Origin of the sequence: Roseateles sp. L2-2, from assembly GCF_050613215.1 — a bacterium.
GTDB classification, from domain to species: Bacteria; Pseudomonadota; Gammaproteobacteria; order Burkholderiales; family Burkholderiaceae_C; genus Roseateles; species Roseateles noduli.
The window spans coordinates 2,137,368-2,193,696 of record NZ_CP192509.1 but is presented as its reverse complement, the minus strand read 5'-3'; the positions used below and the strand labels follow the sequence as shown (position 1 = coordinate 2,193,696).

General features: G+C 68.6%; 50 protein-coding genes and 1 tRNA gene. 6 read left to right on the top strand and 45 right to left on the bottom strand.

Annotation, left to right across the window (positions count from 1 at the left end; translation table 11 throughout):
• Positions 1-78 precede the first annotated feature (78 nt).
• The 16 genes from ACQZ13_RS09940 to rpsB all read right to left on the bottom strand — a co-directional run bounded on the left by ACQZ13_RS09940 (position 79) and on the right by rpsB (position 15,312).
• A complete protein-coding gene (locus ACQZ13_RS09940; protein WP_431051466.1) occupies positions 79-858 on the bottom strand; it encodes a TrmH family RNA methyltransferase in 780 nt (259 codons plus the stop codon).
• Positions 855-1,499 carry a ribonuclease HII gene (rnhB, locus tag ACQZ13_RS09935; RefSeq protein WP_431051464.1) on the bottom strand — a complete coding sequence of 215 codons (645 nt, stop codon included), beginning with the start codon at positions 1,497-1,499 and terminating at the stop codon, positions 855-857. Before rnhB ends, ACQZ13_RS09940 begins: the two co-directional genes overlap by 4 nt.
• Positions 1,471-2,616 carry a lipid-A-disaccharide synthase gene (gene lpxB / locus ACQZ13_RS09930; protein ID WP_431051462.1) on the bottom strand — a complete coding sequence of 382 codons (1,146 nt, stop codon included), beginning with the start codon at positions 2,614-2,616 and terminating at the stop codon, positions 1,471-1,473. Before lpxB ends, rnhB begins: the two co-directional genes overlap by 29 nt.
• Before the next feature lie 18 nt (positions 2,617-2,634).
• Positions 2,635-3,426, bottom strand: a complete 792-nt coding sequence (lpxA, locus tag ACQZ13_RS09925; RefSeq protein WP_088403605.1) for an acyl-ACP--UDP-N-acetylglucosamine O-acyltransferase — start codon at positions 3,424-3,426, stop codon at positions 2,635-2,637.
• Positions 3,427-3,448: 22 nt separating this feature from the next.
• Positions 3,449-3,907: a 3-hydroxyacyl-ACP dehydratase FabZ gene (fabZ, locus tag ACQZ13_RS09920; protein WP_431051460.1), complete on the bottom strand. Its 459-nt coding sequence runs from the start codon at positions 3,905-3,907 to the stop codon at positions 3,449-3,451.
• Positions 3,904-4,974 carry a UDP-3-O-(3-hydroxymyristoyl)glucosamine N-acyltransferase gene (gene lpxD, locus ACQZ13_RS09915; RefSeq protein WP_431051458.1) on the bottom strand — a complete coding sequence of 357 codons (1,071 nt, stop codon included), beginning with the start codon at positions 4,972-4,974 and terminating at the stop codon, positions 3,904-3,906. Before lpxD ends, fabZ begins: the two co-directional genes overlap by 4 nt.
• Before the next feature lie 16 nt (positions 4,975-4,990).
• The gene (locus tag ACQZ13_RS09910; RefSeq protein WP_431051456.1) at positions 4,991-5,500 is read right to left on the bottom strand and encodes an OmpH family outer membrane protein; all 510 of its coding nucleotides are present in this window, start codon (positions 5,498-5,500) and stop codon (positions 4,991-4,993) included.
• Positions 5,500-7,779, bottom strand: a complete 2,280-nt coding sequence (gene bamA / locus ACQZ13_RS09905) for an outer membrane protein assembly factor BamA (RefSeq protein WP_431053183.1) — start codon at positions 7,777-7,779, stop codon at positions 5,500-5,502. The genes ACQZ13_RS09910 and bamA overlap by 1 nt, the downstream gene beginning before the upstream one ends.
• A gap of 33 nt (positions 7,780-7,812) precedes the next feature.
• Complete coding sequence (rseP, locus tag ACQZ13_RS09900) at positions 7,813-9,183, bottom strand: RIP metalloprotease RseP (RefSeq protein WP_088403601.1); 1,371 nt, start codon at positions 9,181-9,183, stop codon at positions 7,813-7,815.
• A 54-nt stretch (positions 9,184-9,237) separates the two neighbouring features.
• Positions 9,238-10,446, bottom strand: a complete 1,209-nt coding sequence (gene ispC, locus ACQZ13_RS09895) for a 1-deoxy-D-xylulose-5-phosphate reductoisomerase (protein WP_088403600.1) — start codon at positions 10,444-10,446, stop codon at positions 9,238-9,240.
• A gap of 68 nt (positions 10,447-10,514) precedes the next feature.
• Positions 10,515-11,348, bottom strand: a complete 834-nt coding sequence (locus tag ACQZ13_RS09890; RefSeq protein WP_431051453.1) for a phosphatidate cytidylyltransferase — start codon at positions 11,346-11,348, stop codon at positions 10,515-10,517.
• Position 11,349: 1 nt separating this feature from the next.
• Positions 11,350-12,081 carry a polyprenyl diphosphate synthase gene (gene uppS / locus ACQZ13_RS09885; protein ID WP_431051451.1) on the bottom strand — a complete coding sequence of 244 codons (732 nt, stop codon included), beginning with the start codon at positions 12,079-12,081 and terminating at the stop codon, positions 11,350-11,352.
• Positions 12,082-12,094: 13 nt separating this feature from the next.
• The gene (frr, locus tag ACQZ13_RS09880; protein WP_421037958.1) at positions 12,095-12,655 is read right to left on the bottom strand and encodes a ribosome recycling factor; all 561 of its coding nucleotides are present in this window, start codon (positions 12,653-12,655) and stop codon (positions 12,095-12,097) included.
• Between the two features lie 65 nt (positions 12,656-12,720).
• Complete coding sequence (gene pyrH, locus ACQZ13_RS09875) at positions 12,721-13,431, bottom strand: UMP kinase (RefSeq protein WP_088403597.1); 711 nt, start codon at positions 13,429-13,431, stop codon at positions 12,721-12,723.
• A gap of 107 nt (positions 13,432-13,538) precedes the next feature.
• A complete protein-coding gene (gene tsf, locus ACQZ13_RS09870; RefSeq protein ID WP_431051449.1) occupies positions 13,539-14,435 on the bottom strand; it encodes a translation elongation factor Ts in 897 nt (298 codons plus the stop codon).
• A gap of 130 nt (positions 14,436-14,565) precedes the next feature.
• Positions 14,566-15,312, bottom strand: coding sequence for a 30S ribosomal protein S2 (gene rpsB, locus ACQZ13_RS09865; protein WP_431051447.1), 747 nt, complete (start codon positions 15,310-15,312; stop codon positions 14,566-14,568).
• A gap of 208 nt (positions 15,313-15,520) precedes the next feature.
• Here rpsB and ACQZ13_RS09860 point away from each other — a divergent pair, with 208 nt between their 5' ends.
• From ACQZ13_RS09860 to ACQZ13_RS09850, 3 genes are read left to right on the top strand one after another with little or no spacing between them, the layout of a single operon-like run.
• A complete protein-coding gene (locus ACQZ13_RS09860) occupies positions 15,521-16,882 on the top strand; it encodes an amidase (RefSeq protein WP_431051445.1) in 1,362 nt (453 codons plus the stop codon).
• 1 nt (position 16,883) lies between these two features.
• Positions 16,884-18,089 carry an FAD-dependent oxidoreductase gene (locus ACQZ13_RS09855; protein WP_431051443.1) on the top strand — a complete coding sequence of 402 codons (1,206 nt, stop codon included), beginning with the start codon at positions 16,884-16,886 and terminating at the stop codon, positions 18,087-18,089.
• Positions 18,090-18,124: 35 nt separating this feature from the next.
• Complete coding sequence (locus tag ACQZ13_RS09850) at positions 18,125-19,699, top strand: NAD(P)H-hydrate dehydratase (RefSeq protein ID WP_431051441.1); 1,575 nt, start codon at positions 18,125-18,127, stop codon at positions 19,697-19,699.
• Between the two features lie 23 nt (positions 19,700-19,722).
• Here the strand turns inward: ACQZ13_RS09850 and rnr are convergent, their stop codons facing one another.
• The gene (gene rnr / locus ACQZ13_RS09845; RefSeq protein ID WP_431051439.1) at positions 19,723-22,134 is read right to left on the bottom strand and encodes a ribonuclease R; all 2,412 of its coding nucleotides are present in this window, start codon (positions 22,132-22,134) and stop codon (positions 19,723-19,725) included.
• 171 nt (positions 22,135-22,305) lie between these two features.
• Between rnr and ACQZ13_RS09840 the strand changes: the two genes are divergently transcribed.
• Positions 22,306-22,390, top strand: a tRNA-Leu gene (locus ACQZ13_RS09840).
• A gap of 132 nt (positions 22,391-22,522) precedes the next feature.
• Here the strand turns inward: ACQZ13_RS09840 and ACQZ13_RS09835 are convergent.
• The 21 genes from ACQZ13_RS09835 to ACQZ13_RS09735 all read right to left on the bottom strand — a co-directional run bounded on the left by ACQZ13_RS09835 (position 22,523) and on the right by ACQZ13_RS09735 (position 44,482).
• Entirely contained in the window at positions 22,523-23,044 is a 522-nt protein-coding gene (locus tag ACQZ13_RS09835) for a phosphoribosyltransferase (protein WP_088403590.1), read from the bottom strand.
• Between the two features lie 74 nt (positions 23,045-23,118).
• Positions 23,119-24,456 (bottom strand): adenylosuccinate synthase, encoded by a 1,338-nt coding sequence (locus ACQZ13_RS09830; protein WP_431051436.1) that lies wholly within the window; start codon positions 24,454-24,456, stop codon positions 23,119-23,121.
• 52 nt (positions 24,457-24,508) lie between these two features.
• Positions 24,509-25,672: an ATP phosphoribosyltransferase regulatory subunit gene (locus ACQZ13_RS09825; RefSeq protein WP_431051434.1), complete on the bottom strand. Its 1,164-nt coding sequence runs from the start codon at positions 25,670-25,672 to the stop codon at positions 24,509-24,511.
• A gap of 173 nt (positions 25,673-25,845) precedes the next feature.
• On the bottom strand, positions 25,846-26,031 hold the full coding sequence (locus tag ACQZ13_RS09820) for a DUF2065 domain-containing protein (protein ID WP_431051432.1): 186 nt from the start codon (positions 26,029-26,031) through the stop codon (positions 25,846-25,848).
• Between the two features lie 88 nt (positions 26,032-26,119).
• Entirely contained in the window at positions 26,120-27,019 is a 900-nt protein-coding gene (gene hflC, locus ACQZ13_RS09815; protein WP_431051430.1) for a protease modulator HflC, read from the bottom strand.
• Between the two features lie 18 nt (positions 27,020-27,037).
• Positions 27,038-28,324, bottom strand: coding sequence for an FtsH protease activity modulator HflK (hflK, locus tag ACQZ13_RS09810; protein ID WP_431051428.1), 1,287 nt, complete (start codon positions 28,322-28,324; stop codon positions 27,038-27,040).
• A 53-nt stretch (positions 28,325-28,377) separates the two neighbouring features.
• Entirely contained in the window at positions 28,378-29,718 is a 1,341-nt protein-coding gene (gene hflX, locus ACQZ13_RS09805; RefSeq protein WP_431051426.1) for a GTPase HflX, read from the bottom strand.
• A 6-nt stretch (positions 29,719-29,724) separates the two neighbouring features.
• Positions 29,725-29,967 (bottom strand): RNA chaperone Hfq, encoded by a 243-nt coding sequence (hfq, locus tag ACQZ13_RS09800; RefSeq protein WP_067275532.1) that lies wholly within the window; start codon positions 29,965-29,967, stop codon positions 29,725-29,727.
• 79 nt (positions 29,968-30,046) lie between these two features.
• A complete protein-coding gene (gene der / locus ACQZ13_RS09795; protein WP_431051423.1) occupies positions 30,047-31,396 on the bottom strand; it encodes a ribosome biogenesis GTPase Der in 1,350 nt (449 codons plus the stop codon).
• A gap of 1 nt (position 31,397) precedes the next feature.
• On the bottom strand, positions 31,398-32,543 hold the full coding sequence (gene bamB / locus ACQZ13_RS09790; protein WP_431051421.1) for an outer membrane protein assembly factor BamB: 1,146 nt from the start codon (positions 32,541-32,543) through the stop codon (positions 31,398-31,400).
• On the bottom strand, positions 32,540-33,214 hold the full coding sequence (locus ACQZ13_RS09785) for a YfgM family protein (RefSeq protein WP_431051419.1): 675 nt from the start codon (positions 33,212-33,214) through the stop codon (positions 32,540-32,542). The genes bamB and ACQZ13_RS09785 overlap by 4 nt, the downstream gene beginning before the upstream one ends.
• 38 nt (positions 33,215-33,252) lie before the next feature.
• Positions 33,253-34,560 (bottom strand): histidine--tRNA ligase, encoded by a 1,308-nt coding sequence (hisS, locus tag ACQZ13_RS09780; RefSeq protein ID WP_431051417.1) that lies wholly within the window; start codon positions 34,558-34,560, stop codon positions 33,253-33,255.
• Positions 34,557-35,858: a flavodoxin-dependent (E)-4-hydroxy-3-methylbut-2-enyl-diphosphate synthase gene (gene ispG / locus ACQZ13_RS09775; protein ID WP_431051415.1), complete on the bottom strand. Its 1,302-nt coding sequence runs from the start codon at positions 35,856-35,858 to the stop codon at positions 34,557-34,559. The genes hisS and ispG overlap by 4 nt, the downstream gene beginning before the upstream one ends.
• Before the next feature lie 74 nt (positions 35,859-35,932).
• Entirely contained in the window at positions 35,933-37,012 is a 1,080-nt protein-coding gene (locus ACQZ13_RS09770) for a RodZ domain-containing protein (protein WP_431051413.1), read from the bottom strand.
• Between the two features lie 10 nt (positions 37,013-37,022).
• Entirely contained in the window at positions 37,023-37,856 is an 834-nt protein-coding gene (pilW, locus tag ACQZ13_RS09765; protein WP_431051411.1) for a type IV pilus biogenesis/stability protein PilW, read from the bottom strand.
• A complete protein-coding gene (gene rlmN / locus ACQZ13_RS09760) occupies positions 37,853-39,019 on the bottom strand; it encodes a 23S rRNA (adenine(2503)-C(2))-methyltransferase RlmN (RefSeq protein WP_431051409.1) in 1,167 nt (388 codons plus the stop codon). The genes pilW and rlmN overlap by 4 nt, the downstream gene beginning before the upstream one ends.
• A 57-nt stretch (positions 39,020-39,076) precedes the next feature.
• Positions 39,077-39,502 (bottom strand): nucleoside-diphosphate kinase, encoded by a 426-nt coding sequence (gene ndk / locus ACQZ13_RS09755; RefSeq protein ID WP_067275554.1) that lies wholly within the window; start codon positions 39,500-39,502, stop codon positions 39,077-39,079.
• Positions 39,503-39,714: 212 nt separating this feature from the next.
• A complete protein-coding gene (locus tag ACQZ13_RS09750) occupies positions 39,715-41,877 on the bottom strand; it encodes a pseudouridine synthase (RefSeq protein WP_431051407.1) in 2,163 nt (720 codons plus the stop codon).
• A gap of 50 nt (positions 41,878-41,927) precedes the next feature.
• On the bottom strand, positions 41,928-42,800 hold the full coding sequence (scpB, locus tag ACQZ13_RS09745) for an SMC-Scp complex subunit ScpB (protein WP_431051405.1): 873 nt from the start codon (positions 42,798-42,800) through the stop codon (positions 41,928-41,930).
• A 353-nt stretch (positions 42,801-43,153) separates the two neighbouring features.
• Positions 43,154-44,224, bottom strand: a complete 1,071-nt coding sequence (locus tag ACQZ13_RS09740) for an RluA family pseudouridine synthase (RefSeq protein WP_431051403.1) — start codon at positions 44,222-44,224, stop codon at positions 43,154-43,156.
• A gap of 18 nt (positions 44,225-44,242) precedes the next feature.
• Entirely contained in the window at positions 44,243-44,482 is a 240-nt protein-coding gene (locus ACQZ13_RS09735) for a hypothetical protein (RefSeq protein ID WP_431053450.1), read from the bottom strand.
• Here ACQZ13_RS09735 and ACQZ13_RS09730 point away from each other — a divergent pair.
• Positions 44,367-45,149, top strand: a complete 783-nt coding sequence (locus ACQZ13_RS09730; RefSeq protein WP_431053181.1) for an outer membrane protein assembly factor BamD — start codon at positions 44,367-44,369, stop codon at positions 45,147-45,149. The genes ACQZ13_RS09735 and ACQZ13_RS09730 overlap by 116 nt on opposite strands.
• A 146-nt stretch (positions 45,150-45,295) precedes the next feature.
• Here the strand turns inward: ACQZ13_RS09730 and ACQZ13_RS09725 are convergent, their stop codons facing one another.
• Positions 45,296-47,425 (bottom strand): ATP-dependent DNA helicase, encoded by a 2,130-nt coding sequence (locus ACQZ13_RS09725; protein WP_431051401.1) that lies wholly within the window; start codon positions 47,423-47,425, stop codon positions 45,296-45,298.
• Positions 47,412-47,708, bottom strand: coding sequence for a DUF465 domain-containing protein (locus ACQZ13_RS09720; RefSeq protein ID WP_431051399.1), 297 nt, complete (start codon positions 47,706-47,708; stop codon positions 47,412-47,414). The genes ACQZ13_RS09725 and ACQZ13_RS09720 overlap by 14 nt, the downstream gene beginning before the upstream one ends.
• Positions 47,709-47,760: 52 nt before the next feature.
• Between ACQZ13_RS09720 and ACQZ13_RS09715 the strand changes: the two genes are divergently transcribed.
• Positions 47,761-48,528, top strand: a complete 768-nt coding sequence (locus ACQZ13_RS09715; RefSeq protein ID WP_431051397.1) for a PP2C family protein-serine/threonine phosphatase — start codon at positions 47,761-47,763, stop codon at positions 48,526-48,528.
• A 99-nt stretch (positions 48,529-48,627) separates the two neighbouring features.
• On the opposite strand, the gene ACQZ13_RS09710 is transcribed toward ACQZ13_RS09715, so the two are convergent.
• The 5 genes from ACQZ13_RS09710 to ACQZ13_RS09690 form a co-directional block, all read right to left on the bottom strand.
• On the bottom strand, positions 48,628-49,296 hold the full coding sequence (locus ACQZ13_RS09710) for a hypothetical protein (RefSeq protein WP_431051395.1): 669 nt from the start codon (positions 49,294-49,296) through the stop codon (positions 48,628-48,630).
• Between the two features lie 119 nt (positions 49,297-49,415).
• On the bottom strand, positions 49,416-50,516 hold the full coding sequence (gene zapE, locus ACQZ13_RS09705) for a cell division protein ZapE (RefSeq protein ID WP_088403572.1): 1,101 nt from the start codon (positions 50,514-50,516) through the stop codon (positions 49,416-49,418).
• A gap of 118 nt (positions 50,517-50,634) precedes the next feature.
• On the bottom strand, positions 50,635-52,062 hold the full coding sequence (lpdA, locus tag ACQZ13_RS09700; RefSeq protein ID WP_431051393.1) for a dihydrolipoyl dehydrogenase: 1,428 nt from the start codon (positions 52,060-52,062) through the stop codon (positions 50,635-50,637).
• 18 nt (positions 52,063-52,080) lie between these two features.
• The gene (gene odhB / locus ACQZ13_RS09695; protein ID WP_431051391.1) at positions 52,081-53,358 is read right to left on the bottom strand and encodes a 2-oxoglutarate dehydrogenase complex dihydrolipoyllysine-residue succinyltransferase; all 1,278 of its coding nucleotides are present in this window, start codon (positions 53,356-53,358) and stop codon (positions 52,081-52,083) included.
• Positions 53,359-53,473: 115 nt separating this feature from the next.
• Positions 53,474-56,326: a 2-oxoglutarate dehydrogenase E1 component gene (locus ACQZ13_RS09690; protein WP_431051389.1), complete on the bottom strand. Its 2,853-nt coding sequence runs from the start codon at positions 56,324-56,326 to the stop codon at positions 53,474-53,476.
• Positions 56,327-56,329 lie beyond the last annotated feature (3 nt).

Below are 56,329 nucleotides of genomic sequence, written 5' to 3'. Positions count from 1 at the left end.
CCGGCAATCTAGGCGCAAAGCACAGCCGTAGCGGCGCTACGGCGAGCATTTGCAACGACGAGTGCCGGCCTTCCCGCGTCACGAGCGGGCGAGGCGGCGTCGAGCGGACTCATAGAGGCAGATCGACGCCGCGCTCGCCACGTTCAGCGACTCCTCGCCGCCCGGCTGCGGAATGCCGACGCGCAGCGCGCAGCGCTGCATCAGCGCCTCGGCGACGCCCTGCCCTTCGTGGCCCATGACCCAGGCGCAGGGGTTCGGGAGATCGGCTTCGTGCAGCAGCGCGTCGGCGTGCGAGCTCGTCGCCAACAGCGGGACCTTCAGCGCGTCGAGGTCCTCGACGCTCAGGCCTTCCACCAGGTTCAGTCCGAAGTGCGCGCCCATGCCGGCGCGCAGCACCTTCGGCGACCACAGCGCCGCCGTGCCCTTCAAGGCCAGCACCTGACGGAAGCCCAGCGCGCCGGCGCTGCGCAGGATCGTGCCGACGTTGCCCGCATCCTGCAGGCGGTCCAGCACGATGGAATCGGCCTTCGCCTCGATGCGCGGCTGAGCCGGCAGCGGCAGCTCGAAACCGATCTGCGCCGGCGACTCCAGGCCCGAGACCGTCTTGAACAGCTCCGGCGACACGACGAGCACCTTGGGCGCGACATCGGCCAGCGCGTGCAAGGCCTCGTTGGCCGCGGCGACATCCGTGATCAGCGCCAGCGTGGGTTTCACCCCGCGCTGCACCGCCGCGCGCGCGAGGTGATCGCCCTCCAGCCAGACGCCGCCCAGCTTGCGATAGGCGCCGCCGTCCTGCGCCAGCTTGCGCAGGCGCTGCAGGTTGGGGTTGTCACGCGCGGTGATGGACTGCCAGCTCATGCGATGCGTTGTTCACAAATTTCCAGCGTGCGCACCGGCGCGAAGCTCTGCCGGTGCCACACGGTCGCGCCGTGCACGCGCAGCGCGTCCAGGTGCTCCTTCGTGCCGTAGCCCTTGTGGCTGTCGAAGCCGTATTCCGGATGCTGCTCGTGCATCTGCAGGCAGAAGCGGTCGCGGTGCACCTTGGCCAGGATGGACGCGGCCGAGATCGCCGGCACCAGCGCATCGCCCTTGACGATGGCCTCCGCCGGAATGCGCAGCACCGGCAGCCGGTTGCCGTCGACCTGCACGTGCGCGGGCTTGAGCCGCAGGCCCTCGACCGCGCGGCGCATGGCCAGCATCGTCGCCTGCAGGATGTTGATGCGGTCGATCTCCTCGACCGTGGCCTCCGCGATGCAGAAGCACAGCGCCTTGGCGCGGATCTCGTCGAACAGCTGCTCGCGCTTCTTCTCGCTGAGCACCTTGGAATCGTTCAGCCCCTTGATCGGGTTCTGGTCGTCGAGGATCACCGCCGCGGCGACCACCGGCCCCGCGAGCGGACCTCGACCCGCTTCGTCCACGCCGCACAGCAGGCCCTCGCGGACCCATTCGAGGCCCAGTTGCGTCGGAGGCTCAAGCGCCGAGGATTTTCGCGATCGCATCGCCGGCCCTTTGCGCGGTGTTGCAGCGCAGCTGTTGGTGGATCTCCAGGAAGCGCTCGCGCAAGCGCTCCCGACGCGGGGCGTCGTCCAGCCAGGCCAGGCCCTCGCGGGCGATGCGCTCGCCGGTGCACTCGTCTTGCAGGCACTCGGGCACCAGCGTCTCGCGCGCGAGCACGTTCGGCAGCCCCACCCACGGCAGCAGGGCCTTGCCCTTCATGCGCCACGCGTTGAACCAGTGCAGCTTGTAGGCGATCACCATCGGCCGCTTCAGCAGGGCCGCTTCCAGCGTCGCGGTGCCGCTGGCGACCAGCGTCAGGTCGCAGGCAGCCAGCACGTCCTGCGCGCGGCCGTCGAGCAGCGTCATCGGCAGACCCTGGCCGTGCTGCGCCATCAGCGCCTCGACCATGGGCCGCAGCCCCGGCGCGATCGGGATGACGAAGCGCAGCGAAGGCCGCGCCTGGTGCATGCGTCGGGCCGCGTCCAGCAGCGGCGCGCCGATGTAGTCCAGCTCGCTGCGGCGACTGCCGGGGAGGATCGCGATAATCGTGTCGTCCTCCGCAAAGCCGAGGTCGCGGCGCGCTTCCTCGCGCGGCGGCTCGAACGGGATCTGGTCCGCCAGCGGATGGCCGACGTAGGTCGAGGGGATGCCGGCCTTTTCCAGGATCGCGGGCTCGAACGGGAACAGGCACAGCACGTGGTCGGCGCTGCGCTTGATCGTCTGCACGCGTTCCGCGCGCCAGGCCCAGATCGACGGGCAGACGAAATGGACCGTCTTGATGCCGGCCTCGCGCAGGCGCTGCTCCAGACCGAAGTTGAAGTCGGGCGCGTCGACGCCGACGAAGACGGACGGCCGCTCGGCGATCAGGCGGTCGCCGAGCTGGCGCCGGATCGCGAGCAGCTCGCGGATGTTCTTGATGGCGTCCCAGTAGCCGAAGATCGACAGCTTGTGGCTGGGCCACCAGGCGTCGAAGCCCTGCGCCTGCATCTTCGGGCCGCCGATGCCGGCCGAGCTCAGCTCAGGCCAGCGCGCCTTCAGGCCCTGCAGCAGCAGGCTGGCGAGCAGATCTCCGGAGGCCTCGCCGGCCACCAGGCCCAGTCGAGGATCCGTGGAACTCATGTCGGTCGTCCTGGGTGGTCAGCGGACCAGGCCGCGCTTGGCGCCTGCCAGGAAATCCAGCATCAGCTGGATGTCGCGGATCGACTCGGCGTCCTGACCCTGCTTGAGCGCCTCGATGTTGGCCACGGACTGCTCCAGCGTCGTGCCGTCGCGGAACAGCAGCTTGTGGAGCTGGCGGATCACGCCGATGCGGTCGTTGCTGAAGCCGCGGCGGCGCAGGCCGGTCAGGTTGACCGCGCGCACGCCCAGCGGGTTGCCGTCGACAGTCATGTAGGGCGCGACGTCCTGCGCCACATGGCCCTGGAAACCGATCATCGCGTGCGCGCCGACGTGCACGAACTGATGGACGCCCGTCAGGCCGCCTATCGTCGCCCAGTCGCCGACATGCACGTGGCCAGCCAGCGTCGCGTTGTTGGCCAGCACGCAGTGGTCGCCGACGATCACGTCATGCGCCAGATGCACGTAGGCCATGATCCAGTTGTCGGAACCGACGCGCGTGACGCCCTGCTCCTTGAACGTGCCGGTGTTGAAGGTGCAGAACTCGCGGATCGTGTTGCGATCGCCGATGACCAGCTCCGTCACCTCGCCGCCGTGGCTCATGTCCTGCGGCATCGCGCCGATGGACGCGAACTGGAAGATGACGTTGTCGCGACCGATCGTGGTCTTGCCTTCGACGACCGTGTGCGGTCCGATCCTCGTGCCGGCGCCGATGCGCACCTCGGGGCCGATCACCGCGTAGGGGCCGACCTGGACGGTGTCGTCGAGCTGCGCCTTCGGGTCGACGATCGCGGTGGGATGAATCTGGGCCATGCGGGACTCGGGTCGTCGGCGCTCAGCAGTCGAGCTTGCGCATCGTGCACATCAGGCCGGCTTCGGCCACGACGTCGGTGCCGACCAGCGCCTTGGCGCCGAACTTGTAGATGCCGGCCTTGGCGCGGTCCAGCGTGACCTCGAGGATCAGTTGGTCGCCCGGTTCGACCGGGCGCTTGAAGCGCGCGCCGTCGATGCCGGCGAAGTACACGACGTGGTTCTCGTCCAGCGTGAAGTCGTAGCTCTCGACCGCCAGCAGCGTCGCGGCCTGCGCCAGCGCTTCCAGGATCAGCACGCCCGGCATCACCGGACGGTGGGGGAAGTGGCCCTGGAAGAAGGGCTCGTTGATGCTGACGTTCTTGATCGCGCGGATGCGCACGCCCTTCTCCACCTCCAGGACGCGGTCGACCAGCAGGATGGGATAGCGGTGCGGCAGCTTCTCGAGGATGCCGTGGATGTCGATGCGGGTCGTCTCAGTCATGTCGTCTTCTTTTCCAGGGCACGCACGCGCTGGCGCAGCTCATAGAGCCCGCGCAGGGCGGCGGCGTTCTTCTGCCACGATGCGGCGTCCTCGAAGGGCCACATGCCGGCGTAGGCGCCGGGCTTGTCGATGCTGTTGCTGATGTTGGCCGTCGGCCCGATCTGCACGCCGTCGGTGATGCGGATGTGGCCGTTGATGCGCGCCGCGCCGGCCACGATGCAGTTGGCGCCGATCTCGGCGCTGCCGGCGATGGCCGTGGCGCCGGCGATCGCCGTGCCCTTGCCGATCTTGACGTTGTGCGCGATCTGGACCAGGTTGTCGATGATCACGCCGTCGGCGATCACCGTGTCGCCCAGCGCGCCGCGGTCCACGCAGGTGTTGGCGCCGATCTCGACGCCGTCGCCGATGCGCACCGCGCCGAGCTGCTCGATCTTGACCCACTCGACGCCGGGCGTGCCGTCGGCGCGCTTGGTCGGGGCGAAACCGAAACCGTCCGCGCCGATGACGACGCCGCTGTGCAGCATCGAACGCTCGCCGATCACGCAGTCATGGCCGAACACCACATGCGGCGCCAGCCGCGTGTGCGCACCCACGCGCGCGTCCTGTTCGACGATGGTGTGCGCGCCGATGCGCACGCCGTCGCCCAGCACCACGCCGGATTCGATCACCGCATGCGGGCCGACTTCCACGCCTTCGCCGATCACCGCGTCCGCCGCGACGGTCGCGGTCGGATGGATGGCCGGCGTGGCGCGCGGCTTGCGCATGTTCGCGGCCCACCACTGGGTCAGCCGGGCGAAGTAGAGGTAGGGATCCGGCGCCACGATGCAGCACGCGGTCGTTCCCGCACCGCGGCGGGCCGTGGCGGCCTCCGCCAGCTTGGGCGACACGATCACGCAGGCGGCCTGCGTCGTCGCGAGCTGCGCCTCGTACTTCGGGTTGGAAAGGAAGGAGATCGCGTCCGCGCCGGCGTCCTCCAGCGGGGCGATCGCGCGGATCGCCGTCTCGGACGCACCAACAAGATCGCCGCCCAAGGCGGCGATCAGATCGGAGACCAGAACCTGCTTCACGGTCACTGCGGGTCTCTCACTTCTGATTGTTGAGCGCGTCTATCACCTTCTTCGTGATGTCCACGCGGGGGCTGGCATGAATCGCGTCCTGAACGATCAGATCGTACTTCTCCTGCTCGAAGATCTGCTTGATGACCTTGTTGGCCCGCTCGATCACGGCGGAGAGCTCTTCATTCTTGCGCTGCGCGACGTCCTCGTTGAACTCGCGGCGCTTGCGCTGCAGGTCGCGGTCCTGCTCGATCAGCTCACGCTGACGGCGGCTGCGCTCGACCTCGCTCAAGGCGGGGCTGTCCTTGTCGAGCTTCTCGGCCGCACCGCGCAGCTTGGTCTCCTGGTCGACCAGCGCCTTCTCGCGACGGCTGAACTCGGCCTGCAGCTTCGTTTCCGCCGCCTTGGCCAGATTGGTCTCGCGCAGGATCCGCTCGCTGTTGACGTAGCCGATCTTGACTTCCTGGGCTTGCGCGCCCAGGCTCGCCACGCCCGCCAGAAGGACGGTCGCGACGATCTGCGACAGCTTGCTCTTCATCAGAATGATGTCCCGATCTGGAATTGGAATCGCTCAATTCTATCCGTGGGCTTCTTGCGGATCGGCGAGCCGTAGCTGAGCCGCAGCGGACCCATCGGCGACAGCCAGCTCACGCCCGCGCCCGCCGAGGCGCGCACTTCGCTGAAACTGAGCTTCTCGTCCTGGCCCCACACGTTGCCCGCGTCCACGAACGCGAACAGGCGGAAGCTCTTGTCGTTGCCCGACCCCGGCACCGGCACGTAGAACTCGGTGTTCAGGTTGAACTTGCGGTTGCCGCCGGTGTACGAGCCGGTGACGTCGACCGGACCCAGCGTGCCGGGTTCGAACACCCGCACCGAGCCCAGGCCGCCGCCGTAGAAGTTCTTGAAGATCGGATACGGCCGGCCGCCCAGGCCCTTGCCGTAGGCGAACTCGCCGTTGATCATCAGCGAGAACTTGCGACCCAGCGGGAAGAACTCCATGTACTGCACGTTGGCGATCGTGTAGCGCGAGTCGCCGAAGGGGCTCAGTTCCAGGTTGACCCGCTTCATCGCGCCGGCGGTCGGCGTGATCACGGAGTCGCGGTTGTCCTTCTTCCAGCCGATGGTCAGCGGGATGGACACCGCCGAAGCGCCGAACTGGTTGCGGAACAGCCAGTAGCTGTTGGGCAGGCCGGTCTGCGTGGTGATGCGGGTGGTTTCGTAGCCGACGCCGAAGAAGACGGTGTCGTCCTCGGAGAACGGCACGCCGAACTTGACCGAGCCGCCGTACGAGGCGAACTCGTATTCCTCGCCCAGGTTGTTGATCGGCTTGACGGTCCGGTAGAACACGTCGATCGCGCGGGACACGCCGTCGACGGTGAAGTACGGGTCCACGGTCGTCACGCCCAGCGCGCGGCCGGTGCTGGCGGTGTTCACCTGGATGCCCAGGTAGTTGCCGGAACCGAACACGTTCTCCTGCGAGATCGAGCCCGACAGCGACAGCTTGCTGGCGCTGGAATAACCGGCGCCGATCTGGATGTTGCCGGTGGGACGCTCGGTCACGGTCAGGGTCACGTCGACCTGGTCGGGCGAGCCCGGGACCTCGTTCGTGTCGATCGTGACGTCCTTGAAGTAGCCCAGGCGCTCGACGCGGTCGCGCGAGGCCTTGATGCGGGCGCCGTCGTACCAGGACGATTCGAACTGGCGGAACTCGCGGCGGATCACTTCGTCCCGCGTGCGGGTGTTGCCCGAGATCAGCACGCGGCGCACATAGACGCGGCGCTGCGGCTCGCCGACCAGCGTCACCGTCACCTGGCCCGTTGCACGGTCGATCTCCGGGCGGCTCTCGACGCGCGCGAAGGCGTAGCCGAAGGTGCCGTAGAGGTCCTGGAAGTTGCGCGTGGTCTGCGCCACCGCCTCGCCGTTGTACGGCTGGCCGGGCTTGAGCGCGATCAGGCGCTTGAACTCCTCGTCGCGGCCCATGAAGTCGCCTTCGAGCTTCACGCCGTTGACCGTGTACGGCTGGCCTTCGTTGACCGTGATCGCGATGCTGATGCTCTGCTTGTCCGGCGAGATCGTGACCTGCGTCGACTCGACGTTGAACTCGAGGTAGCCGCGGTTCAGGTAGTACGAGCGGATCGTTTCCAGGTCCGCGTTCAGCTTGGCGCGGGAATAGCGGTCGGTCTTGGTGTACCAGGTCAGCCAGCCCGAGGTGGTCTGCTCCAGCAGCCCCGTCAGCGTGCCTTCGCTGAAGACCTTGTTGCCCAGGATGCGGATCTCCGCGATCTTGGCGGGCTCGCCTTCCGTCACCGAGAAGCTGACGTTGACGCGGTTGCGCTCGATCGGGGTGATGGTGGTCGTGACCTCGGCGCCGTACAGCGAACGGGTCAGGTATTGCCGCTTCAGTTCCTGCTCGGCGCGGTCGGCCAGGGCCTTGTCGAAAGGCTTGCCTTCACCGATGCCGACGTCCTTCAGCGACTTGGTCAGCGCCTCCGTGTCGAACTCCTTGAGGCCGACGAAACCGACGTTGGCAATGATCGGACGTTCCTCGATCACGATGACGACGGCATCGGTGTCGAGGTTGATGCGCACGTCCTTGAACAGGCCGGTCGCGAACAGCGCGCGCAGCGCGGCGGCGCCCTTCTCGTCGTTGTAGGTGTCGCCGATGCGGAACGGCAGTGCCGCGAACACCGTGCCCGGGTCGGTCCGTTGCAGGCCCTCGACGCGGATGTCCTTCAGGACGAACGGTTCGGCCGCCCAGGCGGAACCGGCTTGCAGCGCGGTGGCCAGCACCGCCAGTTGGATCACGTGGGGGCGCAAGGCGTCGGGCAGGAATCGGGGCATGCGGAAGCTTCAGTGCAGACCCAGCGTGCGGGTCAGATCGTTGAAAAGGGCCAGGCTCATCATCAGCAGCACGACGGCAATGCCTGCGCGTTGCAGCTGCTTGTGCCACCACTCAGAGACAGGGCGGCCGCTCAAACCCTCGAAAAGATAATACATCAGGTGTCCGCCATCGAGCATCGGCAGCGGCAGCAGGTTCAGCACGCCCAGGCTCACGCTGACGGCGGCGAGGAAGCTCAGGAACGCGGTCAATCCGAGGCTGGCCGACTGGTCCGCCGCCTTGGCGATCGTGAGGGGTCCGCTGAGGTTCTTTACCGAGGCTTCACCGATCAACATGCGGCCCAGCGTCTTCACCGTCAGCGCGCTGAGCTCCCACGTGCGGGTCAGGCCTTGCCGCACCGATTCGACGGGACCGTAGTGCACCTTGACCGTCGTCGGACGCGACTCGAAACCCGCGCCGATGCGGGCGACACGCTGGTCGCCGTAGATCTCGATGCGCGGCGTGATCACGCGCTCCAGCTGCTCGCCGCCGCGTTGCACGACCACGCGCAGCGGCTCGGCCTGACCGTCGACGATGGCGCGACGCACACGCTGCAGGAACCAGGAGAAGTCCGGCACGACCTCGTCGTTGACGCGCAGCACGCGGTCGCCGGGCATCAGGCCCGCGGCCTGCGCCGGCTCGCCCGGGGTGATGGAGCCCAGCACCGGTTCGACGAACACACCGCCCAGGCCGATCCGCCCCAGCGTCTTCTCGTCGAAGTCGCGGCTCTCCAGCGTGTCCGTCTGCAGGCGCACCGTGCGGCGGCCGTGGCCGCCCGCGTCGCTGACGCCGATCAGCAGCGGCTGCTTGTCCGCCACGGCCTGCGCGAGCTGCCAGGCGAAGTCCGGCATCGAGCGGATGTCTTCCCACTCCTGGCCGTCGTGGGACCAGGCCTGCACCCAGTCGCCGGCACGCAGGCCGGCGCGTTCAGCCAGGCCGCCCGCCACCGGCGAGCCGAGCACCGCCTTGGGTTCGTCGCGGCCGATCCAGCCAACGACGGCGAACAGCACGACCGCCAGGATCAGGTTGGCCGCCGGGCCCGCGGCGACGATCGCGGCGCGCTGCCACAGGGTCTTGCGGTTGAAGGCCTGCGATTGCTGCTCAGGCGCCACCGGGCCGTCGCTCTCGTCGAGCATGCGGACGTAGCCGCCGAGCGGGATCGCGCTGAGCGTGAACTCGGTGCTGTCGGGCGACTTGCGCCGGCGCAGCAGCACGCGGCCGAAGCCGACCGAGAAGCGCAGCACCTTGACGCCGCAGGCGCGGGCCACGCGGTAGTGGCCCCACTCATGGATGACGATGAGGATGCCCAGCGTGACGAGGAAATAGAGGACTTGGGAAAGCATCGCGGGCGTCCTGGATCGAGTCTGGGGCTGGGGCGGCGGTCGTCGACCGGAGGATCAGACCGCCGCGGCGAGCGCCGCGATCTGCTGTCGCGCGTGGCGGCGGGCGCGTCCGTCGAGCGCCAGCAGGCCCTCGACGCTGTCGATCTCGCCCGCCTCGGGATTCACGGATTCAAGCACCGCGCGGTTGACACGGCAGATGTGATCGAAACGCAGTTGGCGATCGAGGAAGGCGGCGACCGCCTCCTCGTTCGCGGCGTTGAGCACCGCGGTGCTGCCTTCGGCCGCGCGCAGCGCCTGCCAGGACAGATGCAAGCCGGGGAAGCGGTGGGCGTCGGCCTCTTCGAAGCTCAGGCTCGGCGTCTTCAGCAGGTCCAGCACGCCGGCGCCGGAGGTGATGCGTTCGGGGAAGGCCAGCGCGTAGGCGATGGGCACGCGCATGTCGGGCGTGCCCAGTTGCGCCAGCACGGAGTGGTCGCGGCACACGACCATCGAGTGCACGATGCTCTGCGGGTGGATCAGCACCTTGACCTGCTCGGGCTTCAGGTCGAAGAGCCAGCGCGCCTCGATGACCTCGAGCGCCTTGTTCATCATGGTCGCGGAGTCGACCGAGATCTTGCGGCCCATGACCCAGTTCGGGTGGGCGCAGGCCTGCTCCGGCGTGACGTCGGCCAGCGAGGCCGGATCGCGCTGGCGGAACGGTCCGCCGGACGCCGTCAGCACGATGTGGTCGATGCGCTGCGACCAGGTCGAGCGGTCCTCGGGCAGGCACTGGAAGATCGCCGAGTGTTCGGAGTCCACCGGCAGCAGCGTCGCGCCGCCCTCGGCGACCGCGCGCATGAACAGCGCGCCGCCGAGCACGATGGCTTCCTTGTTCGCGAGCAGCAGGCGTTTGCCGGCGCGCGCGGCGGCCATCGCCGGCGGCAGGCCGGCGGCGCCGACGATCGCGGCCATCACCGCGTCGACCTCAGGATGCGCGGCGACCTCGCTCAGCGCGGCCATGCCGTCGAGCACCTCGGTGCGCGAGCCGGCTTCCCGCAGTTTCGCGCGCAGTTGCGCGGCCAGCGCCGCATCGGGCAGCACGGCGAATCGGGGCTGGAACTGCACGCACTGCGCGGCCAGTTCGTCGACACGGCTCATCGCCGACAGGGCGAAGACGCGGTAGCGGTCCGGATGGCGCGCGATCACGTCCAGCGTGCTGGTGCCGATGGATCCGGTGGAGCCCAGCACGCAGACCTGCTGCGGGCGGTGGAGGTGATCGGTCATCGCTGGAGGTCTCGCGGCGGTCCCGGGGATCGTGGGAAGGATCGGAGGGAGGGAATCAGAGGGAAAGGTCAGAGCGAGGTCAGCGCCAACGCCAGCGGCAGCACCGGCAGCAGCGCGTCGACGCGGTCGAGGACGCCGCCGTGACCGGGCAGCAGCTGGCTGCTGTCCTTGGCGCCGGCGGCGCGCTTGACCAGGGATTCGAAGAGATCGCCGACGACGCTCATCGCCGACAGGAAGACCAGCGCCAGCACCGACACGATGCCGATGCGCTTCACCAGCACGGTGTACATCGAGGGTGAATCGACGGGCACGCGCACGTCGATCACGTGGACCCAGACGAAGCCCAGCACGATCACGCCGACCAGGCCGCCGATCGCGCCTTCCCAGCTCTTGCCCGGGCTGATCGCCGGCGCCAGCTTGCGTTTGCCGAAGGCCTTGCCGGAGAAGTACGCGGCGATGTCGGCCATCCAGACCAGGCACATCGCCGACAGCAGGAAGTTGATGCCGCGCTGGCGCGCGACGATGAGCGCCAGCCAGGCGGCCCACAGCAGCACCGCGCCGAGCACCAGTCTCAGCACCGGCGACAGCTTGGGCCATCCGGCGACACCGGCCGCGAGCGCGCGCACGCCGCCGAGCACCCAGATGCCGCCGGCCAGCCACCAGCACCACGACGGCACGTTGAAGCCGACGGCGTAGAAGGTCGCCGCGCAGGTGGCCGCGAGCAGCGCGCCGAACGCGAGCGCCGGCGCACCGGGCTTGCCGTTCAGTCGCGACCACTCCCACCCGGCCGCCGCGATCATCACCAGCGTGAGCAGTCCGAACCAGATCGGGTCGGACGCGAACAGCGCCGGCAGCAGGATCGCCAACAGCACCAGGGCCGTGATCACGCGCTGAAGCAGCATCTCAAGCCTCCTGGGCGACGCCCGGAACGTTGACCCCGCCGAAGCGGCGGTCGCGCGCCCGGAACGCGGCGATGGCCTCGTCCAGTTGCGCCTCGCCGAACTCGGGCCACAGGCAGTCGGAGAACACGAACTCGGTGTACGCGGTCTGCCACAGCATGAAGTTGCTGATGCGCAGTTCGCCGCCGGTGCGGATGAAGAGGTCCGGATCCGGCGCATAGCTCATCGCCATGAACTCGGACAGCTTGGCCTCGGTCAGCTCGGCAGGCGGCACGCCCGCTTCCATCGCCTTGCGGCAGGCCTGGACGATGTCCCAGCGGCCGCCGTAGTTGAACGCGACGTTCAGCGTCAGCTTGGAATTGTGGGCGGTGGAGCCCTCGGCCTCGGCCCAGGCGGCGCGCAACTTGTCGGACACCGCTTCGCGATCGCCGACGATGCGGATGCGCACGCCCATCGCGCCCATGCGGGCCAGGTAGCGCGACACCGCCGCCAGCACCAGGCCCATCAGGCCGGACACCTCGTCGCTCGGACGCTTCCAGTTCTCGCTGGAGAAGGCGAAGACGGTGAGGTACTCGATCTCGCGATCGATGCAGGCCTGGACCACCCGCACCAGGGCGTCCACGCCCTGCTTGTGGCCGAAGAAACGCGGGAGGAAGCGCTTCTTCGCCCAACGACCGTTGCCATCCATGACGATGGCCACATGGCGGGGCACTCCCGCCTTGCTGTCGGCGCTCACGAGGACGCGACGATCAGACGGCCATGATCTCGGCTTCCTTGGCCGAGAGCAGCTTGTCGATGTCCGAAACCACGCGGTCCGTCAGCTTCTGGACTTCGTCCTGGCTGCGACGCTCGTCGTCCTCGGTGATGACCTTGTCCTTGGCCATCTTCTTCGCCTGTTCGTTGGCGTCGCGGCGCAGGTTGCGCACCGCCACCTTGGCGTCCTCGGCGGCGCCCTTGGAGACCTTGACCAGGTCGCGGCGGCGCTCTTCCGACAGCGGCGGCATCGGCACGCGGATCAGGTCACCCATGGACGACGGGTTCAGGCCCAGGTCCGATTCGCGGATGGCCTTCTCGATCTTCTGGCTCATGCCCTTTTCCCAGGGCTGCACGCTGACCGTGCGGGCGTCCAGCAGGGTCACGTTGGCGACCTGGGAGATGGGAACCATGGAGCCGTAGTAGTCCACGTGCACCTGGTCCAGCAGGCCCGGGTGGGCGCGGCCGGTGCGGATCTTCTGCAGCTCGTTCTTGAACGCCTCGACGGACTTGGCCATCTTGGCTTCGACGTTCTTCTTGATGTCGGCGATGCTCATGTTCTCTTCCTCGATCAGGGGGTGGCGGGGTCTCTAACGCGCCAGCCCGTTCAGACGTGCACCGGTCAGACGTGCACCAGCGTGCCCTCGTCCTCGCCCATCACGACGCGCTTGAGCGCGCCCGGCTTGAAGATCGAGAACACCTTGATGGGGAGCTTCTGGTCGCGGCACAGCGCGAACGCGGTCGCGTCCAGGACCTGCAGGTTCTTGCCGATGGCCTCGTCGAAGCTGATGCGCGAGTAGCGCGTGGCCGTCGGGTCCTTCTTGGGGTCGGCGGTGTAGACGCCGTCGACCTTGGTCGCCTTCAGCACGATCTCGGCGCCGATCTCGGCGCCGCGCAGCGCGGCGGCCGTGTCGGTCGTGAAGAAGGGGTTGCCCGTGCCGGCGGCGAAGACGACGACCTTGCCCTCTTCCAGGTACTGCAGCGCCTTGGGGCGCACATAGGGCTCGACGACCTGCTCGATCGCGATGGCGGACATGACGCGCGCGGTCATGCCTTCCTGGCGCATCGTGTCGGCCAGGGCCAGCGAGTTCATCACCGTGGCCAGCATGCCCATGTAGTCGGCCGTGGCGCGGTCCATGCCGACCGCGCCGCCCGCCACGCCGCGGAAGATGTTGCCGCCGCCGATGACGACCGCGACCTCGACGCCGAGCTTCGTCACTTCCTGGATCTCTTGGACCATGCGCACGATGGTGGCGCGGTTGATGCCGTAGGAGTCGTCGCCCATCAGGGCTTCACCGGAAAGCTTGAGCAGGATGCGTTTGTGGGCGGGCATTGTTACCTCGTCAATACAGCCGATGGAGGGAGTGTCGTGCGTGCGCCTGCATGCGCGAGCGCACAAGTGTAAAGGGCGCCAGAGGCGCCCTTTTTGAGTCGCGACGCTTATTGCTGCTTGCTCGCAGCCGCCACCTGGGCGGCCACTTCGGCGGCGAAGTCGTCGACCTTCTTCTCGATGCCCTCGCCCACCACGTACAGGGTGAACGACTTGACCGTGGTGGCCTTGTCCTTGAGCATCTGCGCGACGGTCTGCTTGCCGTCGGCGGCCTTCACGAAGACCTGGTCCTGCAGCGAGACTTCCTTCAGGAACTTCTGCACCGAGCCTTCGACCATCTTGGCGACGATCTCGGCCGGCTTACCGGACTCGGCGGCCTTCTCGGCGGCGATCTTGCGTTCCTTCTCGACCAGCTCGGCCGGGACTTCGGCGGACGACAGCGCGGCCGGCTTCATCGCGGCGACGTGCATGGCGACGTCCTTGGCGGCGACTTCGTCGCCGTCGAACTCGACCATCACGCCGATGCGGGTGCCGTGCAGGTACGAGGCCAGCTTGGTGCCTTCGTAGCGCTTGAAGCGGCGGATCGTCATGTTCTCGCCGATCTTGCCGATCAGGCCGGCGCGCACGTCCTCGACGGTCGGGCCGAAGCCTTCCTGCGACAGCGGCAGGGCGGACAGGGCGGCGACGTCGGCCGGGTTGTTGTCGGCGATCAGGCCGGCGACGGCGTTGACGAAGGCCAGGAAGGCGTCGTTCTTGGAGACGAAGTCGGTCTCGCAGTTCACTTCGACGATCGCGCCGACGGTGCCCTTCACGGCCGTGGCGACGACGCCTTCAGCGGTGATCCGCGAGGCGGCCTTGCCGGCCTTGTTGCCCAGCTTGACGCGCAGGATTTCCTCGGCGCGGCTCATGTCGCCTTCGGCCTCGGTCAGCGCCTTCTTGCACTCCATCATCGGGGCGTCGGTGCGGGCGCGCAGCTCGGCGACCATGCTTGCGGTAATTGCTGCCATTTCAATCTCCGTGTGTCGCGGCCCGGAACGCTCCGGCACCGCTGAAATTCTGAATCTGCTTGGACTTTACTTGGACGAAGGGGGCTGAATCAGCCCCCTTGTCAGAACCCGTCGCGGGTCAGGGCCTGGATCAGGCGCCTTCGTTCACTTCGACGAATTCGTCGCCTTCAGCGGCGACGGCCGTGACGACTTCGTTCGACGCGTTGGCGCGGCCTTCCAGCACGGCGTCGGCAACCGCCTTGGCGTACAGGGCGACAGCCTTGGCCGAGTCGTCGTTGCCGGGGATGACGTAGTCGATGCCGACCGGCGAGTGGTTGGTGTCCACGACGCCGATGACCGGGATGCCCAGCTTCTTGGCTTCCAGGATGGCGATCTTGTGGTAGCCGACGTCGATGACGAACAGGGCGTCCGGCAGCGCGGCCATGTCCTGGATGCCGCCGATGTTCTTCTCGAGCTTGTTGATGTCGCGGGCGAACATCAGGGCTTCCTTCTTGATCGCGGGCTGGGTGCCGGCGTCGATCTGGGCCTGCATGTCCTTGAGGCGCTTCAGCGAGGTCTTGACCGTCTTGAAGTTGGTCAGCGTGCCGCCCAGCCAACGCTGGTTGACGCTCGGGACGCCGGCGCGCTCAGCTTCGGCGGCGACGATGTCGCGAGCCTGGCGCTTGGTGCCGACCATCAGGATCGTGCCGCGCTTGGCAGCCAGCTGGCGCACGAACTTCAGGGCTTCCTCGAACGCGGGCAGCGTCTTCTCGAGGTTGATGATGTGGATCTTGTTGCGATGGCCGTAGATATACGGGGCCATCTTGGGATTCCAGAAGCGGGTTTGGTGACCGAAATGGACGCCGGCTTCCAGCATCTCACGCATCGTGACGGACATAAGTAACTCCGAAGGTTGGTTCTAGAATCCGGCACGAATTGCGACGTCTGAAAGACGTTGCAACACCTCGATTAGCCGGACTCGCGAATTTGCGATGGATGGACAGCTTGAACCGTTCAACCCATTCATCCACCGCGTTCTCCACCGGACTCCAGCCCCAACGGCTGGCTTATCCGGGAAAAACCCAACGAGTATAACCCGTTTTTGCATGTCGATCGACCTGACCGAGGCGCTCGCCTCTCTGCGCCTGGGCCGGCAATCGGCGCGCACCCTGCTGTCCGACAGCCTCGCTCGGGCCGACGACGCGGCGTGCGAGCACGTCTTCCTGCGCCGTTTCGATGAAGACGCCCGCGCGGCCGCCGAGGCCTCGGATGACGCGGCGGCACGCGGTGGACCCCGTCCATCGCTCGGCGGCCTGGCGGTATCCGTCAAGGACCTGTTCGACGTCGCCGGACACCCGACGACCGCCGCCTCCGCCGCAATGGACGACGCGCCGTCCGCCGAGCGCGACGCGCCCGCCGTCGCGCGGCTGCGCGCCGCTGGCGCCGCGCTGATCGGCCATACGAACCTCAGCGAATTCGCCTTCTCGGGCGTCGGCATCAATCCGCATCACGGCACGCCCCGGAATCCGGTGACACGCGCCATCGATGGCCTGGACCGCATTCCCGGCGGATCGACCTCCGGCGGCGCGGTCAGCGTCGCGACTGGCGCCGCCTGGGCGGCGCTCGGCTCGGACACCGGCGGCTCGTTGCGCATCCCCGCCGGGCTGCAGGGTCTGGTCGGCTTCAAGAGCACGGCGCGGCGGGTGCCGCTCGACGGCTGCGTGCCGCTGGCGCCCTCGCTGGACACGGCCGGCGCGATCACGCGCTCGGTGCGGGACGCGGCGCTGCTGCACGGGGTGCTGAGCGGCGCTCCGGTCGAGCTGGACGACCGCCCCTTGTCGGCGTGGCGCTTCGCGATCACGCCGACCTTCATGCAGGACGACCTCGATCCCGCCGTGGCCGCCGCGTTCGAACGCGCGCTCACGACGCTGCGCGCCGCCGGCGCCCGCATCGAGGAGCGCGCGCTGCCCGCCCTGCCCCGTGTGGCGGAACTGCAAACGCAGGGCGGCATCACCGCCGCTGAGGCCTGGGCATGGCACCATGCGCGCCTTGCCGAACGCGGCGACCGCTACGACCCGCGCGTCGCGATGCGCATCCGCCGCGGCGAAGCGATCCTTCCCGCTGCCTATGAAGCGCTGCTCGATGCCCGCCGCCGCTGGATCGCCGACATGACGGCGGCGATGTCCGGCATCGACGCCTTCCTCAGCCCCACCGTTCCCCTCCAAGCCCCGGAGATCGCTCCCTTGCTGTCCAGCGACGTCCTGTTTTTCGCCACCAACGCGCGCCTGCTGCGCAACACCGCCGTCGTGAACCTGCTCGACGGCTGCGCGATCTCGATCCCGTGCGAGCGCCCCGGCGAGCTGCCGGTCGGCCTGATGCTGTGGGCGCCTGCCATGCAGGATCGTGCGGTGCTGAGCGCCGCGTCGCGCGTCGAGACCGCACTGGCCGCCGCCGCGGAGATCCGCTGACATGCGGGTCGCCATCATCGGAGCCGGCCTGGCCGGCGTCACCAGCGCCTACGAACTCGCGCTGCAGGGCCACGAGGTCCATGTCTTCGAACGCGACACCAGCGTGGCCACGGGCGCAAGCTTCGCGCCGCCGGGGCTGATCGCGCCGGGCCTGATGGCCGCGCGGCCGGACATGCCGCTGACATGGCGCGGCAAGCCGGGGCAGCTCGGCTGGAAGTTCGCGCATTGGCGCGCCGGTCGCGCCCGCGGCGCGCAGGCGATGCCGGAAACGCTGCATGCGCTGGCGCAACGCGGCCAGGCCGTGATGGCGGTGTGGCGGCGCGAGCTGAAGATGGAGGTCGAGCGCGAAGCCGGCGTGCTGCTGCTGTGGCGGACCGCCAAGGACTACAAGGCGGCGGCGCCGCTGCTGGCCCGGCTGCAGGAGCGGCAGGTGCCGCATCGCGAGCTCGACGCCGACGGCTGCCGCGCGCAGGAACCCGGGATCAATGCGGAGACCGGACTGCACGGCGGCATCCTGCTGTCGCAGGACGAAGCAGCCAACGCGCGCCAGTTCAGCCAGGCGCTGAAGCTGGAGGCGCAGCGGCTCGGCGTGCAATGGAACTTCAACACCGACGTGCTGCGCATCGAGCCCGGCAGCCAGCCGGCCGTGCACGTGGCGGCCCGCGAGCCGCTGCGCGTCGACGCGGTGCTCGTCTGCGCCGGCAAGGGCGCCGCCTCGCTGCTCGCCGCGCAGGGGCTGAAGCTGCCGTGGGGCACCGTCCACACGCACACGCTGACGGCGCCGCTTCGAATGCTCGAAGCACATCCGGACCTGGGTCCTCGCGCCACCGTCATCGACATGAGCCTGGGCGTCAGCCTCACGAGACTCGGCCAGCGCGTGCGTGTCGGCGGCGCGAACGAACTGGGCGGCTCGTCGTCGCAGCCGGACGGCCAGTCGATGGGCACGCTGCATCAGGCGGCGCACGACTGGTTCCCGGGGGCCCTGCTCGCCGGCGGCCAGCAGCGCTGGAAGACCTCGCGCCTGCTGCTGCCCGATGAGCTGCCGCTGATCGGCGAATCCGGCCTGCCGGGCGTGTGGCTGAACATCGGTCATGGCGAACACGGCTGGACGATGGCCGGCGCCGCGGCGCAACTGCTCGCGGCGCGACTCGCGAAGAAGGATCCCGGCATCGACGCCGCGCTGCTGGAGCCGGGACGGCTCAGGTGACCTGAGCGAACCGGGACGGGGATAGAGTCGGCGACATGCTGCCGGTGCTCCCCACATCCCACGATCAATCCCTGCATGACGCGCCGTCGAGCCGGCGCATCGAGTCCGCGGCGCTGTCGCTGCATCCGCCGCACACACTCATCGAGCGCGCCGGACTGGCGGTGGCGCGACTCGCGGTCGCGCTCAAGCCTTTCGGCCAGAACGCCGTGGTGGTCGCCGGTCCCGGCAACAACGGCGGCGACGGCCTCATCGCCGCCCGCCACCTGGCGGCTCGCGGATGGTCCGTCCACGTGCTCCTTGTCGGCCCCGAGCCCAAGGCCGGCAGCGATGCCGCACATGCGCTCGGCGCCGCCCGACAAGCCGGCCTGCGCCTGCATGCCGATGCGCAGCAGGTACCCCGACGGACCGACCTCGTCATCGACGCCCTGCTCGGCCTCGGCGCCAGCCGGGCACCGGAAGGCGCATTCGCGTCAGCCATCCAGACCATCGACATGCTGCACGATGCCGGCGCCACCGTGCTGGCCGTCGACGTCCCCAGCGGCCTCGACGTGCGCACCGGTCAACCGCTGGGTGCCGACGTCGTCCGCGCCCATCACACGCTGACCTTCCTGACGCTGAAAACCGGGCTGTTCACCGGGGAAGGTCGGGCGCTGTCCGGTCGCGTCTGGTTCGAGGATCTCGGCGAATCGATCAACAGCACCAATGACGACAGAGACGTCCGGAACGTCATCGATGGCGGCCACGACGTCGGTGCCGACGGCAGCGCTGGATTGCTCTTCGGCGCCGGCCGCATCGCGCGCTGGCAAAGCGCATTCGCACGCTCGGCATCGAGCCACAAGGGCCGCAACGGCGACGTCGTCGTCCTCGGCGGCGCGCCGACGATGCGCGGCGCCGCGTGGCTGGCCGCCACGGCAGCACTGGCTGCCGGCGCGGGTCGCGTGTACGCGGCGCTGCCCGACGACGATGGGCAGCCATGGCCGGCCCGACCGGAGCTGATGCATTGGGATGCCGCGCGCTGGAGCGCTTCGAGCGATACCTGGCGGGACATCGTCGCGGTCTGCGGATGCGGCGGCGGCACGGCCATCGCGTCGGCGCTGTCCACGGTACTGCACGGCGCGACGCGCGTCGTGCTCGATGCCGACGCGCTGAACCTCGTCGCCGCCGACGAGTCGTTGCAGCAGGCACTGCGGCGTCGCGTCGCGCACGGCTGGCCGACGATCCTCACGCCTCACCCGCTGGAAGCGGCGCGGCTCCTCGGCCTGCCCTCCGCAGCGGCGGTGCAGGCCGATCGACTGGATGCGGCAACGCAACTCGCCATGCGCTTTGGAGCGACGGTCGTGCTCAAGGGGTCCGGCAGCATCGTGGTGACACCCAAGCGGCGCCTGTCGATCAACAGCACCGGCTCGTCGGCGCTCGCGACCGCGGGCACGGGCGATGTGTTAGCCGGCTGGATCGGCGGGCTCTGGGCGCAGTCGCCCGGCATCGCGCCGCATGACCTCGCCTGTTCGGCCGTGGCCTGGCACGGCACAGCCGCCGAAGGGCATGCCGGCCCGCTGCTCGCCGCCGATCTGATCGACGCGATGGCAGCGCTGCACGCCCCTTCGGCCTGAGCCACCCCTTCAGGCGACGCTCTTCAGGCGCCGCGCTTGCGCCGCGTCGTCTTGGCCGCGGGCGCGCCGCTGCCCTTCGCCGCGACGGACTTCGTCGCGCTGCGCGCCGTGCGCTTGACCGCCTTGACCGGGTGCGTGGAAGCGCCCTTCGTCGCGCGCTCCGACTTGCGGCGCTCGGCCTTCAGCACGCGGTCGGCCTGCTCGATGCGTTCGAGCGCATCCACCGCCGTCGGCGGATCGGGCTGCGGTTGCGGCATCGGTTCGACCGTCGCTGCCGGGGCAGCCGCGGCCTCGCGGCGCGCGCGCTGCTCGGCGCGCTTGTCCTGCTTCCTCGCGGGCCCCTTGCCGTCACCGCCGCGCCGGTCGCCGAACTTGTCGCGATGACCACCGCCGCGCAGCAGGCGCTGTTCCTCGCCTTCGCGCACCATCCGGAAATCGATCTTGCGACCGTCCAGGTCGACGCGGCTCACCTGCACCTGCACGCGCGCGCCGGTGGCGTAGCGGATGCCGGTGCGCTCGCCGCGGAGCTCCTGGCGGACTTCGTCGAAACGGAAGTACTCGCCGCCCAGCTCGGTGATGTGGATCAGGCCCTCGACATACAGCGCGTCGAGCTGCACGAACAGGCCGAAGCTCGTCACCGCGCTCACCGTGCCGGCGAATTCCTCGCCCAGGTGGTCGCGCATGAAGCGGCACTTCAGCCAGGCCTCGACATCGCGCGAAGCTTCGTCGGCGCGACGCTCGTTGGCGCTGCAATGCGCGCCGACGACTTCCCAGCGTTCGGCCTCGGTCGACGCCGACGCCGGACTCGGCGCCTTCGACGCCGGCTTGCCCGGCCGCTTGGGCATCGGGTTCGCGGCGGTCATCTTGTGCGCATCGAGCGCGTACTTCTTCGTCGCGAGCAGCGCCTTGATCACGCGGTGCACCAGCAGGTCCGGATAACGCCGGATCGGGCTCGTGAAGTGCGTGTACGCCTGGTACGCGAGGCCGAAGTGCCCCGCATTCGCCGGCGTGTAGATCGCCTGCTGCATCGAGCGAAGCAGCATGGTGTGGATCTGCTGCGCGTCGGGCCGGTCCTTGGTGGCCTGCGCGATCGCCTGGAACTCGCCCGGCGACGGATCGTCGCTGATGCCCATGCCGATGCCCAGCGCACGCAGGTAGGCCTGCAGCGTGCCGCGCTTCTCGGGCGTCGGGCCCTCGTGGACACGGTACAGCGACGCGTGCTTGCCGCCCGCGATGAAGTCCGCCGCGCAGACGTTGGCCGCGAGCATCGCCTCCTCGATCAGGCGGTGCGCCTCGTTGCGGGTGCGCGGCACGATCTTCTCGATGCGGCCGTTGTCGTCGCAGACGATCTGGGTCTCGGTGGTCTCGAAGTCGATCGCGCCGCGCTTGCCGCGTTGCGACAGCAGCGCGCGGTAGACCTCGTGCAGATGCAGCAGGTGCGGCACCAGCGTCTTGCGCTTGTGCGCCTCGGGGCCATGCGTGTTGCCGAGGATGGCCGCCACTTCCGTGTAGGTGAAGCGCGCATGCGAATTGATGACCGCCGGATAGAACTGGTAGGCATGGACCTCGCCGGTCTCGCTGACCAGCATGTCGCAGACCATGGACAGGCGGTCCTGCTCCGGGTTCAGCGAGCACAGGCCGTTGGACAGCTTCTCCGGCAGCATCGGGATGACGCGTCTGGGGAAGTAGACCGAGGTCGCGCGCTCGTAGGCGTCGCGATCGAGCGACTCGCCCGGCTTCACGTAGTGACTGACGTCGGCGATCGCGACCAGCAGGCGCCAGCCCTGGAACGCGGTCTTGCCCCGGCCCTGCTTGTGCGGTTCGCAATAGACGGCGTCGTCGAAGTCGCGGGCGTCCTCGCCGTCGATCGTCACCAGCGCCACGTCGCGCAGGTCGATGCGATGCTTCATGTCGACCGCGCGGACCTTGTCGGGCAGCTTCGCGGCCTGCGCCAGCGTGTCGGCGCTGAAGGCGTGCGGCACCTCGTACTTGCGCACGGCGATCTCGATCTCCATGCCGGGGTCGTCGATCTCGCCCAGCACCTCGGTCACGCGACCGACCGGCTGCGAATACAGCGACGGCGGTTCGGTGAGTTCGACGGCCACGATCTGGCCCGCGGTCGCGTTGGCGATCGCGTTCTTCGGGACCAGGATGTCCTGGCCGTAGCGCTTGTCTTCAGGGGCGACGAGCCAGATGCCGGACTCGAGCAGCAGGCGGCCGATGATCGGCTTCTTGCGGCGTTCGAGGATCTCGAGCACGCGACCTTCAGGACGGTTGCGCTTGTCGTGGCGCACGATGCGCACCCGCAGGCGGTCGCCGTGCATGACGGCGTGCATCTCCTGCGAGGACAGATAAACGTCCGGTTGACCATCGTCGGGCATCAGGAAACCGTGCCCGTCGCGGTGACCCTGCACCGTGCCTTCGATCTCCCCCATCGACGGCGCGTTGTGAGCGCCCGCGGGGCTTGCATTCTTGAAGTTTTTGATAGTAGAATCCTTGTCTTTCCTGAAACGCAGAAGCATTTCTGTGTTCCGAGAAACCAGGGCTCAAGAATACTTCAAGAAGTGACTTGAGCTGGGTTTCGCGAGAAGCAGGCTTCTGACCTTGCCCAGGTGGCGGAATTGGTAGACGCACTAGTTTCAGGTACTAGCGGGTAACTCCGTGGAGGTTCGAGTCCTCTCCTGGGCACCAAATTCGAAAAGCCGGCCATGCGCCGGCTTTTTCTTTGCCGGCTTTTCTCATTGGCGCCCAGTCGAGGACTCGACAGCGAGACTCGCGACGCCAACAAGAAAAAAGGGCTGACAGTTGTCAGCCCTTCGTGCATCAGATCGCGAACTTCTTCGCCAGCGCATCGGGCCGCAGCGAATCGTAGTCCTCGAACGGCTGATGGATCCACGGGCTGGTTTCCAGCATCTCGACGTAGTAGTCCGGGGTGTATTCCGAAACACTCTTCGTCCAGATCACGGCCGAGCGCAGCTCGCTGATCGACGGCATGCCGCGCAGCCGTTCCACCACGGCCTTCAGCGTCACGCCCGAATCCGCCAGATCGTCCACCAGCAGCACGCGCCCGGCAAGCTCGCCCTTGGGCATGGTGATGTACTTGGCGATGTCCAGACGCCCCTGGATCGTGCCTGCTTCCGCGCGGTACGAGCTCGTCGACATGATGCCCAGCGGCTTGTCGAACACGCGCGACAGCACGTCGCCGGGACGCATCCCGCCGCGGGCCAGGCACAGGATCTGGTCGAACTCCCAACCGGAGGCATGCACCTTCAGCGCCAGGCGTTCGATCAACAGGTGGTATTCATCCCACGACACGTACAGATGTTTGCCGTCGTCGGTCAACATGGGGGAGGCTCCTCAGCGATGGATGGGGTCAGGTCTGGATAAGACGGGAAAGGCGACAGGGCGCGAGCGGTCGCTCAGCCCTGGAACGGATGCTGCAGCAGGATGGTGTGCTCGCGGTCGGGACCGGTGGACACCATGGCGATCGGCGCACCGATCACTTCCTCCACGCGCTTCAGGTACGAGCGCGCGTTGGCCGGCAGGCGGTCCCACTCGGTGATGCCGAAGGTCGATTCGGTCCAGCCGGGGAAGACTTCGTAGACCGGCTTGCAGGCGACGATCTCGTCCGCGTCCAGCGGCAGGATGTCGATCTGCTTGCCGTCGAGCTCGTAGCCCACGCAGATGTTGATCTCGGCCAGGCCGTCCAGCACGTCCAGCTTGGTCAGGCACAGGCCGGTGATGCCGTTGATGATGATCGAGCGCTTCAGCGCGGCGGCGTCGATCCAGCCGCAGCGGCGGGCGCGGCCGGTGACGGTGCCGCGCTCCTGGCCGACCGTCGACAGGTGGTGGCCCACGGTGCCCGGGGTTTCCCAGTCCAGCTCCGTCGGGAACGGACCCGATCCCACGCGCGTCGCGTACGCCTTCGTGATGCCCAGCATGTAATGCAGCATCTGCGGACCCACGCCGGCGCCCGCGGCGGCATTGCCGGCCACGCAGTTGCTCGACGTCACGTACGGGTAGGTGCCGTGGTCGATGTCCAGCAGCGTGCCCTGCGCGCCTTCGAACAGGATGTTCTGGCCCGCCTGATGCGCCTTGTGCAGCATGTAGCCGACGTCGGCCATCATCGGCTTGATCTGGTCGGCCAGCGACATCGCGTGGTCGAAGATCGGCTGGAACTCCAGCGCCTTCGAATTCAGGTAGCCGGTCAGCGCCGCGTTGTGCAGGTCGATCAGCTCCTTGAGCTTCTTCGCGAAGCGGTCCGGATGCTTCAGGTCCTGCACGCGCAGCGCGCGGCGGGCGACCTTGTCTTCATAAGCCGGGCCGATGCCCTTGCCGGTCGTGCCGATCTTGCCGCTGCCGCTGCTTTCGCGCAGCGCTTCGCGGGCGCGGTCGACCTCGACGTGGAAAGGCATGATCAGCGGGCAGGACTCGCTGATGTACAGGCGCGAACGCACTTCCACGCCGGCCTTCTCCAGGCGCTCGATCTCCGACAGCAGATGGGTCGGGTCCAGCACCACGCCGTTGCCGATGTAGCAGGCGACGCCGTCGCGCATGATGCCCGACGGGATCAGCTGCAGGGCCGTCTTCACGCCCTTGATGACCAGCGTGTGGCCGGCGTTGTGGCCGCCCTGGAAACGCACCACGCCTTGGGCGTGCGGCGTCAGCCAGTCGACGACCTTGCCCTTGCCTTCGTCACCCCATTGGGTGCCGACCACCACCACGTTGCGCCCGCGCGCGATCTCACTGCTTTGCATGTCGTTCATCCGATGATTGGGAGGTTGAGGGTGGAGGGGCGAATCGCGTCGCTCACAGCGATCGCAGCACCCATTGACCGCCGGACTGCACCAGCTCGCGGTCGCATTCGAATTCGTCGTTCTCTTGCTCGTGGCCCGGCAGGACGCAGACCACGGTCTCGCCCTGCTCGCGCAGGCGGCGGACCGCCGCGCGCAGGTCGGGATCCTCGCCCCACGGGGCGCGCACCGCGGCCCGCAGCGACGTGGCGGGGATCAGGCCCACCAGCGTCTTCAGGTCCAGGCTGAAGCCCACCGCCGGACGGCGCCGGCCGAAGACCGCGCCGACCTCGTCGTAGCGGCCGCCGCGCAGGACCGCATCGCTGCCGCCCTCCGCGTACAGCGCGAAGCGCACGCCGCTGTAGTAGCCGAAGCCCGGCAGGTCCGCGAGGTCGACGCCGATGCGCACGTCGGGATAAGCCGCAGCCAGATGGCGGATCAGCCATTCCAGGTCGTCCAGCGCGGCCGTGACCAGCGCGTTGGCCGGCAGCGCCTTGCGCGCGTCGGCCAGTACCTCGACGCCGCCGTACAGGCGCAGCAGGGTCTGCAGCGCGGCGACGACGTCGTCCGGGAGCTCGTTCGAGAACGCGGCCACGCCGGCCGCGTCCTTGGCGGCCATCGCGGCCACCAAGGCGTTCAGACGGTCCTCGCTCAGCGCGTGATCGCCGAGCACGCCGCGCACCAGGCGCGCGTCGCCCAGGTCCAGCACCAGGCGCGTCACACCGGCGCGTTGCATCGCATCGATGGCGAGTTCCTGCGCCTCCAGATCGGCTTCGAGACCGGCATGGCCGTAGATCTCGACGCCGAACTGCAGCGGCTCGCGCGTCGCGGTCAGGCCCTCAGCACGCGTGTGCAGCACCGGGCCGCAGTAGCACAGGCGCGTCACGCCGGCACGGTTCAGCAGGTGGGCGTCGATGCGCGCCACCTGCGGCGTCGTGTCCGCGCGCAGGCCGAGGCTGCGACCGGACAACTGGTCGACGAGCTTGAAGGTCTTGAGGTCCAGCGCCTGACCGGTGCCGGAGAGCAGCGAGTCGAGATGCTCCAGCAACGGGGGCATCACCAACTCGCAACCGTAGGTCCGCGCCATGTCCAGGAGTTCGCGTCGAAGTTCTTCGATGCGGCGGGCCTGGGAGGGGAGGACGTCAGCAATGTGCTCGGGCAGCAGCCAAGCAGAGGCCATGGACGTTCAGGGAGGGGGTTAAAAACGGCATTGTACCGGGGTCGCGACGCGCCCCGGCCACCGAGTCCCTCACGCGAGGGTTCAGCGGGCATTCGCCAACGATTCAGCGAGTCTTCGTGACAGGCTGCTCGGGCTGCTCGGGCTGCTCGGGCTGCTCGGGCTGCTCGGGCTGCTCAGAGCAGCATCAGCAGCACGACGCCGCAGACCAGGCTCGCGAGACCGAGGAATCGCAACTGGCCATCGCTCATCGCCAGCAGCTTCGAGAACAGCTGGCGCCAGGCGCCGGGGTTCAGGAAGGGCATCAGCCCCTCCATGATCAGCAGCAGCGCCAGCGCTGCCAGCCACTTGTCGCCACCCATGATGAGGCCGCCCTCCCCGGCTGCCGCCGGTCAGCCAGTTGACGCAGGCCGGCGACGCGGTGTTCGCGTCATCCGGCCCTTCCCGGGATCACTTCTTCGGTGCGGGACCCGCCGGCACGCCAGGGCCGCCGTTGCGCATCGCGTTGAAGAAGGGGCTGGACGGATCGAGCACCATCACGTCGCCCTTGTTCTTGAACGAGCGCTGGTACGCGTCCAGCGAGCGGTAGAACTGAGCGAACTGCGGGTCGCGGCCGAAGGCTTCCGAGTACAGGATCGACGCCTTGGCATCGCCCTCACCCATGATCTTCTGCGCGTCGCGGTAGGCCTCGGCGGTGATGACTTCGCGCTGCTTGTCGGCGTCGGCCTTGATCTTCTCGCCCTCGGCCGCGCCGGTGGAGCGGAGCTCGTTGGCGACGCGGGCGCGTTCCGACTTCATCCGGTTGTAGACGGCTTCGGTGATGTTGGCCGCGAAGTCCACGCGCTTGACGCGCACGTCCACGATCTCGATGCCGAACTGCTTGGCCTCTTCCTCGAGGCGCTTGCGCACGTCCTGCATGACCTTCTCACGCTCGGTGGCGAGGACCGCGCGCACGGTGCGCTTGGTCACTTCCTCGTTCAGCGCGTTCTGCACGATCGGGCTGAGGCGCGTTTCCAGGCTGCGCAGCTGCGTGCCGCTGTTGCGGATGTACTGGCGCGAATCGACGATGCGCCACTTCACCAGCCAGTCGATGACCAGGCTCTTCTTTTCAGCGGTGAAGATGGGACGCGGATCGGCCGCGTCCAGCGTCTGCACTCTGCGGTCCAGGAAGACCACGTTCTGCAGCGGCGGGGGCAGCTTGAACTTCAGGCCGGGCTCGGTGATCACTTCCTTGATCTCGCCCAGCGAATAGACGACCGCGAACTGGCGCTGGTCGACGACGAACAGCGTCGAGCTGGCGATCATGAACAGGATCAGCAGACCGACGACGACGGAGACGATGCGATTCATTGTTGTGGGCTCCCTCGATCAACGGCCGTCGCGATCGCGACTGCGCATGGCGTCGCGCGAACGCGGATCGGTGCTCAGCGACGACGGGCTGGTCGGCGTCGTCTCGGTCGGCAGCACCGGCGTCGGCGTCGTCGTGGTGACCGTGCCCGAGGTCTGCTGCATCAGCTTGTCCAGCGGCAGGTACAGCAGGTTGGAGCCGCTCTTGGCGTCCACCATCACCTTGGTGACCCGCGAATAGACCTGCTGCATCGTGTCGATGTAGAGGCGGTCGCGCGTCACGGCCGGCGCCTTCTGATACTCGGCCAGCACCGACTTGAAACGCTGCGCGTCACCGTCGGCGAACGAGACCACGCGGGCGCGGTAGGCCTCGGCGTCCTCGCGCAGGCGGGCCGCCTGACCCTGGGCGCGCGGGATCACGTCGTTGGCGTAGGCCTCGCCTTCGTTCTTCAGGCGCTCGCGGTCGGCGGTCGCACGGAACGCGTCGTCGAAGGCGGCCTGCACCTGCTCGGGCGGCTGCACGCTGCTGAGGTTGACGTTGACGACCTCGATGCCGGTCTTGAGCCGGTCGAGCTGCGTCTGGATCGACTTCACCAGGTCGTTGGCAATCGCGTCGCGCTGCTCGTAGAGCACCGCGTCGGTGTTGCTGCGGCCGACGATCTCGCGCACCGCCGATTCGGAGGCCTGGCTGACGGCCTCGTCGGTGTTGTAGTTCTCGAACAGGTAGTCGCGCGCGTCCTTCAGCCGGTATTGCACGGTGAAGCGCACGTCGATGATGTTCTCGTCCTGCGTCAGCATCGACGAGTCGCGCAGGCCCGTGGCCTGGCCGACCGAGTTGCGGCCGATCTCCACCGTCTGCAGCTGCGTGAACGAGACGACCTCGTGCGCCTGGAACGGATACGGCAGGCGGTACTGGATGCCGGCGTCCACGGTGCGGCTGTACTTGCCGAACGAGGTGATCACGCCGCGCTGGCCTTCCTGCACGATGAACACGCCGCTGGCCAGCCAGCCGAGCAGCACCACGCCGATCACCAGCGCCACGCCGATGCCGGCGCCGCGCATGTCGGGCGGCTGGTTGCCGCCGCCGTTGCCGGAGCGGCCGCCGTCATTGCCGCCGTCGTTGCCGCCGCGGCCGCCGAACAGGCGCGACAGCTTGCGATTGAAATCGCGCCACAGCTCGTCCAGGTCGGGCGGGCCTTCATTGCGGCCATTGCTCATCCACAGGCCCAGCCGGCGGCGCAGGCTGCCGGCTCCACCCCGCGGGTCACGTCCGCCACCGGCGACGGACATGCGATCGTCTTGATTCATACGCATCCTGATGAGGAAGTCTTGTTGCAAGTATCGGGCATTGGCGTACGGCCTCAGCCTGTGCGTCCCTGCGGATGATCCTGCGGGTCCGACCGATCTTGGGGCGTGTCCTGAGGGTTCAAGTCGCCGTCGTGGAGGTCATCCCTGCCGTCGACATCGGTCAAGCCGTCCGGGTCGATGTCCTGATCGATGTCCTGATCGATATCCGGGTCCGTCTCCTGACCCGCGTACTCGGGCACCGGCGCCGCCTGCATCAGCGACGCGATCATCGTGCGCAGCTCATCCAGGCCCTCGCCCTTCACCGCGCTGACGAAGATCCGCGGCAGGCGCTGCCCGCCGTGCTCGCCGCCCACGCGCGTCAACCAGTCCTGCAGCTGTCGCGGACGCTGGTTGTCCTCGAGCAGGTCGAGCTTGTTGTAGACGAGGATCTGCGGGATGTGCTGCGCGCCGATCTCGGCGAGCACCCGCTCCACCTCCTCCATCTGCTCGGCCAGCACCGGGCTGGCGGCGTCCACGACGTGCAGCAGCAGATCGGCGTCGGCCGCCTCCTGCAGCGTCGCCTTGAAGGCCTCGACCAGCTTGTGCGGCAGGTCGCGGATGAAGCCCACCGTGTCCGACAGCGACACGCTGGTCCCCGCCTCTTCGAGGTAGAGCGAGCGGGTCGTCGTGTCCAGCGTCGCGAAGAGCTGGTTGGCCGCATAGGCCTTGGCCTTGGTCAGCGCGTTGAACAGCGTGCTCTTGCCGGCGTTGGTGTAGCCCACCAGCGAGACGCGGAACACGCCGTTGCGCGCGCGGGCGCGGCGCTGCGTGGCGCGCTGCTTCTGGACCTTCTTGAGGCGTTCCTTGATCGACTTGATGCGGTCGTCGATCATGCGGCGGTCCAGCTCGATCTGGCGCTCGCCGGGGCCGCCGCGCATGCCGATGCCGCCGCTCTGACGCTCCAGATGGCTCCAGCGACGCACCAGGCGCGTGGAGAGGTACTGCAGCCGCGCGAGCTCCACCTGCAGCTTGCCCTCGAAGCTCTGCGCGCGGGCCGCGAAGATCTCCAGGATCAGCGCGGTACGGTCGGCCACGGGGACGCCGAGGTGGCGTTCCAGGTTGCGTTGCTGGGCGGGGGAGATGGCCTGGTCGAACAGCACGGTGTGGGCGCCGAGCGCCTGCACCATGAGCTTGATCTCGTCGGCCTTGCCGGAGCCGATGAACAGCGCCGCGTCGGGCGCCTTGCGCTTGGCGACGACCCGGGCGACCGGGGTGTCACCGGCCGATTCGGCCAGCAGCGCGAGTTCGTCGAGGGTGGGGTCGAAGGCCTCGCCGCGGGCCAGATCGACCCCCACCAGAATGGCGCGCGCCGCCTCGGGGGGCGGCGTCGAATGGGTGGGGTCTTGAGTGGTCAATCAGCTTCAGCTGGCGTCGTTGCTCTCGCCGGTGTGGAAGTTCACCGCACGGCCCGGAACCACCGTCGAGATGGCGTGCTTGTAGACCATCTGCGTGACCGTGTTGCGCAGCAGGACGACGTACTGGTCAAAGGACTCGATATGGCCTTGCAGCTTGATGCCGTTCACGAGGTAGATGCTCACAGGAACATGCTCCTTGCGCAGCAGGTTCAGGAAAGGGTCTTGCAAGAGTTGTCCTTTGTTGCTCACGATATGCTCCGTGTTGGAAGTGAGGTGTTGGAATACCACACCTTATCACAGCACCGGGTTTCCCCGGACCGCGCTGTTTTCAGGTGTCGGCGAACGGATTCTTCGAGGAACGCAGCTCGATCTTCATCGGCGTGCCCACCAGCTTGTAGTGGTCGCGGATGCGTCCCTCCAGATAGCGCTTGTAGACGTCGCTGACGCCCTCCAGCGCATTGCCGTGGATGACGACGATCGGCGGATTCATCCCGCCCTGGTGGGCGTAGCGCAGCTTGGGGCGCGAGACGCCCGAGCGCTGCGGCTGCTGATGCTGCACCGCTTCCTGGATCAGGCGGGTCAGCACCGGCGTGGTCATCTTGCGGTAGGCCGACGAGTAGGCATCCGCCAGCGCCTTCCACAGCGGACCCAGGCCCTGGCGCTTGAGCGCCGAGATCTTCAGGATGGCCGCGAAGCGCAGGAAGCCCAGGCGCGTCTGGATCTGGCGCTCGATGGTCTCGCGCTGGTAGCTGTCGATCGCGTCCCACTTGTTGATCGCGATGACCACCGCCCGGCCGCTGTCCAGCGCGTAGCCGGCGATGTGCGCGTCCTGGTCGGTGACGCCCTGCGTCGCGTCGATCAGCAGCAGCACGACGTTGGCGTCGGAGATCGCCTGCAGCGTCTTGACCACCGAGAACTTCTCGATCGCCTCGAAGACCTTGCCCTTGCGGCGCAGGCCGGCGGTGTCGATCAGCTTGAACTTCTGGCCGTTGTGCTCGAAGTCGACGCTGATGGCGTCGCGCGTCGTGCCCGGCATGTCGAAGGCGACCAGGCGCTCCTCGCCCAGCCAGGTGTTGATCAGCGTGCTCTTGCCGACGTTCGGACGGCCGGCGACCGCGAGGCGGATCGCCCGCTCGTCGTCGGGACCGGCCCCTTCCGCCAGTTCCTCTTCGTCCTCGACCGGCGCCTCGAAGCTGTCCAGCACCGCCTCCAGCAGCGAGCGGATGCCCTGCCCGTGCGCCGCGGAGACCGGATGCGGCTCGCCCATGCCGAGTTCATGGAACTCGGCCAGCAGCGGGCTGTCGCTCATGCCCTCGGCCTTGTTGACCGCGATGAAGACGCGCTTGTTGCACTGGCGCAGGTAGCGGCCGATGTCCAGGTCCTGACCGGCCAGACCGGTGCGCACGTCCAGCACGAAGATGACGGCATCCGCCTCGGCCACGGCCTGGCGGGTCTGCTTGGCCATCTCCTTGACGATGCCGGTGGTGCTGTCGGGCTCGAAGCCGCCGGTGTCGATGACGATGAACTCGCGATCGCCCAGGCGACCGTCGCCGTAATGGCGGTCGCGCGTGAGGCCGGCGAAGTCAGCGACGATGGCGTCGCGGCTCTTCGTCATCCGGTTGAACAGCGTGGACTTGCCCACGTTGGGGCGGCCCACCAGGGCGATCACAGGTTTCATATCAGTCTTGACGCAGCGCGAACAGGCGCCCGCTGCGGGTGGCGATCAGCACCGTGCCGCCCAGTTGCACCGGCGCCGCGGCGAGGCCGGAGCTGTCGGTCTGCAGGCGGGCCACGGTCTGGCCCTTGTCCTTGGAGAGGAAGTGCACATAGCCCTCGCTGTCGCCGACGACGACCGACTTGTCGGTCACCAGCGGCGCGCTGAGCTTGCGATTCTGGAACTGGTCGGCGGTCCACATGACGTCGCCGCTGCGGGTGCCCCAGGCGGTCAGGCGGTCGGACGCGTCGCCGCCCACGACGATCGTCGAATCGGCACCGACGCCGCGCAGGCCGGCGTTGTTGCGGGTCCAGATCGTATTGCCGCGCTCGCCGTTGACGCAGGCGACAGCCGACTGGAATGCGCGGGCGCAGAAGACGTCGTTGTCGCGCGCCAGCGGACCGACCAGGTCGGCCAGGCGTTCGACCTCGTTGGTGCCGCGCGGGCTGGCGACGGTCGCCTCCCACATGAGCAGGCCGCGGGTCGGGTCGATGCCCGCCAGGCGCGAGCCCTGCCCCACCAGCAGCGTGTTCTGGTAGGCGCCGATCACGCCGGACTGCTGCAGCGTCAGGGGTTCGCCCGGACGGCGCAGCTCCCACAGGCGACGGCCGTCGGCCGCGTCGAAGGCCAGCACCGCGCGGTCCAGCGTCAGCACGAACACGCGCTCGCCGGCGACGAAAGGCGACGTCACGACCGGGGTCGTCATCGTCTTGCGCCACAGGATCTTGTCGCCTTCCGTGACGACCAGTTCGTTGTCGCGGGTCACCGCGGCGGCGAAGCGGCCATCGCTGCCGACGCCCGCAGTCAGGCCCTTGCCGATGTCCGCGCGCCACAGCGTGGTGCCGTCGGTCGCGGAGATCGCGCTGATGACGCCGTCGGAACCGCCGACGATGAAGCGGTCGTTGACCGCCGTGATCGCCAGCGGGAACTTGACGCTGTCCACGCGCGCTTCCCAGGCCACGCGGGCCTGCAGCGACGGGGTCAGCTCTTCCAGCGGCGCCGGCTTGGGCGCGGTGGAGCTGCTGAACAGCGAGCAGGCACCCAGCGTCGCGGCGACGCCACCGAGCAGCAGCGCGCGGGCCAGACGACCCAGGATCAGGCCGGCCTTCACTGGGCGGCTCCCGCGGCGGGTTCGTCACCGCCGACCGCCACACCCAGGCTGGCCAGCTTCACTTCGAGCAGGCGGCGATAGTCGAGCTGCTTGTCCAGGCCGTCGTAGGCCTTCTTGAACTCGGTCTTGGCGACGTCGGGCTTGTTCTGCAGCAGCGCCAGGTCGCCGCGACGGTCCGCCACCAGGGCGGCGAAGTCGGCGCTCTTGACGGCGTCCAGCGTCTTGCCTGCTTCGTCGAACTGCTTGGCGTCCATCTGCAGCGCGGCCAGGCGCAGGCGCGCCAGGTCGCGGTTGGCGTCGCCCTTGGCGCTCGCGGCGGCCCAGGTGAGCGTGGCGCGGGCGTCGTCGGCCTTTTCCTTGTCCAGCTGCAGCTTGGCGGTCACCAGCGCGGCCTGCGCGGCGTAACCGGTGCCGGCGAAGTCCTGCTTCAGCGTGCCGAAGACGGCCACGGTCTTGCCCAGGTCGCCGGCCTGCGCCGAGCGCTGCAGCTCGCCGAACATCGCGCCGGCCTTGGCCGCCTCGGTACGCTGCCAGTAGTTCCAGCCGGTCCAGCCGGCGTAGGCGACCAGCGCCAGCGTCAGCAGCCAGGTGATCGGATTGCCCCAGCGCTTCCAGAACGCCTTGAGCTGCTCCAGCTGTTCCTGTTCTTCGAGATCGAGATGAGCCGCCATGTTCGAGTGAGGGTCCGGGTTGAAATTCGAGGTCGCGATTATGCGGTGCGCAGGTCAGCCGCCCATGCAGCCACCGTGTTAAGCGGACGTGTCACTTGTTCGCCGTCGCCGCGCAACGGCTTGACGGCGACTTCGCCGCGGGCGAGTTCATCCTGGCCGAACACCAGCGCGAAGCGGGCGCCCGAGGCGTCGGCCTTCTTGAACTGCGACTTGAACGAGCCGCCGCCGGCATGCATCTGCACCGCGACGCCTTCGGCGCGCAGCGCTTCCAGCACGGGGATGGCCTGGGGCAGCGCGGCCGCGTCCGGCAGGATCGCGTAGACGTCCGGCGCCGAGGACGGCACCGGCAGGCCGAGCTCGTCGATCAGCAGCAGCAGGCGCTCGATGCCGAGGCCGAATCCCACCGCCGGCGTCGACTTGCCGCCGAGCTGTTCGAACAGGCCGTCATAGCGACCGCCGCCGCAAACCGTGCCCTGGGAACCGAGCTGGTCGGTCACCCATTCGAAGACGGTCAGGTTGTAGTAGTCCATGCCGCGCACCAGGCGCGTGTTGATGCGGTATTCGACGCCGGCAGCGTCCAGGATCGCGCGCACGGCATTGAAGTGCGCCAGGCTTTCCTCGCCGAGGAAATCCATCAGGTGCGGCGCGGCCTCGACCACCGGCTGCATGGCCGGGTTCTTCGTGTCCAGGATGCGCAGCGGATTGGTGTGCAGGCGGCGCTTGCCGTCCTCGTCCAGCTTGTCGGCGTGCGCCTCGAAGTGGGTGATCAGCGCGGCACGGTGCGCGGCGCGCTCGTCGGGCTGACCCAGCGAGTTCAGCTCCAGCCGCACGTGCTCGCCGACGACCAGACCCAGCTCCTGCCACAGGCGGCGGACCATCAGGATGATCTCGGCGTCCACGTCCGGGCCGGCGAAGCCCAGCGCCTCGACGTCCAGCTGGTTGAACTGGCGGTAGCGGCCCTTCTGCGGCTTCTCATGGCGGAACATCGGTCCCATCGTCCACAGGCGCAGCGGGCCGTTGTACAGCGCGTTGTGCTCGACCATCGCGCGCACGATGCCGGCGGTGGCTTCCGGGCGCAGCGTCAGCTTGTCGCCGTTCATGCTGTCGGTGAAGGAATACATCTCCTTCTCGACGATGTCGGTCACCTCGCCCAGCCCGCGCACGAACAGCGCGGTCGGCTCGACGATCGGGGTCAGCATGTACTGGTAGCCGTAGCGCTGCAGCACGCCGCGCAGCGTGGTCTCGAACCAGCTCCACAGCTGGCTGCTCGGCAGCTTGTCCTTGCGGTCGACGCTGGCCGGGAGGATGTCGTTCATCCCCTTGACGGCCTGGATGTTCTTGCTCATGCGGTGGTAGTGCTCGCGCCGAAGCGCTTTTCAATGTAGGTCTCGACCAGGGCGTGGAACTCGCCGGCGATGTTGTCGCCGCGCAGGGTCAGCGCCTTCTCGCCGTCGATGAAGACGGGCGCCGCCGGCGCCTCGCCGTTGCCCGGCAGGCTGATGCCGATGTCGGCATGCTTGCTCTCGCCGGGGCCGTTGACGATGCAGCCCATCACCGCGACCTTCATGGTCTCGACGCCGGGGTACTTCTCGCGCCAGACCGGCATCTGCGCGCGCAGGAAATCGTCGATCTGCTTGGCCAGTTCCTGGAAGGTCGTGCTGGTCGTGCGGCCGCAGCCGGGGCAGGCGGTGACGCTCGGGTTGAAGGCGCGCAGACCCAGCGACTGCAGGATCTCCAGCGCGACCACGACTTCCTGGGTGCGCGACTCGCCGGGCTGCGGCGTCAGCGAGACACGGATCGTGTCGCCGATGCCTTCCTGCAGCAGCACCGCCAGCGCCGCGGCCGAGGCCACCGTGCCCTTGGTGCCCATGCCGGCTTCGGTCAGGCCCAGGTGCAGCGCGTAGTCGCAGCGCTTGCTGAGCGCGCGGTAGACCGAGATCAGGTCCTGCACGCCGCTGACCTTGCAGCTGATGATGATGTTGTCGGGGTTCATGCCCAGCTCGCGGGCATAGGAGGCCGACGACAGCGCCGACTGGATCAGCGCCTGGTACATGACCTGCTTGCCGTCCCAGGGCGACGCGCGCTTCGCGTTGTCGTCCATCATCTGCGCGAGCAGTTCCTGGTCCAGGCTGCCCCAGTTGACGCCGATGCGCACGACCTTGTCGTACTGCATCGCGGCCTCGATCATCTGGGCGAACTGGCGGTCCTTCTTGTCGCCCTTGCCGACGTTGCCCGGATTGATCCGGTACTTGGACAGCGCCTGCGCCATGGCCGGGTGCTCGGTCAGCAGCCGGTGGCCGTTGTAGTGGAAGTCGCCCACCAGCGGCACGTCCACGCCCATGCGGTCGAGCTGCTCGCGGATGTGCGGGACGGCGTCGGCGGCCTCGGCGTTGTTGACGGTGATGCGGACCAGCTCCGACCCGGCCTGCGCCAGTTCCTTGATCTGGATCGCCGTCTCGATGACGTCGACGGTGTCGGTATTGGTCATCGACTGCACACGCACCGGCGCGTCGCCGCCGATGGTCACCACGCGGCTGCCCCAGCGCACCTGCGCCTGGCGCGAGCGGCGCGCGGACGGCGCGGCGGCGGCGATCAGGTCGGACAGGTCAAGGTCGGCGGAATCGGGAGTTGCAGGCTGGTCCATGATGCGGCGCTCTTGCGAGGAAAGTACGGCTGGTGCGGCGCCCGGAAGGTCGGGGGCGATCCGGTCAGTTCAGTTCAATTCAGTTCGACGCGGGCGACGTTGTCGCGCGACCGGGCGGCGAGGTCCACCGGCTGGCCGCGGAACACCAGTTCCGTGCCGGACACATTGCCCACGCGCAGCTTCAACGGCGCGACGCCGTTCACATCGACCAGGTCGCCGGGTCTGAGCAGTCGCGACAGCAGCACCTGACCCTTGGCGTCGACGACTTCGACCCAGGCCTCGGCGCTGGCGCGGACCTTGAGGGGCGAGGTACCGGGCGCGGGCGCTCCGGCCTGGACCGGCTGGCCGGGCTGGGCAACGGGCGCAACGGGCGCAGCGGTCGGCGACGTCGGAGCGGTCGTGGACGGCGTGGCGGCGGAAGGCGTGGCGGTCGCGGTCGTCGTGGCCGGGGCAGTGCCGGACGGCACCGGCGAGGTCGCCGTCGGCGCTTGTTGCGTCTGCGCCGATGGCGGCGTCGTCGGCGCTGCGCCGACAGTCGTCTGCGCCGCCGGCTCGGACGCGCTCACCACCGGCGCCTCGACCGACGCCGGCGGCGTCTCGGTGGTGGCGGGCGATGTGCCGAAGACGTTGCCCGGGCCGGGCGCCGAGGTCGAAGCATCGGTCTGCCGGAAACGTTGCGTGACCTGCTCGATCCAGCTCGACGGGATCGCATAGACCGCCACCGCGGCGATCAGCAGCACGCCGACGCCCAGCACCGCCGGGCGCTTGAGCAGGGCCGACGACAGCGCCGGGTCCTGGCTCACCGACCGCGCGCGGAACGGCTGGTTCAGTCCGGGCGTGACGCGGTCCAGCGAGGCTTCCGCACCGCTGCTCGGCAGCAGGATCAGCACCTGCGCGGCATCGAGCTTCATGACGCGGCACACCGAGCGCGCCAGCGCCCGGGCGAAGGTCGCGTCGGGCAGGTCCTGGTAGCGGTCGGCCTCCAGGGCCTCCAGCTTGGACTGCGGCACCTTCAGCGTCGCGGCCAGCGCGGCGATGTGCAGGCCCCGGGCCTCGCGCGCGCGGCGCAGCACGGCGCCGGCCGAGCTGGGCGCGGACATGGAAGCAGCGAAATCGGCTGCGAGCGACGCCTCGTCGGTGGCCGTCGGAGTCATGCGATGTCCCTCATTCATCGAATCGACCGTTGTTCAACGCTTGCGTCTCGGCCGCCTGCGGGTACTTGCGCCGCATTTGCTGACCGAGGTCGTCCATGTTGGACGCATTGCCCAGGCGGCGCTCGATGCGCAGCTCCAGCCAGAGGCTGGCGGCGTTCGCCTGTTCCACGTTGCTGTTGACGCGGCGCGCATAGAAGCGCGCGCGTTCGTATTGGCCCTGGCGATACAGCACTTCGCCCAGGTTCATGGCAATCGTCGGATTGCCGGGCTCGGCCTCGAAGGCCTTGGTCAGGTGCTCCTGCGCCGGCACCAGCCGGCCTTCGCGCGCCTCGCAGGCGCCCCAGGCCAGCAGCGTGCGCGACGGCGTGCGGTAGGTCGGCAGGGCCACGGCCGCGTCGAACTGCTGGTAGGCCTCGGCGTAGCGCTGGCGCTGGCACAGGAACCAGCCGTAGTTGTGCAGCGTGTCGCCGTTGTTGCGGTCGCGCGCGAGCTGCTGCTTGAAGCCGTCCTCGGCCAGCCCGTACTCGCCCATCGCGGCGTAGATCAGGTTGCGCAGGTGCAGCGCATCGGGCTGGTCCGGCTTGGCGGCCAGCGCGAGCTTGACCTCGTCCAGCGCGGTCTCGTACTGGCCGCGGGAGAAGTAGCCGCTGGCGAGCTCCAGCCGCACCTGCGCCCGACGGTCGTTGTCGGTCTTGTCGCTCTCGGTGCGCGGCTGCTGTTGCTGCTGCCCGCCGCCCGCGCACCCGGTCAGGGATCCGGCCAGGGCCGCGGCGATCAGCAGCACGACGGACAGGGTCCGGGCGGAACGACGCGGAAAGACGGAGCCGGGCAACGGAGCGGTCATGGACGTGAGCCTGTGGGAGTGACGGGAGTGACGGGGGTGATGGAAGCCGATGCCGCGTCCCGCTGTACCACCACGGGGGCGCGCACCATGCGCAGATGGACCCGCGTCCGGTCCTGCACCTCGCCGGCGAGCTGGCCGCAGGCGGCGTCGATGTCGTCGCCGCGCGTCTTGCGCACGGTCGTCACGATGCCGGCCTGGATCAGCAGGTCGGCGAAGGCCTTGACGCGCTCGTTGGTGCTGCGCTTCAGGCCCGACGCGGGGAACGGATTGAACGGGATCAGATTGATCTTGCAGGGCACCTTGCCCTTGAGCAGCGCGATCAGCTCGCGCGCCTGCTCCGGCGAATCGTTCACCTCCTGCAGCATGCAGTACTCGAAGGTGATGAAGTCGCGGGGCGCCTTTTCCAGGTAGGCATTGCAGCTCGCCAGCAGTTCCGCGATCGGGTACTTGCGGTTGAGCGGCACCAGCTGGTCGCGCAGCGGGTTGCTGGGCGCGTGCAGCGAGACGGCCAGCGCCACCGGCGCATCGTCGCGCAGGCGATCGATCATCGGGACCACGCCCGAGGTCGACACCGTCACGCGGCGGCGCGACAGGCCGTAGCCGTGGTCGTCCAGCATCATCTTCAGGGCGGGGACCAGCGCGCCGTAGTTCTGCAGCGGCTCGCCCATGCCCATCATCACGACGTTGGAGATGATGCGTTCGTCCTTGCCCAGACGCTGCCGCAGCGAGTGCTCGGCATACCAGAGCTGGGCGACGATCTCCCAGGTCTCCAGGTTGCGGCTGAAGCCCTGGTGGCCGGTCGAGCAGAAGCGGCAGCCCACGGCGCAACCGGCCTGGCTGGAGATGCACAGCGTGGCCCGGTCGTCCTCGGGGATGTAGACCGCCTCGACGGCGTTGCCCTGGCCGACGTCGAACAACCACTTGATGGTGCCGTCGGCCGAGACATGTTCGGAGATCACCGGCAGTGCGGTGATGTGGGCGCGCCCGGCCAGCTTGTCGCGCAGCGACTTGGCCAGGTCGGACATCTGGGCGAAGTCCGACGCGCCCTTCTGATGGATCCAGCGGAACAGCTGGGTCGCGCGGAAGCGCTTCTCCCCCAGCTGCTCGCAGTACGCGGCCAGGCCTTGCAGATCGAATCCGAGCAGGTTGACCGTGTCCATCATGCGTTCCTCGTTTCCACTCAGGGCCTCATGGCCCGGAGGTCAGAGGCCTTGCCCGTTTCAGCGGGCGTTGATTTCCAGGCCGGAGAAGAAGAAGGCCACTTCCACGGCGGCCGTCTCGGCGGCGTCCGAGCCGTGCACGGCGTTCGCGTCGATGCTGTCGGCGAAGTCGGCGCGGATGGTGCCCTTCTCGGCCTTCTTCGGATCGGTCGCGCCCATCAGGTCACGGTTCTTCAGGATGGCGCCTTCGCCTTCCAGCACCTGGATCTGCACCGGGCCGGAGATCATGAAGGTCACCAGGTCGTTGAAGAACGGGCGGGCCTTGTGCACGGCGTAGAACGCTTCGGCTTCGGCGCGCGACAGCTGCTTCTGCTTGGAGGCGATGACCTTCAGGCCGGCGCCTTCGAAGCGGCTGTAGATCTGGCCGATGACGTTCTTGGCCACGGCATCGGGCTTGATGATGGAGAGGGTGCGTTCGATGGCCATGTCTTTTTCCTTGAAAATCTTGGGCTTGGCAAAGCCCGGGATTGTAATGCGTGAAGTCAAGCCCCCAAGTGACATCCCGTTATCAGCGGCCTGTCACCGAATGGCAAAAAGCCGGGATGGAACCCGGCCCCCTTGCGGCCCGTCTTCGGTCCGTCTTCGGTCCGTTTTGCCCCCGCTCCGCCGGGAGGCGGGCACGGGACGCTCAAACCTGATCAGCGGCGGCCGCGGCCTCCGCCACCACCCCCACCGCCGCCACCACCGCCACGGCGACCGCCGCCCCGGTTGTTGCCGCGATTGATGAAGGCATCGGCGCCGATGTAGCCCATCGAGGTCTTCATCGGATCGGGTTGGTGTTCGCCACCCGGACCGCGCTTGTTACCCTGGTGCGGGTTGTGGCCGGAATCGCTGCCGCCCTTGCCGAAGCCTTGCGGAATGCGCTTGCTGCCGGTCGCGAAACGACGGTCGAAGGTCTGCTCCAACGGGTTGATGTGCTTCGGGATGAAGTCGTCATCGTCCTCGTCGCGGGGCCGGCGATCGCGCTCGCGTTCCTGCTGCTGTTGCTGCGGACGCTGCTGGTTCTGCTGGGCGCGCTGCTCGTTGTGGCGCTGCGGGCGGTCCTGGCGGTCGCCGCGTTGATCGTTGCGCTGATCGCCACGGTCGCCGCGCTGATCGTTCCGGTTTCCGCGCTGGTCGCCGCGATCACCGCGATCGCCGCGGTGATCACCGCGCTGCTCGTTGCGCGACGGCTCGGGACGGCTCGGACGCGGACCGTCGCTGTTGCCGCGGCGACGCTTGTCGCCCCGGTCGTTGCGATCGTTCTGGCGCGGCGGGCGCGGCTCGTTGCCGGCCAGTTGGCGGATGACGCGCACGTCGGCGTCGCCCAGCTCGATGTACACGCCGCGGCGCAGGCCGCGCGGCAGCACGACGGTGCCGTAGCGGATGCGGATCAGGCGGCTGACCGCCAGACCGACCGTCTCGAACAGCTTGCGGACTTCGCGGTTGCGACCTTCCGTGATGACGACGCGGTACCAGCGGTTCACGCCTTCGCCGCCGCCGTCCTCGATGCTCTTGAAGCTCGCCTGCTGGCCGTCGACGTCGACGCCGGTCAGCAGCTTCTCCTTCTGCTCCTTGCTCAGCGAGCCCAGCACGCGGACCGCGTACTCGCGCTCGACGCCGAAGCGCGGGTGCATCAGCAGGTTGGCCAGCTCACCGGAGTTGGTGAACAGCAGCAGGCCTTCGGTGTTCAGGTCCAGGCGACCGACCGACTGCCACTTGCCCTGCGGCAGGCGCGGCAGGCCGCGGAAGACGGTGGGGCGGCCTTCGGGGTCGTTGAAGGTCACGACCTCGCCGACCGGCTTGTGGTAGGCCAGGATACGCGGCGCGACCGGCGCGATGCGGACCTTGATCGGCTTGCCAGCCACGGCGACGCGGTCGCCGTAGGAGATGCGCTGACCGACGTGGGCGACCTCGTCGTTCACGGTGATCTGGCCCTTGGCGATCATGTCCTCGATGTCGCGGCGCGAGCCGACGCCGGCCTGCGCCAGCACCTTCTGCAGCTTGGGCGCGTCGGCATCGGGCGCGAGCACGCGCTTGGCGGGCTGGTCGGCGGCTTCGGATTCGTCGTCGGACGAGGCCTCGATGTCGGCGGCTTCGGCGGGCGCGCTGCCGTCATCCTCGACGTCGGCATCGAAGGCCCCCGACACCAGCGCGTCGAAGCGCGCCTGCGCCTCGGCCTGGAGCTGGGCGCTGTCGGCCTGCGACGGCGCGGCATCGGCGCCTTCACCGGCCTCCGGCGCCTGGCGCTGCGCCTGGGCCGGCTGACCGTCGCCCGGCTCGCGGTCACGGTCGCGACCACGGCGGCGACGGTTGCGTCCGCGACCTTCGCGTTCGCCGTTCGCGTCGCCTTCGGCGCTCTCGGCGCCTTCGCCGATCACCGGACCTGCTGAGTGCGACTCGTGGGAGACCAGCTCACCGACCGCTTCGGCCACCGGCGACACCGGCGCGGGCGAAACCTCGACGGTCGCGACCGGCACGTGGAGCGTGGCGCGTTCGGCCTGCGCCGGCGCGGCTTCCGCCGCAGCCGATTCAGCAGCCTCGGCGACCTTCTTCGTCGTGCGGCGCTTGGGCTTGGGCGCTTGCGCCTCTTCGGCGACAGGCGCCTCGACCGGCGCATCAACCGGCGTCTCGGCGGCGGCCGCCGTCTTGCGGCGCGCGCGCGGCTTGGGCGCGTCCTCGGCCGCTGGCGCAGCCACCGGATCGGTCGCCTCCACCGGGGCCGCGGCAGCCTTGCGGGTGCGCTTGGGTTTCGCGGGCGCGTCGGCCGGGTCGGTCGTCAGCGTCTCGGGCTTGGAATCGTCGATGTCGTTGGAATTCATGTGTCGGCTTGCACCTTGTCAGCGGTGGACACGGCCCCTTCCCGGGGCGCTCAAGTGGGCTCGGGGTTGACAGCCCCAGCCTGTGGTTCTTCACCCGGTTCGCGCGTGGCGACCGGCTTGGATTCGTCTTCAGTGGCGACGTCCGAAGGTTCGGGCGTCGCCAGGTTCGTTTCAGCAGGCTCGACAGCCTCTGCCGTGTCCGGAGCCTGCGCCGTCTCCGGGGCCTCTGCCGTCTCCGGGGCCTGCGCCTCCCCAGCGGCTTCCGCCGTCTCGGCAGCCTCTGCCGTATCGACGGTTTCCGCGCTCTCCGCAGTTGCCGCAGGTTCGGCCGGCTCGATCTCGACCACCACGTCGCCGGGCGGCTCTTCGAGCAGCGACGCCTGCAGCGCCCCCGCGATCGGCGTCGGGTCGCCGCCCTGGATCAAGGCCGGCAGCTGTTCCAGCGAATGCAGTCCCAGGTCGTCCAGGAAATGCTTCGTCGTCGCATACAGCGCCGGCCGGCCCGGCGCCTCGCGGTGCCCGATGACCTCGATCCAGTCGCGATCCTCGAGCTGCTTGATGATGGGCGTGGCCACCACCACGCCGCGGATGTCCTCGATGTCGCCCCGGGTCACCGGTTGACGGTAGGCGATGATCGCCAGCGTCTCCAGCACCGCCCGCGAATACTTGGGCGGCTTCTCCGGATGCAGCCGGTCCAGGTGCTCGCGCATCTCGGGGCGGCTCTGGAAGCGCCAGCCGGAGGACAGGGCCACCAGTTCGACGCCCCGCCCTTCCCATTCGCGCAGCAGCTCGTCGAGCAGCGACCGCACGCTGTCGCCGTTGAGCTCGTCCGCGAACAGCGAACGCATGTCACGCAGCGTCAGCGGCGCCTGCGCACAGAGCAGCGCCGTTTCCAGGACCCGCTTGGCCTCCTGCGTATTCATCGGATCAGCATCGGATCAACATCGGATCAACATCGGATCAGCATGCGCTCAGCATGGGCTCAATTCATGACGCCGGCCTCGGGACCGGTCAAATCGGTGTGTGTCGCCATCTTGGGCGCCGACAGCGGCAACGGGCCGCGCCGGACGGGTTCGATCTGCTTGCTTGGGAGCTCTTTGCTCCAACGGCCGCCGCTCAGTGGGTGGATCCGGCCGGTCAGTGGGCGCCGCGTCGGTGCGCGGCCTGCGCTGCGAACGGGGTCGACTGCCAGCCCGCCGCCGCCTTGCGCACGTTCTTCACGTGGGTGTCAGCGCAAGTAATGGGAGCCATTGTAGCGCGAGCGCGCGCACTCCTCTCAGAACGCCGGATCGGGCAAACCCGCGACGCGCCAACCCGACGCCAGGTCGCCCGGCAACGGGGCCTCGAAGCGCATCGCCTCGCCGGTGACCGGGTGCGCAAAGCTGAGCCGCGCCGCATGCAGCGCCTGGCGCGGCACGCCCAGCGCCTCGGCCCCGCCGTAGAGCGCGTCGGACACCAGCGCGTGCCCGCGATGCGCGGCGTGAACGCGGATCTGGTGGGTGCGGCCCGAGTGCAGCACGCAGTGCAGCGAGGACACGGTCCGGCTCAGGCCGCGCGCGTCCTGCCACTCGCCTTCGGCCAGCTTGAAGAAGTCGGTGCGCGCCGGCTTGCCGCCGCCGACCACCGCCATGCGCGTGCGCGACTGCGGATCGCGGCCGATGGGCGCGTCGACGATCCACTCGTCGGGCGTGCGGCCGTGTACCAGCGCGAGGTACTCGCGATGCACCTCGCGGGCCGCGATCATGCGCACCAGCGCCGTGACCGCCGGCAGCGTCTTGCCGACGACCATCAGCCCGGAAGTGTCCTTGTCCAGCCGGTGCACGATGCCCGCGCGCGGCAGCGTCGCCGCCTTGGCGTGATGGGCCAGGAGGCCGTTCATCAAGGTGCCGGACCAATTGCCCGCCGCCGGATGGACGACCAGGCCGGCCGGCTTGTTCACGACCAGCAGGTGCTCGTCCTCGAAGACGATGTCGAGCGCGAGCGGCTCCGCGCGGAAGGCGAGCGCCTCCTCGGTGGGAACCAGTTCGACGACCAGCGTCTGCCCGAGCCGGGGCTTGCGCGACGCGTGGGTGACGAGCTGCCCGTCGAGCGTGACGCAGCCGCGCTCGATCAGCCCCTGCAGATGGCTGCGGGAGAACTCCGGCGCCAGCTGCACCAGCCATTTGTCCAGGCGCAGCGCGAGCTCGTCGCGGCCGGCCTCGGCGCTGCGGCGTTCGGGCGTGTCGGCGACGACGTCCTGCGCGTCGTCGACGCCTTCGGAGAGAGCGGCGCTCGCCGGCCCTTCCCCTGATTTCTCACCAGGGTAAAGCCCGTCCTGCGCTGCCGGGTCGTGTCCGACCTGAACCATATAATCGTCGCTCCAATTTCAGATGAGGGCCGCCGTGGCGCGCGCCTTGTGGACCATGATCGAGACTCGGGTGTTGCGCCGCCGGACCGCGGATTCTTCTGAAGCATCCGGCACCTGGCGCGCCGCGTGGCGCTGCGTGGCGATGACCGCCGCGGCGGCTGCCGTGCTGGGGCTGGCCGCCTGTTCGTCGGCCCCCAAGGAGGACCCGAATTCCCAGGCCAACCTGGAGAAATTGTACGCAGAGGCCAAGGAGGACATGCTCTCCGGCTCCTACGACCGGGCGATCAAGACGCTGGAACGCATCGAAGGCCGTGCCGCGGGCACCACGCTGGGCCAGCAGGCGCAGCTGGACCTGGCCTGGGCGAACTACAAGAGCGGCGAGCGCGTGCAGGCCGTGACGGTGCTGGACCGCTTCATCAAGCTCAACCCGTCGAGCCCGGCGCTGGACTACGCGCTGTACATGAAGGGCCTGGTCAACTTCAACGACGACCTCGGCCTGTTCGGCCGCATCGCCCGCCAGGACATCAGCGAACGCGACCAGCAGGCCGCGCGCGACTCGATGCAGGCGTTCAAGCAGTTGGTGGAGCAGTTCCCGGAATCGAAGTACTCCGAGGACGCCCGCATCCGCGTCGACTACATCACCAACAGCCTCGCGGCCTATGAGGTGCATGTGGCGCGCTACTACTACAACCGCGGCGCCTACCTGGCGTCGGCGAACCGCGGTCAAGCCGCGCTGATGGAATTCCAGAACGCTCCGGCGCTGGAAGAGGCGCTGTTCCTGATGGTGCAGAGCTACGACAAGCTCGGCCTGGAACAGCTGCGCGACGACAGCCGCCGCGTGCTGCAGTCGAGCTTCCCGGACAGCTCCTATCTGACCACGGGCAAAGCCAAACCCAAGGATCGTGCCTGGTGGCAGATCTGGTGAGCGGAAGCTCGCCATACGTCGTTGCTCGGGACCTTGCATAGCGCTGCTATGCGGCGGCCCCTCGCGCCTAGTCTGGCAAGCGTCCGCCCACCAGATCCCAGCGCGATTGGAAGAGATTCAGCCCGCCTTTGTGCGGGCTTTTTCGTTCAGGCGTCGTGCGAAGCCTTGAGCTCGGCAAGCCACGCCTGCGCCGCCGTCTCATCCGGCACCTGCGTCATCGGGGGCAGCGCCTCGCGCAGCCGCTTGCCGTAGTGCGAGCCCGCCAGGCGCGGATCGCAGACGACCAGCAGGCCGCGGTCGGTCTCGGTCCGGATCAGTCGGCCGGCGCCCTGCTTCAGCGCGATCGCGGCCTCGGCGACGAAGTACTCCATGAAGGGGTTGCGCCCCTCGGACTCCAGCCGCGCGACGCGGGCCTCCACGAGCGGATCGTTGGGCGGCGGGAACGGCAGCTTGTCGATCAGCACGCACTGCAGCGCGTCGCCGGGCACATCGATACCCTCCCAGAAGCTCGCCGAGCCGACCAGCACCGACGCCGGCTGGTCGACGAACTGCTGCAGCAGCTGCCGCTTCGGCATCGTGCCCTGGACCAGCACCTCGATCCGATGGCCGCCTTCCTCGAAGCGCTGGCGCAGCACGTCGGCGACGGTCTGCAATTGCCGCAGCGTCGTCGTCAGGATGAAGGTGCGTCCGCCCAGCCGCGCCGCCAGGCGGGCGCCCAGCCAGCCCACCGATTCGCCGTGATCGGGCTCGGAGGGCTTGGGGAAATGCCTGGGCACGTAGAGCCGCGCATGCGACGCGTAGTCGAACGGACTGCCCACGCGCAGCGTGCGCGCCTGGCCGAGTCCGGCCGGCTCGGTGAACCAGGTGAGCGCGTCGTCCTCGCCCAGCGTCGCCGACGTGAACACCCAGGCCTTGGGCGTGCTGGCGAGCGCTTCCTGCATCGCCTCGCGGATGTCCAGCGGCGATTCCATCAGGCGGACCTGATGCGTCCCGACATCGACCCAGCGCACCGCGCCCGGATCCGGCGGACGCGCGAACAGCTGCGCCGTCTTGTAGAGCTCGACGGCGCGTTCGTGCAGGCGCACGAGGTCCGGGCCGACTTCCATCACTGTCGCCAGGGCGTCCACGCTGAGTTCGACGGCCTGCGTGACCTGCATCAACGCTTCCTCGAAATCGGCACGGCCCGAGCACTCGTTCCAGCGCAGCTTGAGCACGCCGCGCAGCTCGCGTCCTCCGGCGCAGGCCAGTCGCAGCGCGCGCGCCGCGCGCTCGACGCCGCCGGCGATCGCCTGCCATTCCTGCAGCCCGCGCGCATGCGCCAGGCCCTGCGCGAGCATGTCGCGTCCGAAGTCGAACAGCTGCGCGCTGCCCAGCAGGCGGCCGAGGAAGTTCAAGCCCGCCTCGGGCAGCTGATGCGCCTCGTCGAAGATCGCCACCTCGACGCTGGGCAGCAGTTCGGCGACGCCGCTGTCGCGCAGCACCAGGTCGGCGAAGAACAGGTGGTGGTTCACAACGACGAGGTCGGCTTCCATCGCCTCGCGGCGTGCCTTCACGACGTGGCAGTCGCGGTAGGACGGGCAGTCGGTACCCAGGCAGTTGTCGCGCGTGGAGCTGACGATCGGGATCACCGGCGAGCGCTCGTCCATGCCGTCGATCTCGGCGAAGTCGCCGGTGTGCGTCGTCATCGCCCAGCGCTCGATGCGCGCAAGCTGCGCCACGGCGCGCCGATCGGGCAGCTCCGCACTGTGGCGCGCCTGCTGCAGCCGGTGCAAGCAGAGGTAACTCCCGCGCCCCTTCAGCAACGCGGCGCGCAGCGGCAGCGCGAAGGTGTCGAGCAGGCGCGGCAGGTCGCGCATGAAGAGCTGGTCCTGCAGGCTTTTCGTCGCCGTGCTGATCAGCGTGCGGCCGCCGCTGAGCAGCGCCGGCACCAGGTAGGCGAAGGTCTTGCCGACGCCGGTGCCGGCCTCGACGACCAGCGTGTCGCGTCCGGCGATCGCCTGCGCCACGGCCAGCGCCATGCGCTGCTGGGGCTCGCGCGGCGCGTAGCCGGGGCCATGTCGTGACAGCGGGCCGCCGGTGTCGAAGGCGGCGATCACGGACTGCTCCAGCTCGCCCGGACGCAGTTCCTCGGCCGCGGCGCGGGCGCGCGAGGCCGACAGCGCCGGCGATGCCTCGGCGCCGCCCCAGGGGGCTTCCGCCATCAGGTCGTCGGTGGCGTCGTCCGTCAAGGCGTCGAGGGCGGGATCGTGGAGATCGCGGGGATCAGGCGGGCTCATCGGGATCGCTGGCGCGTTCCAGCCGCGCGATCTCGTCGCGCAGGGCCAGGCGTTGCTTCTTCAGCCGACGAAGCGTCAGTTCGTCGACGAGCGGCGCGGTCCGGTCGCCGTCGGTCGTCGTCGCTGCCGTGATGGCGGCGATCGTCGAGACTGCCGGGTCGGGGCGGACATCCTCGCCCACGTGCAAGGCGCCCATCAACGCGTCGATGCGGCCGTCCAGCTCCGCATGGGCGATGCGAAGTTCAATCAGACGGCGCGCGGGAGAGTGAAGTTGTTCATCCATAAACGGGGAACCACCCGACCGGGAAGCCGAGCCGGACGATTATAGTTTTGGGATGAGTCGCAACATCCCAGGCTATCGCCTCAGCGCCGCCACCGGCATCCATCGCGGCGATCGTCTGTACCAGCAGGATCAGGTCCAGGTCATCGCGCATCCCAGACAGAGCGGCTGCGTGCTCGGCATCGTCGCCGACGGCATGGGCGGCAAGAGCGGGGGCCGCAAGGCCGCCGACCAGGTCATCCTCACCGCGCAGCAGCTGTTCGAGCGTTTCGTCCCCGGCGAGGAGGACGAATCCGAACTGCTGCGCCAGATCGTCTCCGAAGCCCACCTGATGATCCGCCTGACGGCGATCTCGGCCGAGGAGGAGCCGCACAGCACGCTGGCGGCCTACCTGCTGACGGCCGACCGGCGCTGCTTCTGGATCCACACCGGCGATTCGCGGATCTACCACTTCCGCGGCCCCAACATGGTGACGCGCTCGCTGGACCAGTCCTACGTGCAGCGCCTGGTCGACGAGGGCCAGATCACCGAGGACGAGGCCCTGGTCCATCCGCAGTCCAACCTGCTCACCGCCTGCCTGGGCACGGTGCAGGAGCCGACGCCGGTCGAGTCCTACATCGACCACCTGGAGCACGGCGACACGCTGATGTGCTGCAGCGACGGGCTGTGGCACTACTTCTCTCCGGCTGAGCTGGGCACGGTGATGCACAGCCTGCCGCCGCGCGACGGCGCCGAGCTGCTGGTCAACAAGGCACGCCAGCGCGCCAAGGGCACCGGCGACAACCTGTCGCTGGCCATCGTTCGGCTGGATCCGCTCGAATAAGACGGCTCACGAGCCACACTCATCAAAGGCGGGCGAGCGCCCTCCCCCAACGAAGAACGCCGGTCCAGCGACCGGCGTTTTGCATGGGGCGTCGGCGCCTCAGGGCTTGGGCAGCGCGCGGATGTCGGAGGCCGACGGCGTCGGCAGATGTGCCGCGGGCGGCTTGGTGTTCCTGCCAACCGGCGCAGACGCCGCGGAGGCAGCCTTCTGCGCCGAACGCGCCTGCTGCTCGCCGGCCATTCTCTGACGGTCCAGCGCCTTGCGCTGCCGCTCGGCGGCCGCTTCGCGGCGCTGGGCCGCGTCGGCCTTGGCCTCAGCCTCCTGCTTCGCCTCGCGGCGCTGATGCAGTTCGGGATTGGCGCGCGGCGTGCGAGCGGCAGGCAGCGCGGGCGTGGACGCCGGCTGAGCCGCCTCGCGCACCGATTCGGTCTTGCGCCAGGCTTCGTCCTGCGCGGCCTCGCGTTCGTTCTTCTCGACGCGCTCGCGCGCCGCGGCGCTGCGACGCAGGCGTTCCTCGGCGTTGACCTGGTGCTCCGCATGGTCCAGCGGACGCAGCTGGCGGATGCGCTCGTCGCGGGCGTCCTCCAGGCAGCCGGTCACGACGAAACGCTGGTTGCACTCGCGCACCTTGGCCTGGTAGGTCTGCTCGATGCGGGCGCGGGCGGCGCCGATCTCGGCGCGGGTCATCTCCGCTGCGCAGGCGGCCGTCGAGACGGCTGCGCCCGACAGCGCCATCGGCAGGAGAACAAGGACGGAGCGGAAAGTCATGGACGCGATCATCGCATCCGGCGACACCGGTTCCGGTGACACGCCGGCCCGTGACTTCCCTACACCCCATTCGGAGGGAGCGACCGCGGCGGCGTCCCACCCGGAGGCGGGCGCTGGCCTCAGGTCAGCCGCGTGTCGACGTCGCGACGTTCCAGTTCGAGGTATTCCTTGGACTGCATCTCCTGCAGCCGCGACACCGTGCGCGGGAACTCGTGCGCCAGCGGGCCTTCGGTGTAGAGCTGCTCCGCCGGCACGGCCGCCGAGATGATCAGCTTCACGCGCCGGTCGTACAGCACGTCCACGAGCAGCGTGAAGCGGCGCGCCTCGCTGGCCAGCCGCGGCGGCATCGCCGGCACGTTGGACAGGATGATGGTGTGGAACTGCGTCGCCAGTTCGAGGTAGTCGTTCTGCGAGCGCGGTCCGCCGCAGAGTTCCGCGAAGTCGAACCACACCACGCCGCCGGCGCGGCGGCGGGAGCGGATCTCGCGGTGCTCGATGTGCAGCACCGGATCCTCGTCGCGCGCCTCGGCGAGCGATTCGAACGCCGTCGTCAGCGCCGTTTCCGTCTCCGCGTTCAGCGGCGTGTGATACAGCTCGACATGCTCCAGCGAGCGCTGCCGGTAGTCGGTGCCGTTGTCGACGTTGATGACTTCCAGGTTCTGCTTCAGCAGCTCGATCGCGGGCAGGATGCGGTCGCGGTGCAGCCCGTTCGGATAGAGCCCGTCGGGATGGAAGTTGGACGTGGTCACGATGGACACGCGGTTCTTGAACAGCGCGTCGAGCAGCCGGTACAGGATCATCGCGTCGGTGACGTCGGCGACGTGGAACTCGTCGAAGCAGATCAGCCGGAAGCGCCGCGCGATGCGCTTGCCGAGCTCGTCCAGCGGATCCTGGATGCCCTTGAGCTCCTGCAGCTCGCGGTGCACCTCGCGCATGAACTCGTGGAAGTGGAGCCGGGTCTTGCGCGTCAGCGGGACCGCCTGGAAGAAGCAGTCCATCAGGAAGCTCTTGCCGCGCCCCACGCCGCCGAACATGTACACGCCGCGCGGCAGCGGCGGCCGCACCAGGAACTTGGTCACCGCGTTGGAACGCCGTGCCTTGTAGTCGGCCCATTCGTCCTGGCAGCGCTGCAGCGAGGCGACGGCGCGCAGCTGCGCCGCGTCGGCGGTGTAGCCGCGCTCGGCCAGGGTCTGGTGATAGAGCTCGGTGACGGTGGTCATGCGATGGTCGTGCGGGCGGCGTTCATCTCAACACGGAAACAGAAGGGACAGGACAAGAAAAAAGGGGCGACTCGTCGCCGCCCCTTGTTCACGCATCCGATGCGCTTCGAGCCGGAGCTCAGAAGTTCAGCGTGCGCTTGTCGATGGCCAGGGCCGCTTCCTTGGTCGCTTCGCTCAGCGACGGGTGCGCGTGGCAGATGCGGGCGATGTCCTCGGCCGAGGCCTTGAACTCCATCGCGACCACGGACTCGGCGATCAGTTCCGAGGCCATCGGGCCGATGATGTGCACGCCCAGGATCTCGTCGGTCTTGGCGTCGGCCAGGAACTTGACGAAGCCGGTCGTGTCGCCCAGCGCGCGGGCGCGGCCGTTGGCCAGGAACGGGAACTGGCCCGCCTTGTAGGCCACGCCGTCCGCCTTCAGCTGCTGCTCGGTCTTGCCCACCCACGCGATCTCGGGGCTGGTGTAGATCACCCACGGGATGGTGTTGAAGTTGACGTGACCGTGCTGGCCGGCGATGCGCTCGGCCACGGCAACGCCTTCTTCCTCGGCCTTGTGCGCCAGCATCGGGCCGCGCACCACGTCGCCGATGGCCCAGACGCCCGGGAGGTTGGTCTTGCACTCGTCGTCGACGATCACGGCGCCGCGCTCATCGAGCTTCAGGCCGACGGCTTCGGGGTTCAGGCCGATGGTGTTGGCGGTCCGGCCGATCGAGACGATCAGCTTGGCCACCGCCAGCGTCTGCTCGCCGCCCTTGGCGTCGGTGTACTTCACCGTGACGCCGTCCTTGCCGTTCTCGACGGACGTGATCTTCACGCCCAGCTCGATGTTCAGGCCCTGCTTCTTGAAGACCTTGGCGGCTTCCTTGGCGACGGACTCGTCGGCGGCGCCCAGGAAGGCGGGCAGCGCTTCCAGGATCGTCACTTCCGAACCCAGGCGGCGCCACACCGAGCCCATTTCCAGGCCGATGACGCCGGAGCCGATCACGCCCAGCTTCTTCGGCACGGCCGGGATGCGCAGCGCGCCGTCGTTCGACAGGATGTTGGTCTCGTCGAACGGGGCACCCGGCAGCTGGCGGGCGTTGGAGCCGGTGGCGACGATCACGTGCTTGGCCGTGATGGTCTCTTCAGCCGCGCCGGCGACCTTCAGCTCGTACGCGCCGTCCTTCGCCGCCACGAACGAGCCGCGGCCGTGGAAGAAGGTGACCTTGTTCTTCTTGAACAGGTACTGCACGCCGTCGTTGTTCTGCTTCACGACGGCGTCCTTGCGACCGACCATCTTGGCGATGTCGATCTTCAGGTCGTTCATCGAGATGCCGTGGTCGGCGAAGCCGTGGCCGGCGTGCTCGAAGTGCTCGCTGGACTGCAGCAGGGCCTTGGACGGGATGCAGCCGACGTTGGTGCAGGTGCCGCCCAGGGCGGGACCGCCCTTGTCGTTCTTCCACTCGTCGATGCAGGCCGTGTTGAAGCCCAGCTGCGCCGCGCGGATCGCCGCGATGTAGCCGCCGGGGCCGCCGCCGATGACGACGACGTCGAATTGCTTGCTCATGTGTCGTTCGTCCTTGGCTTAGATGTCGAACAGGAGGCGCGACGGATCTTCCAGCGCGTCCTTCATGGCGACCAGGCCCAGCACGGCTTCGCGGCCGTCGATGATGCGGTGGTCGTAGGACATCGCCAGGTAGTTGATCGGGCGGATCACGATCTGGCCGTTCTCGACGACGGCGCGGTCCTTGGTCGCGTGCACGCCCAGGATGGCCGACTGCGGCGGGTTGATGATCGGGGTCGACAGCATCGAGCCGAAGGTGCCGCCGTTGGAGATCGAGAAGGTGCCGCCGGTCATCTCTTCGATGCCGAGCTTGCCTTCCTGGGCCTTCTTGCCGAACTCGGCGATCTTCTTCTCGATGTCGGCGAAGCTCATCTGGTCCGCATTGCGCAGGATGGGCACGACCAGGCCGCGCGGCGAGCCGACGGCGATGCCGATGTCGAAGTAGCCGTGGTAGACGATGTCGTTGCCGTCGACCGAGGCGTTCAGCACCGGGTACTTCTTCAGCGCGTGCACGGCGGCCTTCACGAAGAAGCTCATGAAGCCCAGCTTCGTGCCGTGTTCCTTGGTGAAGCTGTCCTGGAACTTCTTGCGCAGCTCCATCACCGGGGCCATGTTCACTTCGTTGAACGTGGTCAGGATGGCGTTGGTCGACTGCGATTGCAGCAGGCGCTCGGCGATGCGGGCGCGCAGGCGGCTCATCGGCACGCGCTGCTCCGGACGGTCACCCAGGTTGGCGGACACCGGCGCGGCGACAGCCTGCAGCGGCGCCTTGGCCGGGGCGGCCGGGGCCTGCACCGGCGCGGGGATCGTGGCCGGCTTGGCGCCGCCTTCGATCGCGCCCAGCACATCGCCCTTGGTCACGCGGCCATCCTTGCCGGTGCCCGGGACGGAGCCGGCGGCCAGGTTGTTGTCGGCCATGATCTTCGCGGCGGCGGGCATCGCGACGCCGGCCTTGCTGTCCGACGAGGCGGCGGCGGCAGCCGGGGCGGGAGCAGCAGCAGCAGCAGCAGCGGCAGGTGCCGGGGCGGCAGCGGCCGGAGCGGCGGCGCCGGCCTTGCCTTCGGAGTCGATCTTGGCGATGACCTGGTCCGAGGTGACGGTGCCGCCGTCGGCGACGACCAGCTCGGCCAGCACGCCGGCGGACGGTGCCGGCACTTCGAGCACGACCTTGTCGGTCTCGATCTCGATCAGGATCTCATCGATGGCCACGGCGTCGCCGGGCTTCTTCTTCCACGTGAGCAGGGTCGCTTCGGCGACCGATTCGGACAGCTGGGGGACTTTGACTTCAACGATTGCCATGATGTTTGTTCTCTCGGTTTTTCAGTAAACCGGAGCCTTGCGCCTGCCGGTCGCCGGGGAGCGTGTGCCCGTCCCCGGCGCCGGTGTCATTGCGGCGCGCGGCGTCCGCAATGACTCACTTGGTCAGCACGAAACCCTTCAGCTTGCCGAAGGCCTGTTCCAGCAGCGCCTTCTGCTGTTCCTGGTGCAGGTGGGCGTAGCCGACGGCCGGCGAGGCCGAGGCGGGGCGGCCCGCGTAGCCGAGCTTCTGGCCGTCGGCCATGTTCTCGTGGATGTAGTGCTGCACGAAGAACCAGGCGCCCTGGTTCTGCGGCTCGTCCTGGCACCACACGATCTCGGCCAGGTTGGGGTACTTCTTCAGCTCGGCCGCGAACGCCTTGTGCGGGAACGGGTACAGCTGCTCGACGCGGATGATCGCGACGTCCTTCTTGTCGCCGCGGGCCTTGATCAGGTCGTAGGCCACCTTGCCGGAGCAGGCGATCACGCGCTTGACCTTGCTGGCGTCGATCTCGGTGCTCGTCTCGCCGATGACGGTGCGGAACTCACCCTTGGTGAACTCGCTGACCGGCGAGGTGGCGTCCTTGGCGCGCAGCAGCGACTTGGGCGTCAGGATGACCAGAGGCTTGCGGAACATGCGCAGCATCTGGCGACGCAGCAGATGGAAGATCTGCGACGCGGTCGTCGGCTGGACGATCTGCATGTTGTTGTCGGCGGCCAGCTGCATGAAGCGCTCCAGGCGGGCCGAGCTGTGCTCGGGGCCCTGGCCTTCGTAGCCGTGCGGCAGCATCATCGTCAGGCCGTTGGAGCGGCCCCACTTCACCTCGCCCGAGGCGATGAACTGGTCGATGACGACCTGCGCGCCGTTCACGAAGTCGCCGAACTGCGCTTCCCAGATGGTCAGCGTGTGCGGGTCGGCGGCGGCGTAGCCGTATTCGAAGCCCAGGACGGCCTCTTCCGACAGGATCGAGTCGATCACGACGAACGGGGCCTGGCCTTCCGCGACGTTCTGCAGCGGGATGTAGATGCCTTCGTCGAAGCGCTCGCGGTTCTGGTCGTGCAGCACCGCGTGGCGGTGGGTGAACGTGCCGCGGCCGCAGTCTTCGCCGGACAGGCGGATCGGATAACCCGAGGCCACCAGCGAGGCGAAGGCCATGTGCTCGCCCATGCCCCAGTCGACGTTGACGTCGCCGCGACCCATGGCCGCGCGGTCGGCGATGACCTTCTCCACCAGCGTGTGGGCCTTGAAGCCGCCCGGCAGCGTCGTGACCTTCTCGGCCAGGCGCTTCCATTCGGCCACCGGCAGCGCGGTGTCGCAGCTGTCGGTCCACTTCTTGCCGAGGAACGGGGTCCAGTCGGTCGCGTACTTGCTCTTGAAGTTGGTCAGCACCGGGTCGACGGTGTGACGGCCTTCGTCCATCGCGGCGCGGAAGGCCTTGACCATGCCGTCCGGACCTTCGGCGTCCAGCACGCCCTGGGCCACCAGCTTGTCGCCGTACAGGCGGCGGGTGCCGGGGTGCTTGGCGATGGTCTTGTACATCAGCGGCTGCGTCAGCGCGGGCGTGTCCTGCTCGTTGTGGCCCAGCTTGCGGAAGCAGACGATGTCGACGACGACGTCCTTCTTGAACTGCTGACGGTACTCCAGCGCCAGCTGCGTGCACAGCACGACCGCTTCCGGATCGTCGCCGTTCACGTGCAGCACCGGGGCCTCGATCATCTTGACGACGTCGGAGCAGTACAGCGTCGAGCGCGTGTCGCGCGGGTCGCTGGTGGTGAAGCCGATCTGGTTGTTGATGACGATGTGGACGGTGCCGCCGGTGTAGTAGCCGCGCGTCTGCGCCAGCGCCAGCGTCTCCATCACGACGCCCTGGCCGGCGAAGGCCGCGTCGCCGTGCACCAGCACGGGCAGCACCTGCTCGCCGGTCTTGTCGCCGCGACGGTCCATGCGCGCCTTGACCGAGCCCTCGACGACCGGGTTCACGATCTCCAGGTGCGAGGGGTTGAAGGCCAGGCTCAGGTGGACGGGGCCGCCGGGGGTGGTCACGTCGCTGGAGAAGCCCTGGTGGTACTTCACGTCGCCGGACGGCAGATCTTCAGGGGCAGTGTGGTCGAACTCGGCGAACAGGTCCTTGGGCATCTTGCCCAGGGTGTTGACCAGCACGTTCAGGCGGCCGCGGTGGGCCATGCCGATCACGATCTCCTGGACGCCGCGCACGCCGGCGCACTTCACCAGCTCGTCCATCGAGACGATGAAGCTTTCGCCGCCTTCCAGCGAGAAACGCTTCTGGCCGACGTACTTCGTGTGCAGGTAGCGCTCCAGGCCTTCGGCGGCCGTCAGGCGCTCCAGGATCTGCTGCTTCTTCTCGGCCGTGTAGGTCGGCTTGCTGCGGATCGCCTCCAGGCGCTCCTGCCACCAGCGCTTCTCGGTCGGCTCGGTGACATGCATGAACTCGGCGCCGACGGAGCCGCAGTAGGTGTCACGCAAGGCCTGCACGATCTCGCGCAGGGTCATGCGCTCGGCCTTGGTGAAATAGGTGTTGGTCGCGCTGAAGGTGCGGTCCATGTCGGCTTCGGTGAGGCCGTAGGACGAGGGTTCCAGTTCCGCGATCTTGGCGCGTTCGGTGCGCTTCAAGGGGTCCAGGTCGGCCCAGCGCGAGCCCAGCGTGCGGTACGCGGCGATCAGCGACTGGACGTGCACCTGCTTGCCGGCCACTTCGAGCTCGGCGGAGGACACCTTGTTGTTGAGCGCGTTGGCCTTGGCGCGTTGCGCGAAGGACTCGACGACGGGGGCGTGAGGCACATCCCGCTTGTCGCTGCCGTCCACCGCGGGGACGTGCTGCAGCGCGTCGAAGTAGGCGCGCCAGTTGTCGGGCACGGCGCCCGGGTTGTCGAGGTACTGCTCGTACATCTCCTCGACGTAGGGAGCATTGCCCCCGAACAGGTAGGAGTTCGAGCTGTATTGCTGCATCATCTT

Bases quoted from the DNA above. Each gene is read 5' to 3' on its own strand.
- rnr (WP_431051439.1), bottom strand. From the start codon at position 22,134: ATGGGGGAGATCGAAGGCACGGTGCAGGGTCACCGCGACGGGCACGGT.
- ACQZ13_RS09910 (WP_431051456.1), bottom strand. From the start codon at position 5,500: ATGAAGAGCAAGCTGTCGCAGATCGTCGCGACCGTCCTTCTGGCGGGC.
- zapE (WP_088403572.1), bottom strand. From the start codon at position 50,516: ATGACCACCGTCACCGAGCTCTATCACCAGACCCTGGCCGAGCGCGGC.
- ACQZ13_RS09725 (WP_431051401.1), bottom strand. From the start codon at position 47,425: ATGAGCCCGCCTGATCCCCGCGATCTCCACGATCCCGCCCTCGACGCC.
- rseP (WP_088403601.1), bottom strand. From the start codon at position 9,183: ATGCTTTCCCAAGTCCTCTATTTCCTCGTCACGCTGGGCATCCTCATC.
- ACQZ13_RS09830 (WP_431051436.1), bottom strand. From the start codon at position 24,456: ATGCAAAGCAGTGAGATCGCGCGCGGGCGCAACGTGGTGGTGGTCGGC.
- ACQZ13_RS09860 (WP_431051445.1), top strand. From the start codon at position 15,521: ATGTCGATCGACCTGACCGAGGCGCTCGCCTCTCTGCGCCTGGGCCGG.
- frr (WP_421037958.1), bottom strand. From the start codon at position 12,655: ATGAGCATCGCCGACATCAAGAAGAACGTCGAAGCCAAGATGGCCAAG.
- ACQZ13_RS09690 (WP_431051389.1), bottom strand. From the start codon at position 56,326: ATGATGCAGCAATACAGCTCGAACTCCTACCTGTTCGGGGGCAATGCT.
- hflK (WP_431051428.1), bottom strand. From the start codon at position 28,324: ATGAATCAAGACGATCGCATGTCCGTCGCCGGTGGCGGACGTGACCCG.
- ACQZ13_RS09740 (WP_431051403.1), bottom strand. From the start codon at position 44,224: ATGGTTCAGGTCGGACACGACCCGGCAGCGCAGGACGGGCTTTACCCT.
- tsf (WP_431051449.1), bottom strand. From the start codon at position 14,435: ATGGCAGCAATTACCGCAAGCATGGTCGCCGAGCTGCGCGCCCGCACC.
- ACQZ13_RS09825 (WP_431051434.1), bottom strand. From the start codon at position 25,672: ATGGCCTCTGCTTGGCTGCTGCCCGAGCACATTGCTGACGTCCTCCCC.
- ACQZ13_RS09720 (WP_431051399.1), bottom strand. From the start codon at position 47,708: ATGGATGAACAACTTCACTCTCCCGCGCGCCGTCTGATTGAACTTCGC.
- rlmN (WP_431051409.1), bottom strand. From the start codon at position 39,019: ATGATGGACACGGTCAACCTGCTCGGATTCGATCTGCAAGGCCTGGCC.
- ACQZ13_RS09735 (WP_431053450.1), bottom strand. From the start codon at position 44,482: ATGTCCTCCTTGGCCTCTGCGTACAATTTCTCCAGGTTGGCCTGGGAA.
- ACQZ13_RS09710 (WP_431051395.1), bottom strand. From the start codon at position 49,296: ATGACTTTCCGCTCCGTCCTTGTTCTCCTGCCGATGGCGCTGTCGGGC.
- rnhB (WP_431051464.1), bottom strand. From the start codon at position 1,499: ATGCGATCGCGAAAATCCTCGGCGCTTGAGCCTCCGACGCAACTGGGC.
- lpxA (WP_088403605.1), bottom strand. From the start codon at position 3,426: ATGGCCCAGATTCATCCCACCGCGATCGTCGACCCGAAGGCGCAGCTC.
- hflC (WP_431051430.1), bottom strand. From the start codon at position 27,019: ATGAATCGCATCGTCTCCGTCGTCGTCGGTCTGCTGATCCTGTTCATG.
- scpB (WP_431051405.1), bottom strand. From the start codon at position 42,800: ATGAATACGCAGGAGGCCAAGCGGGTCCTGGAAACGGCGCTGCTCTGT.
- ACQZ13_RS09750 (WP_431051407.1), bottom strand. From the start codon at position 41,877: ATGAATTCCAACGACATCGACGATTCCAAGCCCGAGACGCTGACGACC.
- fabZ (WP_431051460.1), bottom strand. From the start codon at position 3,907: ATGACTGAGACGACCCGCATCGACATCCACGGCATCCTCGAGAAGCTG.
- ACQZ13_RS09850 (WP_431051441.1), top strand. From the start codon at position 18,125: ATGCTGCCGGTGCTCCCCACATCCCACGATCAATCCCTGCATGACGCG.
- ACQZ13_RS09855 (WP_431051443.1), top strand. From the start codon at position 16,884: ATGCGGGTCGCCATCATCGGAGCCGGCCTGGCCGGCGTCACCAGCGCC.
- ACQZ13_RS09835 (WP_088403590.1), bottom strand. From the start codon at position 23,044: ATGTTGACCGACGACGGCAAACATCTGTACGTGTCGTGGGATGAATAC.
- ispC (WP_088403600.1), bottom strand. From the start codon at position 10,446: ATGACCGATCACCTCCACCGCCCGCAGCAGGTCTGCGTGCTGGGCTCC.
- pilW (WP_431051411.1), bottom strand. From the start codon at position 37,856: ATGACCGCTCCGTTGCCCGGCTCCGTCTTTCCGCGTCGTTCCGCCCGG.
- ACQZ13_RS09820 (WP_431051432.1), bottom strand. From the start codon at position 26,031: ATGGGTGGCGACAAGTGGCTGGCAGCGCTGGCGCTGCTGCTGATCATG.
- ndk (WP_067275554.1), bottom strand. From the start codon at position 39,502: ATGGCCATCGAACGCACCCTCTCCATCATCAAGCCCGATGCCGTGGCC.
- odhB (WP_431051391.1), bottom strand. From the start codon at position 53,358: ATGGCAATCGTTGAAGTCAAAGTCCCCCAGCTGTCCGAATCGGTCGCC.
- der (WP_431051423.1), bottom strand. From the start codon at position 31,396: ATGAAACCTGTGATCGCCCTGGTGGGCCGCCCCAACGTGGGCAAGTCC.
- ispG (WP_431051415.1), bottom strand. From the start codon at position 35,858: ATGGACCAGCCTGCAACTCCCGATTCCGCCGACCTTGACCTGTCCGAC.
- ACQZ13_RS09730 (WP_431053181.1), top strand. From the start codon at position 44,367: ATGACCGCCGCGGCGGCTGCCGTGCTGGGGCTGGCCGCCTGTTCGTCG.
- ACQZ13_RS09940 (WP_431051466.1), bottom strand. From the start codon at position 858: ATGAGCTGGCAGTCCATCACCGCGCGTGACAACCCCAACCTGCAGCGC.
- ACQZ13_RS09785 (WP_431051419.1), bottom strand. From the start codon at position 33,214: ATGGCGGCTCATCTCGATCTCGAAGAACAGGAACAGCTGGAGCAGCTC.
- rpsB (WP_431051447.1), bottom strand. From the start codon at position 15,312: ATGTCCGTCACGATGCGTGAGATGCTGGAAGCCGGCGTCCATTTCGGT.
- pyrH (WP_088403597.1), bottom strand. From the start codon at position 13,431: ATGCCCGCCCACAAACGCATCCTGCTCAAGCTTTCCGGTGAAGCCCTG.
- ACQZ13_RS09890 (WP_431051453.1), bottom strand. From the start codon at position 11,348: ATGCTGCTTCAGCGCGTGATCACGGCCCTGGTGCTGTTGGCGATCCTG.
- lpxB (WP_431051462.1), bottom strand. From the start codon at position 2,616: ATGAGTTCCACGGATCCTCGACTGGGCCTGGTGGCCGGCGAGGCCTCC.
- hisS (WP_431051417.1), bottom strand. From the start codon at position 34,560: ATGAGCAAGAACATCCAGGCCGTCAAGGGGATGAACGACATCCTCCCG.
- ACQZ13_RS09715 (WP_431051397.1), top strand. From the start codon at position 47,761: ATGAGTCGCAACATCCCAGGCTATCGCCTCAGCGCCGCCACCGGCATC.
- ACQZ13_RS09770 (WP_431051413.1), bottom strand. From the start codon at position 37,012: ATGACTCCGACGGCCACCGACGAGGCGTCGCTCGCAGCCGATTTCGCT.
- lpdA (WP_431051393.1), bottom strand. From the start codon at position 52,062: ATGAGCAAGCAATTCGACGTCGTCGTCATCGGCGGCGGCCCCGGCGGC.